Annotated in this window: 55 protein-coding genes (2 of these 55 cut by a window edge); 37 read left to right on the forward strand and 18 right to left on the reverse strand. The window is 74.6% G+C overall.

The features are described 5' to 3' along the window. From manA to hpf, 8 genes are all read left to right on the forward strand, one after another. Positions 1–951 carry the 3' portion of a mannose-6-phosphate isomerase, class I gene (gene manA / locus DQ237_RS07345; RefSeq protein ID WP_113798694.1) on the forward strand. 225 nt of this gene lie to the left of the window's left edge, so only the last 951 of its 1,176 coding nucleotides appear in the window; the start codon falls outside the window, past its left edge; it ends in the stop codon at positions 949–951. A gap of 90 nt (positions 952–1,041) precedes the next feature. Next, positions 1,042–1,944: a DUF1524 domain-containing protein gene (locus DQ237_RS07350; protein WP_113798696.1), complete on the forward strand. Its 903-nt coding sequence runs from the start codon at positions 1,042–1,044 to the stop codon at positions 1,942–1,944. A 223-nt stretch (positions 1,945–2,167) separates the two neighbouring features. Then, a complete protein-coding gene (gene ahcY / locus DQ237_RS07355; RefSeq protein WP_113798698.1) occupies positions 2,168–3,676 on the forward strand; it encodes an adenosylhomocysteinase in 1,509 nt (502 codons plus the stop codon). A 184-nt stretch (positions 3,677–3,860) separates the two neighbouring features. After that, positions 3,861–4,577 carry an MtrAB system response regulator MtrA gene (gene mtrA / locus DQ237_RS07360; RefSeq protein WP_113798699.1) on the forward strand — a complete coding sequence of 239 codons (717 nt, stop codon included), beginning with the start codon at positions 3,861–3,863 and terminating at the stop codon, positions 4,575–4,577. A gap of 86 nt (positions 4,578–4,663) precedes the next feature. Beyond that, a complete protein-coding gene (mtrB, locus tag DQ237_RS07365; RefSeq protein WP_113798701.1) occupies positions 4,664–6,385 on the forward strand; it encodes an MtrAB system histidine kinase MtrB in 1,722 nt (573 codons plus the stop codon). Continuing rightward, complete coding sequence (locus DQ237_RS07370) at positions 6,382–8,115, forward strand: LpqB family beta-propeller domain-containing protein (RefSeq protein ID WP_113798703.1); 1,734 nt, start codon at positions 6,382–6,384, stop codon at positions 8,113–8,115. Before mtrB ends, DQ237_RS07370 begins: the two co-directional genes overlap by 4 nt. A gap of 67 nt (positions 8,116–8,182) precedes the next feature. Beyond that, on the forward strand, positions 8,183–8,962 hold the full coding sequence (locus DQ237_RS07375; protein WP_113798705.1) for a ComF family protein: 780 nt from the start codon (positions 8,183–8,185) through the stop codon (positions 8,960–8,962). Positions 8,963–9,001: 39 nt separating this feature from the next. Beyond that, a complete protein-coding gene (hpf, locus tag DQ237_RS07380) occupies positions 9,002–9,688 on the forward strand; it encodes a ribosome hibernation-promoting factor, HPF/YfiA family (RefSeq protein WP_113798707.1) in 687 nt (228 codons plus the stop codon). Positions 9,689–9,722: 34 nt separating this feature from the next. Here the strand turns inward: hpf and DQ237_RS07385 are convergent, their stop codons facing one another. Further along, a complete protein-coding gene (locus DQ237_RS07385; RefSeq protein ID WP_113798709.1) occupies positions 9,723–10,115 on the reverse strand; it encodes a pyridoxamine 5'-phosphate oxidase family protein in 393 nt (130 codons plus the stop codon). A gap of 94 nt (positions 10,116–10,209) precedes the next feature. Between DQ237_RS07385 and secA the strand changes: the two genes are divergently transcribed. Continuing rightward, positions 10,210–13,137: a preprotein translocase subunit SecA gene (secA, locus tag DQ237_RS07390; protein WP_113798711.1), complete on the forward strand. Its 2,928-nt coding sequence runs from the start codon at positions 10,210–10,212 to the stop codon at positions 13,135–13,137. A gap of 88 nt (positions 13,138–13,225) precedes the next feature. On the opposite strand, the gene DQ237_RS07395 is transcribed toward secA, so the two are convergent. Continuing rightward, positions 13,226–13,756, reverse strand: a complete 531-nt coding sequence (locus DQ237_RS07395; RefSeq protein ID WP_113798713.1) for an Rv3235 family protein — start codon at positions 13,754–13,756, stop codon at positions 13,226–13,228. Positions 13,757–13,787: 31 nt separating this feature from the next. Then, complete coding sequence (locus tag DQ237_RS07400) at positions 13,788–14,504, reverse strand: LysM peptidoglycan-binding domain-containing protein (protein ID WP_113798715.1); 717 nt, start codon at positions 14,502–14,504, stop codon at positions 13,788–13,790. Between the two features lie 86 nt (positions 14,505–14,590). Between DQ237_RS07400 and DQ237_RS07405 the strand changes: the two genes are divergently transcribed. Further along, entirely contained in the window at positions 14,591–15,160 is a 570-nt protein-coding gene (locus DQ237_RS07405) for a hypothetical protein (protein ID WP_113798717.1), read from the forward strand. A gap of 3 nt (positions 15,161–15,163) precedes the next feature. On the opposite strand, the gene DQ237_RS07410 is transcribed toward DQ237_RS07405, so the two are convergent. Then, positions 15,164–15,418 carry a helix-turn-helix domain-containing protein gene (locus DQ237_RS07410; protein ID WP_113799367.1) on the reverse strand — a complete coding sequence of 85 codons (255 nt, stop codon included), beginning with the start codon at positions 15,416–15,418 and terminating at the stop codon, positions 15,164–15,166. A gap of 201 nt (positions 15,419–15,619) precedes the next feature. Here DQ237_RS07410 and DQ237_RS07415 point away from each other — a divergent pair, with 201 nt between their 5' ends. The 5 genes from DQ237_RS07415 (at position 15,620) to DQ237_RS07435 (ending at position 20,347) form a co-directional block, all read left to right on the forward strand. Then, positions 15,620–16,450: an SAF domain-containing protein gene (locus tag DQ237_RS07415; RefSeq protein WP_113798719.1), complete on the forward strand. Its 831-nt coding sequence runs from the start codon at positions 15,620–15,622 to the stop codon at positions 16,448–16,450. Next, the gene (locus tag DQ237_RS07420) at positions 16,450–17,742 is read left to right on the forward strand and encodes a chromosome partitioning protein (protein WP_113798721.1); all 1,293 of its coding nucleotides are present in this window, start codon (positions 16,450–16,452) and stop codon (positions 17,740–17,742) included. Before DQ237_RS07415 ends, DQ237_RS07420 begins: the two co-directional genes overlap by 1 nt. Before the next feature lie 65 nt (positions 17,743–17,807). Next, a complete protein-coding gene (locus DQ237_RS07425) occupies positions 17,808–19,187 on the forward strand; it encodes a wax ester/triacylglycerol synthase family O-acyltransferase (RefSeq protein WP_113798723.1) in 1,380 nt (459 codons plus the stop codon). Between the two features lie 46 nt (positions 19,188–19,233). Continuing rightward, the gene (locus tag DQ237_RS07430; protein ID WP_113798725.1) at positions 19,234–19,746 is read left to right on the forward strand and encodes a hypothetical protein; all 513 of its coding nucleotides are present in this window, start codon (positions 19,234–19,236) and stop codon (positions 19,744–19,746) included. A gap of 91 nt (positions 19,747–19,837) precedes the next feature. Next, on the forward strand, positions 19,838–20,347 hold the full coding sequence (locus DQ237_RS07435) for a MaoC family dehydratase (RefSeq protein WP_113798727.1): 510 nt from the start codon (positions 19,838–19,840) through the stop codon (positions 20,345–20,347). Positions 20,348–20,382: 35 nt separating this feature from the next. On the opposite strand, the gene DQ237_RS07440 is transcribed toward DQ237_RS07435, so the two are convergent. Beyond that, complete coding sequence (locus DQ237_RS07440) at positions 20,383–20,811, reverse strand: NUDIX domain-containing protein (RefSeq protein WP_113798729.1); 429 nt, start codon at positions 20,809–20,811, stop codon at positions 20,383–20,385. A 72-nt stretch (positions 20,812–20,883) separates the two neighbouring features. Between DQ237_RS07440 and DQ237_RS07445 the strand changes: the two genes are divergently transcribed. The 5 genes from DQ237_RS07445 (at position 20,884) to DQ237_RS07460 (ending at position 24,288) form a co-directional block, all read left to right on the forward strand. After that, positions 20,884–21,507: a DUF6758 family protein gene (locus DQ237_RS07445; protein WP_113798731.1), complete on the forward strand. Its 624-nt coding sequence runs from the start codon at positions 20,884–20,886 to the stop codon at positions 21,505–21,507. A 161-nt stretch (positions 21,508–21,668) separates the two neighbouring features. Next, positions 21,669–21,827 (forward strand): hypothetical protein, encoded by a 159-nt coding sequence (locus tag DQ237_RS19680; protein WP_166509540.1) that lies wholly within the window; start codon positions 21,669–21,671, stop codon positions 21,825–21,827. Positions 21,828–21,829: 2 nt separating this feature from the next. Beyond that, positions 21,830–22,489: a PH domain-containing protein gene (locus DQ237_RS07450; protein ID WP_240619474.1), complete on the forward strand. Its 660-nt coding sequence runs from the start codon at positions 21,830–21,832 to the stop codon at positions 22,487–22,489. 44 nt (positions 22,490–22,533) lie between these two features. Further along, the gene (locus DQ237_RS07455) at positions 22,534–23,391 is read left to right on the forward strand and encodes a PHP domain-containing protein (RefSeq protein ID WP_113798733.1); all 858 of its coding nucleotides are present in this window, start codon (positions 22,534–22,536) and stop codon (positions 23,389–23,391) included. A gap of 30 nt (positions 23,392–23,421) precedes the next feature. Then, positions 23,422–24,288 carry a PD-(D/E)XK nuclease family protein gene (locus tag DQ237_RS07460; protein ID WP_240619475.1) on the forward strand — a complete coding sequence of 289 codons (867 nt, stop codon included), beginning with the start codon at positions 23,422–23,424 and terminating at the stop codon, positions 24,286–24,288. A gap of 169 nt (positions 24,289–24,457) precedes the next feature. Here the strand turns inward: DQ237_RS07460 and DQ237_RS07465 are convergent, their stop codons facing one another. Next, a complete protein-coding gene (locus tag DQ237_RS07465; RefSeq protein ID WP_113798735.1) occupies positions 24,458–25,330 on the reverse strand; it encodes an oxygenase MpaB family protein in 873 nt (290 codons plus the stop codon). Continuing rightward, positions 25,327–26,244 carry an alpha/beta fold hydrolase gene (locus DQ237_RS07470; RefSeq protein ID WP_113798737.1) on the reverse strand — a complete coding sequence of 306 codons (918 nt, stop codon included), beginning with the start codon at positions 26,242–26,244 and terminating at the stop codon, positions 25,327–25,329. Before DQ237_RS07470 ends, DQ237_RS07465 begins: the two co-directional genes overlap by 4 nt. Before the next feature lie 72 nt (positions 26,245–26,316). Between DQ237_RS07470 and DQ237_RS07475 the strand changes: the two genes are divergently transcribed. Continuing rightward, positions 26,317–27,294 carry a hypothetical protein gene (locus DQ237_RS07475; protein WP_147251760.1) on the forward strand — a complete coding sequence of 326 codons (978 nt, stop codon included), beginning with the start codon at positions 26,317–26,319 and terminating at the stop codon, positions 27,292–27,294. On the opposite strand, the gene DQ237_RS07480 is transcribed toward DQ237_RS07475, so the two are convergent. Both DQ237_RS07480 and DQ237_RS07485 read right to left on the reverse strand, forming a co-directional pair. Beyond that, positions 27,287–28,405: a PQQ-binding-like beta-propeller repeat protein gene (locus DQ237_RS07480; protein ID WP_113799373.1), complete on the reverse strand. Its 1,119-nt coding sequence runs from the start codon at positions 28,403–28,405 to the stop codon at positions 27,287–27,289. The genes DQ237_RS07475 and DQ237_RS07480 overlap by 8 nt on opposite strands. A 22-nt stretch (positions 28,406–28,427) precedes the next feature. Beyond that, positions 28,428–30,323, reverse strand: a complete 1,896-nt coding sequence (locus tag DQ237_RS07485) for a DEAD/DEAH box helicase (protein WP_240619476.1) — start codon at positions 30,321–30,323, stop codon at positions 28,428–28,430. 107 nt (positions 30,324–30,430) lie between these two features. On the opposite strand from DQ237_RS07485, the gene DQ237_RS07490 reads away from it, so the two are divergent. Beyond that, positions 30,431–31,081, forward strand: coding sequence for a ferritin-like fold-containing protein (locus tag DQ237_RS07490; RefSeq protein ID WP_113798741.1), 651 nt, complete (start codon positions 30,431–30,433; stop codon positions 31,079–31,081). Positions 31,082–31,150: 69 nt separating this feature from the next. Here DQ237_RS07490 and DQ237_RS07495 read toward each other — a convergent pair whose 3' ends face one another. Both DQ237_RS07495 and DQ237_RS07500 read right to left on the reverse strand, forming a co-directional pair. Next, the gene (locus tag DQ237_RS07495; RefSeq protein WP_113798744.1) at positions 31,151–31,393 is read right to left on the reverse strand and encodes a DUF3107 domain-containing protein; all 243 of its coding nucleotides are present in this window, start codon (positions 31,391–31,393) and stop codon (positions 31,151–31,153) included. A gap of 96 nt (positions 31,394–31,489) precedes the next feature. Then, entirely contained in the window at positions 31,490–32,122 is a 633-nt protein-coding gene (locus DQ237_RS07500) for a TetR/AcrR family transcriptional regulator (protein WP_113798746.1), read from the reverse strand. A 70-nt stretch (positions 32,123–32,192) separates the two neighbouring features. Between DQ237_RS07500 and DQ237_RS07505 the strand changes: the two genes are divergently transcribed. Genes DQ237_RS07505 through DQ237_RS07515 form a run of 3 tightly spaced genes read left to right on the forward strand, consistent with a single transcriptional unit; the run spans position 32,193 to position 35,720 of the window. Next, complete coding sequence (locus DQ237_RS07505; protein ID WP_113798748.1) at positions 32,193–33,233, forward strand: alpha/beta fold hydrolase; 1,041 nt, start codon at positions 32,193–32,195, stop codon at positions 33,231–33,233. Positions 33,234–33,275: 42 nt separating this feature from the next. After that, positions 33,276–34,163, forward strand: a complete 888-nt coding sequence (locus DQ237_RS07510; RefSeq protein ID WP_166509541.1) for a DUF3152 domain-containing protein — start codon at positions 33,276–33,278, stop codon at positions 34,161–34,163. Between the two features lie 30 nt (positions 34,164–34,193). Next, positions 34,194–35,720, forward strand: a complete 1,527-nt coding sequence (locus DQ237_RS07515) for a hypothetical protein (RefSeq protein WP_113798749.1) — start codon at positions 34,194–34,196, stop codon at positions 35,718–35,720. Between the two features lie 8 nt (positions 35,721–35,728). On the opposite strand, the gene DQ237_RS07520 is transcribed toward DQ237_RS07515, so the two are convergent. Beyond that, positions 35,729–36,778: a MerR family transcriptional regulator gene (locus DQ237_RS07520; RefSeq protein ID WP_240619519.1), complete on the reverse strand. Its 1,050-nt coding sequence runs from the start codon at positions 36,776–36,778 to the stop codon at positions 35,729–35,731. A gap of 197 nt (positions 36,779–36,975) precedes the next feature. On the opposite strand from DQ237_RS07520, the gene moeZ reads away from it, so the two are divergent. The 6 genes from moeZ (at position 36,976) to DQ237_RS07545 (ending at position 45,915) form a co-directional block, all read left to right on the forward strand. Then, positions 36,976–38,136, forward strand: a complete 1,161-nt coding sequence (gene moeZ / locus DQ237_RS07525; RefSeq protein ID WP_113798753.1) for an adenylyltransferase/sulfurtransferase MoeZ — start codon at positions 36,976–36,978, stop codon at positions 38,134–38,136. A 126-nt stretch (positions 38,137–38,262) separates the two neighbouring features. Further along, the gene (locus DQ237_RS07530) at positions 38,263–38,844 is read left to right on the forward strand and encodes a TIGR03086 family metal-binding protein (RefSeq protein WP_113798755.1); all 582 of its coding nucleotides are present in this window, start codon (positions 38,263–38,265) and stop codon (positions 38,842–38,844) included. 19 nt (positions 38,845–38,863) lie between these two features. Further along, positions 38,864–39,157, forward strand: a complete 294-nt coding sequence (locus DQ237_RS07535; RefSeq protein WP_113798757.1) for an MGMT family protein — start codon at positions 38,864–38,866, stop codon at positions 39,155–39,157. A 42-nt stretch (positions 39,158–39,199) separates the two neighbouring features. Beyond that, complete coding sequence (locus tag DQ237_RS19685) at positions 39,200–39,361, forward strand: hypothetical protein (protein ID WP_166509533.1); 162 nt, start codon at positions 39,200–39,202, stop codon at positions 39,359–39,361. A gap of 45 nt (positions 39,362–39,406) precedes the next feature. Next, positions 39,407–42,589, forward strand: coding sequence for an ATP-dependent DNA helicase (locus DQ237_RS07540; protein WP_240619477.1), 3,183 nt, complete (start codon positions 39,407–39,409; stop codon positions 42,587–42,589). Next, the gene (locus DQ237_RS07545) at positions 42,586–45,915 is read left to right on the forward strand and encodes an ATP-dependent DNA helicase (protein ID WP_113798759.1); all 3,330 of its coding nucleotides are present in this window, start codon (positions 42,586–42,588) and stop codon (positions 45,913–45,915) included. Before DQ237_RS07540 ends, DQ237_RS07545 begins: the two co-directional genes overlap by 4 nt. Here DQ237_RS07545 and DQ237_RS20600 read toward each other — a convergent pair. Beyond that, positions 45,812–46,465 carry a GNAT family N-acetyltransferase gene (locus DQ237_RS20600; RefSeq protein WP_166509542.1) on the reverse strand — a complete coding sequence of 218 codons (654 nt, stop codon included), beginning with the start codon at positions 46,463–46,465 and terminating at the stop codon, positions 45,812–45,814. The genes DQ237_RS07545 and DQ237_RS20600 overlap by 104 nt on opposite strands. Further along, the gene (locus DQ237_RS07555; RefSeq protein ID WP_113798763.1) at positions 46,462–47,313 is read right to left on the reverse strand and encodes an alpha/beta fold hydrolase; all 852 of its coding nucleotides are present in this window, start codon (positions 47,311–47,313) and stop codon (positions 46,462–46,464) included. Before DQ237_RS07555 ends, DQ237_RS20600 begins: the two co-directional genes overlap by 4 nt. Positions 47,314–47,369: 56 nt before the next feature. Between DQ237_RS07555 and DQ237_RS07560 the strand changes: the two genes are divergently transcribed. Then, positions 47,370–48,776, forward strand: coding sequence for a M20/M25/M40 family metallo-hydrolase (locus DQ237_RS07560; protein ID WP_113798765.1), 1,407 nt, complete (start codon positions 47,370–47,372; stop codon positions 48,774–48,776). Here the strand turns inward: DQ237_RS07560 and DQ237_RS07565 are convergent. Further along, positions 48,773–49,651, reverse strand: coding sequence for a putative protein N(5)-glutamine methyltransferase (locus DQ237_RS07565; protein ID WP_304557734.1), 879 nt, complete (start codon positions 49,649–49,651; stop codon positions 48,773–48,775). The two genes, DQ237_RS07560 and DQ237_RS07565, sit on opposite strands and share 4 nt — an antisense overlap. Positions 49,652–49,694: 43 nt before the next feature. Between DQ237_RS07565 and DQ237_RS07570 the strand changes: the two genes are divergently transcribed. From DQ237_RS07570 to nudC, 4 genes are all read left to right on the forward strand, one after another. Then, positions 49,695–50,600 (forward strand): DUF2510 domain-containing protein, encoded by a 906-nt coding sequence (locus DQ237_RS07570; protein WP_113798767.1) that lies wholly within the window; start codon positions 49,695–49,697, stop codon positions 50,598–50,600. Between the two features lie 143 nt (positions 50,601–50,743). Continuing rightward, a complete protein-coding gene (locus tag DQ237_RS07575; RefSeq protein ID WP_113798769.1) occupies positions 50,744–52,054 on the forward strand; it encodes a pitrilysin family protein in 1,311 nt (436 codons plus the stop codon). Beyond that, positions 52,051–53,412: a pitrilysin family protein gene (locus tag DQ237_RS07580; RefSeq protein ID WP_113798771.1), complete on the forward strand. Its 1,362-nt coding sequence runs from the start codon at positions 52,051–52,053 to the stop codon at positions 53,410–53,412. Before DQ237_RS07575 ends, DQ237_RS07580 begins: the two co-directional genes overlap by 4 nt. After that, complete coding sequence (gene nudC, locus DQ237_RS07585) at positions 53,409–54,293, forward strand: NAD(+) diphosphatase (RefSeq protein ID WP_113798773.1); 885 nt, start codon at positions 53,409–53,411, stop codon at positions 54,291–54,293. The genes DQ237_RS07580 and nudC overlap by 4 nt, the downstream gene beginning before the upstream one ends. 1 nt (position 54,294) lies before the next feature. Here nudC and DQ237_RS07590 read toward each other — a convergent pair whose 3' ends face one another. The 3 genes from DQ237_RS07590 to DQ237_RS07600 form a co-directional block, all read right to left on the reverse strand. Continuing rightward, positions 54,295–54,870: a uridine kinase gene (locus tag DQ237_RS07590; RefSeq protein ID WP_240619478.1), complete on the reverse strand. Its 576-nt coding sequence runs from the start codon at positions 54,868–54,870 to the stop codon at positions 54,295–54,297. 71 nt (positions 54,871–54,941) lie between these two features. After that, positions 54,942–55,490, reverse strand: coding sequence for an ANTAR domain-containing protein (locus DQ237_RS07595; protein WP_240619479.1), 549 nt, complete (start codon positions 55,488–55,490; stop codon positions 54,942–54,944). A gap of 72 nt (positions 55,491–55,562) precedes the next feature. Beyond that, on the reverse strand, positions 55,563–55,829 hold the full coding sequence (locus DQ237_RS07600; RefSeq protein ID WP_113798777.1) for a mycoredoxin: 267 nt from the start codon (positions 55,827–55,829) through the stop codon (positions 55,563–55,565). Between the two features lie 169 nt (positions 55,830–55,998). Between DQ237_RS07600 and DQ237_RS07605 the strand changes: the two genes are divergently transcribed. Continuing rightward, positions 55,999–56,719: the 5' portion of an ATP-dependent helicase gene (locus DQ237_RS07605; protein WP_113798779.1), read on the forward strand. The gene runs 1,274 nt beyond the window's last position; the window shows 721 of its 1,995 coding nt (coding positions 1–721); the start codon lies at positions 55,999–56,001; the stop codon falls past the right edge of the window.

Raw genomic sequence — 56,719 nt, forward strand, 5'->3', positions numbered from 1 at the left:
GCGCGGCTGCCCTTCCTGATGAAGGTGCTGGCCGCGGAGACGCCGCTGTCGCTGCAGGCGCACCCGACGACGGAGCAGGCCGAGGTGGGGTTCGCCGCCGAGGAGGCCGCCGGGATCCCGCACGACGACCCGACCCGCACGTTCAAGGACCCGTTCCACAAGCCCGAGCTCCTGCTGGCGCTGACCACCTTCGAGGCGCTCTGCGGGTTCCGGCCGGTGGAGGAGTCGCTGCACTGCCTGGCCAAGCTCCAGGTGCCCGAGCTCAAGTCGACGATCGCCGCGCTGGCGCGGGGTGGGCTGCGCGCAGCCGTGCCGCAGCTGCTGGCGCTCCCGGGGGAGCGGCGGACGGAGCTGGTGTCGGCGGTGGCCACCGCGGCCGCCCGGTTCGTCGCCGCGCACGACCCGGAGTTCATCAACACCTACCGGTGGGCGGCCACGCTGGCCGAGACCTACCCCGGCGACCCCGGCGTGGTCATCTCGCTGATGTGCAACCACCTCAAGCTCGCTCCGGGCGAGGCGGTCTTCCTGCCGGCGGGGAACCTGCACGCCTACCTCTCCGGTGCCGGCGTCGAGGTCATGGCCAGCTCGGACAACGTGCTGCGGGGCGGACTGACCGCCAAGCACGTCGACCTCGCCGCGCTCATCGAGGTCCTGGACTTCAGCGACGGCCGCGTCCCGGTGATCCACCCGGTGCTCGGCCCCGGCGGTCTGCGCTATCCCGTGCCGGTCCAGGACTTCGACCTCACGCGCTGCCAGCTCGACGAGCAGGCAGGGACGCTGACCACGCGGGGCCCCCAGCTGCTGCTCTGCACCGAGGGGACGGCCGTCCTGGCCTCGGCCGACGGCGAGCTGACCCTCGAGAAGGGTCGGTCGGCGTTCGTCCCGGCCGGTGCGCGGGTCAGCGCCCGCGGCCCCGCCGTCCTCTACCGGGCGACCACCAACCTGGTCTGAGAGCTCCGTCCCCGCTCGGCGTTGCGCCGACGGAACGCCGCCGGACCGACCTAGCGTCGGACGACGAGCAGTTCCGAGCGGGGGAGTTCCGTGGACGTGCGACCGGGAACCCGGCCCCGCCGGCTCGCCGTCCTGCTGGCGGCCCTCGGCCTGGCGGCCGCGCTGGCCGGGTGCGAGGCGGTCGACCTGGCGGAGAGCGGCGCCGGGTCCGACGCGACGACGCCCTCGGCGGTGCAGGGCTCGGCGCTCGCGGTCCTCGGGACGCTGCCGGTCAAGGGCCGGGCGCCGCGGTCCGGGTACGAGCGCGAACAGTTCGGCGAGGGCTGGGTGGACACCGACCACAACGGCTGCGACACCCGCAACGACGTGCTCGCCCGCGACCTGACCGACGAGACGTTCGAGCCGGGCACCCGGGACTGCGTCGTGCAGAGCGGCACGCTGGCCGACCCCTACTCGGGCGGCGTCATCCGGTTCGAGCGTGGCGAGGGCACCAGCGAGGCGGTGCAGATCGACCACGTCGTGGCACTGTCGGACGCCTGGCAGAAGGGCGCGCAGGGCTGGGACGAGGCGCGCCGCGTCGCGTTCGGCAACGACCCGCTGAACCTGCTCGCGGCCGACGGGCCGCTGAACATGCAGAAGGGCGACGGCGACGCAGCGACCTGGCTGCCGCCCAACGGCGGGTTCCGGTGCGCGTACGTGGCCCGCCAGGTGGCGGTGAAGGCGACCTACGGGCTCTGGGTCACCCAGGCCGAGAAGGACGCGATGGCCGGGGCCCTCGCGCAGTGCCCGGGCGAGCCGCTGCCCACGGGTGTCGCCGCGACCCCTCCTGCTCCGGATCCCGTTCCTGCTCCCGTTCCGGCTCCCGTGCCGGCGCAGCCGGGCTACGCGGACTGCGCCGCGGTCCGGGCTTCCGGCGCCGCGCCCATCCACCGCGGGGACCCCGGCTTCTCCGAGGCGTTCGACGGTGACGGCGACGGCGTGGGCTGCGAGTGACCGGATCCGACCGGTCCGGGTGATCCCGCGGCTTCAGGCAGGAGCCGCCGCTGCCGATGTAGGTGGTGCACAACCGAAACGCTTGAGCCGGGAAGGGCGTCCTCCCCGGGCCGCGCGTCTAAGCTGGACGCCGGCACGAGCCCCGCCGAAGCCTCGGCATGCTCGCTCTTCTCGACGACCCGTTGCGCCCCCCTCGTGAGGGCGGGCCCGCCCCTGGAGCGACATGACCGCCAGCACTGGCACCCGCGCACTGACCACCCCGACCGGCGACGCCGACTACAAGGTCGCCGACCTCTCCCTCGCGCCGTTCGGCCGCAAGGAGATCCAGCTCGCCGAGCACGAGATGCCCGGCCTCATGGCGCTGCGCGCCGAGTACGGCGACGCCCAGCCCCTGGCCGGCGCCCGCATCGCCGGCTCCCTGCACATGACCGTGCAGACCGCCGTCCTGATCGAGACCCTGACCGCGCTCGGCGCCGACGTCCGCTGGGTCAGCTGCAACATCTTCTCCACCCAGGACCACGCCGCCGCGGCGATCGTCGTCGGCCCGGAGTCCAGCGGTGGCACCCCCGAGCAGCCCGCCGGCGTGCCGGTGTTCGCCTGGAAGGGCGAGACCCTGCCCGAGTACTGGTGGTGCACCCAGCGCCTGTTCGAGTTCCGCGACGAGAACGGCGACGTCGTCGGCCCGAACATGCTGCTCGACGACGGCGGCGACGCCACGCTGCTCATCCACCTCGGCACCCGCTTCGAGGCCGACGGCGTCGTCCCCGACACCACCGAGGCCGACTCCGAGGAGTACGGCGTCATCCTCGAGACCCTCCGGGGCACCCTCGCCGAGGACGGCGGCTACTGGACCCGCATCGGCCAGGGCATCGCCGGCGTCACCGAGGAGACCACCACCGGCGTCATGCGGCTCTACGAGCTCGCCCGCGACGGCCGGCTGCTCTTCCCGGCGATCAACGTCAACGACTCGGTCACCAAGAGCAAGTTCGACAACCTCTACGGCTGCCGGCACTCGCTGATCGACGGCATCAACCGCGCCACGGACGTGATGATCGGCGGCAAGGTCGCCGTGGTCTGCGGCTACGGCGACGTCGGCAAGGGCTGCGCCGAGTCGCTGCGCGGCCAGGGCGCCCGGGTGATCGTCACCGAGATCGACCCGATCAACGCCCTGCAGGCGGCGATGCACGGCTACGAGGTGACCACGCTCGACGAGGTCATCGGCAAGGCCGACATCATCATCACCGCCACCGGCAACAAGGACATCATCAGCGCCGACCAGCTGAGCCGGACGAAGCACCAGGCGATCATCGGCAACATCGGGCACTTCGACAACGAGATCGACATGGCCGGCCTCGCCCGCACACCGGGCATCGAGCGGACCACCATCAAGCCGCAGGTCGACGAGTGGCGGTTCGCCGACGGCCACACGATCATCGTGCTCTCCGAGGGCCGGCTGCTGAACCTCGGCAACGCCACCGGACACCCCAGCTTCGTCATGAGCGCCTCGTTCTCCAACCAGGTGCTCGCCCAGATCGAGCTGTGGACCAACCGTGCCGCGTACGAGGGCCAGGAGCCCACGGTCACCGTCCTGCCCAAGAAGCTCGACGAGCACGTGGCGCGGCTGCACCTCGACGCCCTGGGCGTGAAGCTCACCGAGCTGACCAAGGTGCAGGCCGACTACATCGGTGTCCCGGTCGAGGGCCCCTACAAGAGCGACCACTACCGCTACTAGAAGGACCTCGTCGCCCCCCCACGCCTCGCTCCGCTCGGCGTGGGCCCCTGCGACGAGGCCGTTCCATCCGCTCGCCAGGGCCGTTCCATCCGCTCGGCTGGCGGGCCTTCCGGAACAGGAAGGCCCGCCGGACGGGGGGTCTCACCCGGGCGGGTGGGACGGGTTCTTGCCCCGTCAGCGCAGAATGGTCGCCGTGGCATCCACCGCTCCCCAGAACGGGCCCGCTCGCGGCCGTGTCCTGGTCGTCGACGACGACGCCGCCCTCGCCGAGATGCTCGGCATCGTGCTGCGCCGGGAGGGCTACGAACCCGCGTTCGTCTCCGACGGCAACCGGGCGGTCGGCGTCTTCCAGCAGACCCGGCCGGACCTGGTGCTGCTGGACCTGATGCTGCCCGGCCGCAACGGCCTGCAGATCTGCCAGGACATCCGCCAGCAGTCGACCGTGCCGATCGTCATGCTGACCGCCAAGGGCGACACGATCGACGTCGTCCAGGGGCTGGAGGCGGGCGCGGACGACTACGTCACCAAGCCCTTCAAGCCCGTGGAGCTGGTCGCCCGGGTCCGTGCCCAGCTGCGGCGCGGGGAGACCGGGCAGGCCGAGAACCTGAGCATCGGCGACGTGCAGATCGACGTCCCCGCGCACCAGGTGACCCGCGACGGGGTGCCGATCGCGCTCACCCCCCTGGAGTTCGACCTGCTCGTCGCGCTGGCCCGCAAGCCGCGTCAGGTGTTCACCCGCGAGCTGCTGCTGGAGCAGGTGTGGGGCTACCGGCACGCCGCCGACACCCGGCTGGTCAACGTGCACGTCCAGCGGCTGCGGGCGAAGGTCGAGCGCGACCCCGAGAAGCCCGAGGTCGTCCTCACGGTCCGCGGCGTCGGCTACAAGGCCGGTCCGCCGTGACCGCGGACCGCGCCGTCTGACCACGTGAACCGGACGCCCGGGCGTGGGCTCACCGCCCCGGGCCCTCGTTCGCCGACAATGGGCCGGTGACCATCACCCGCTCGCCCGGGACGGGGACCGGCGTGGAGCCCGCCCGGGCCCCGGAGCGGGGCCGTTCCCGGGCGGCCGACCTGCGGCGCCTGCGCAGCGACGTGCGCCGGCGTGCCGGTACCGCCCGGCGGCGGCTCCGCCGCGGGTCGCGCCGGCTGGCCGCGCGAGCGCTGCGCGCCTGGCGCTCCTCGCTGCAGGTCCGCATCGCGGCCATCACCACGCTGGTCGCCGGCACGGTCGTGGTCATCGTGAGCCTGGTGCTGTTCAGCCAGATCCGCGACCAGCTGCTCGACGTCAAGCGGCAGGCGGCCATCGACCAGGTGCAGGCCGGTGTCGTCTACGCCCAGAGCGAGGTCACCGGGATCGCCACGGGTGACACCGCCAGCGTCCGGTCCACCCTGACCCGGACCGTCAACAACCTGCTCGAGCGCGGCGGAGCCGCCGGCGACTTCGACGTCGTCATGGTCTACCGGCCGGGCAATCCCGACCGCACCACGACCACCCGGCGTCCGCTGTACGAGGCGCTGCCCGGGGAGCTGCGCGCCGCCGTCGACTCCGGCAGCCAGGCCTCCAAGTACGACCTGGTGCCCGATGCGTCGGGGGAGCTCCGGCCGACGCTGCTGCTGGGTGCGCCGGTGGTGCGCGACGACCAGGCGCCGGACACCATCGAGCTCTACTACGCCTTTCCCCTGCAGCAGGAGCAGGAGAGCCTGTCGCTGATCCGCAGCACCGTGGTCATCAGCGGGGTCGCCCTGACGCTGCTCGTGGTCGGCATCGCGGTGCTGGTCACCCGGCTGGTCGTCGACCCCGTGCGGCGCGCGGCCGGCACGGCCCAGCGGCTGGCCGAGGGGCAGCTCGAGGAGCGCATGGCCGTCCGCGGCGAGGACGACCTCGCCCGCCTGGCGACCAGCTTCAACGCCATGGCCGACAGCCTGCAGCGGCAGATCACCCAGCTCGAAGGCCTCTCCCAGCTGCAGCAGCGCTTCACCTCCGACGTCTCCCACGAGCTGCGCACCCCGCTGACGACGGTCCAGATGGCGGCGGAGGTGCTGCACGAGTCCCGCGAGGAGTTCGCCCCGCACGTCGCCCGGTCCGCCGAGCTGCTGCGGGCCGAGCTGGACCGCTTCGAGGCGTTGCTCACCGATCTGCTGGAGATCAGCCGCTACGACGCCGGCGCTGCGGTGCTGGACGCCACGGCCACCGACCTCGGTGTGCTGGTCGGCCGGGTGGTCGACGGGATGGGCGCGCTGGCCCGGCGGCACGAGTGCGAGCTGCAGGTGACGCTGCCCGCCGAAGGGGTCCTGGGCGAGGTGGACGCCCGGCGCGTCGAGCGGATCCTGCGCAACCTGGTCGGCAACGCCATCGAGCACGGCGCCGGGCACCCGGTGGAGATCACGCTCGCGGCGAACCGCTCGGCGGCCGCGGTGACGGTGCGCGACCACGGGGTCGGGTTGAGCGCGGGGGAGGCCCAGCACGTCTTCGACCGGTTCTGGCGCGCCGACCCCTCGCGGGTGCGCACCGTCGGCGGCAGCGGCCTGGGACTCTCCATCAGCCTCGAGGACGCGCGCCTGCACGGCGGCTGGCTGCAGGTGTGGGGCCAGCCGGGCGCGGGTGCCCAGTTCCGGCTCACCCTGCCGCTCGTGGCCGGCACGGACCTGACGAGCTCACCGCTGCCGTTGCGGCCGGTGCGGCTGCGTCGTCCGGGAGCGGCGCGATGACCCGCCCGCTGACCCTCGTGGTGGCCCTGTTGGTGACCCTGCTGACGGTGGCCTCGTGCTCGACGGTGCCCACCAGCTCGCCCACCGTCGAGATCCCTCAGGGCCCGGCGCGGGAGACCGAGGCCGTCGGCATCGAGCCGCTCCCACCTGCACCGGGCGCCAGCGCCGAGGAGGTCGTCCGGACCTTCATCGACGCCTCGGCCAGCACTGTTCGCCGACACCCCGTGGCCCGCCAGCACCTGGCGCCGGAGGCGGCGAAGACGTGGTCCGACGAGAGCGGCGTCAGCGTCATCGGCACCGAGTACGCCGTCGTCGCCCGGGACGACGAGGGGACGGTGGCGGTCACGGCCAACCTGATCGGCACCGTGGACCCGCGCGGTGTGTTCAGCGTCGCCGGGCGCGGCGTCTTCACCCGCGAGTTCCGTCTGGAGCAGGTAGACGGCGAGTGGCGGATCACCGATCCGCCCGACGGGCTCATCATGCTGGAGCCGGACTTCCAGCGGCTCTACGACGAGCTGCAGGCCTACTTCCTGGACCCGACCGCCTCCCGCGTGGTGCCGGATCCGCGCTACCTGATCACGGGAGGGTCGCAGCCCACCGTGCTGGTCGAGCGGTTGCTGGGCGGGCCGTCGTCGGCGCTGGCGGCGGGCGTCTCCAACCCGCTCAACGGGGTGCAGCTGCACCGGTCGGTGGTGGTCCAGGACCAGGTGGCGACCGTCGAGCTGACCGGTCTGCCGCGCGACTCGCCGCTGCTGGGCCAGGTGTGCGCGCAGCTGGTGTGGACGCTGCAGCAGCCAGGTGGTCCTCGCGTGGACGCCGTCGTCGTCGTGGTGGACGGGGAACCGGTCGCGCCGGAGGACGTCCCCGAGGAGCAGACCGTGGAGGACTGGGCCTCGTTCGACCCCGACGCCATGCCCGTCGACGGTGTGGGTCACTACCTGCAGGACGGCGCGCTGCGCACCGCGACGGACGGCCGGCCCTCCCCGGGACCGGCCGGGGCGGGTGCCTACGGGCTGACCAGTGCCGCGATCTCCGCCGACCCCGCCACCGGACGACTGTCGTTCCTGGCCGGCGTGCGCCCGGAGGGGAACGGGGCCACGCTGCTGGCCGGCCCCTACGACGGCGACCTGGCGCCCGTCCTCGGCGGCAGCACACTGAGCGCCCCGACCGTCGCCGGCACCCGGGCGGAGGCGTGGGTGGTGCGCGACGGGGCGACCGTCGTGCGCGTGCCGGCGGGTGCGCCGCCGCAGCCGGTCACGGCCCCCACGCTCGCGGGGCTCGGGCGGGCCGACGTGCTCCAGCTGTCGCCGGACGGCGTTCGCGCGGCGGTGGTGGTCGACGGACCGGAAGGCCGCCGGCTGTACGTGGGCACCGTGGTCCGCTCCCCGGAGGACGGCTCGGTCGTGCTGCGTGACCTGCGCGAGGCGGCCCCGACCCTGGCCCAGGTGATCGACGTCGGCTGGCGGGACAGCAGCAGCCTCATGGTGCTGGCCGGGGACGAGAGCAAGGACCGGATCGTCCCGTACTCCGTGGGAGTGGACGGCTGGGGGCTCACCCGCATGACGACGTCCGGTCTGCCCAGCCAGCCGACGTCGCTGGCGGTGGCGCCCGACCGGCCGGCCCTGGTCAGCGCCGCCAACACGGTGTGGGAGCTGAACGGCGGCACGTGGGTGACCCTGGTGCGGGGTGCCGAGCCCCTGCCCGGCGGCGCACCCTTCTACCCGCTCTGACGGAGCCGGATCCACAGGCGGCCCACGACGCCGACCACCTCGGCCGCCGGCGCGGCACGCTGACCGGATGGGTCTCCTGCCGGCGCTGACCGACCTCGTGCTGCCGCGCACCTGCGCCGGCTGCGGGCTGCCCGGCCACGTCCTGTGCCCTGCCTGCGCCGTCCTGCTCACCGTGCCGCACCTCGCCCAGCCGCGCCGGTTCCCCGCCGGCCTGCCGCCGACCGTGGCCGCCGGTGCCTACGCCGGGCCCCTGCGCCCGGTGGTCAACGCCTTCAAGGAGCACGGGAGGGCGGAGCTGGCCCGGCCGCTGGGCGCCGCCCTGGCCCTCGCCGTCGCGGCGGTGCGTGCGGGTGTCCCGGGGACCGGCCGGCCGGTGGTGCTCGTGCCGGTCCCGGCGACGCGGGCTGCGCTGGCCGAGCGCGGGCGGGACCACGTGCGCGAGCTGGCCGACCGCGCGGCCGTCGAGCTCCGCGCCGCCGGCCTCGACGCGCGCGCACGGTGCCTGCTCCGCCGTCGCGGACGCCCGCGGGACTCCGCCGGACTGACCGCCGCCCAGCGGCGGGCCAACCTCGCCGGGACCTTCGTCGCCGACCCCGCCGACGACCGCCCACCGGCCGGCGCGCTGACGGTGCTCGTCGACGACGTCGTCACCACCGGGGCCACCTTGTGCGCCGCGGCGGAGGTGCTCTCCGCAGCGGTCGTGACCGCCGGTCGCCCGGTGCTCGCCGCCGTGCTGGCCGCCACCCCGCGCCCCTCCGGCCGTCCCTCCGGACCGTCGCGGTACCGGGTCCGGAACGTCCCCGCGGGGCACCACGATCGACTGTCGGGACCGGGGAGGAGCGACTAGCGTCGAAGCGACCGATGCCCGCCTCAACCGGGAGGTCTCATGGAGATCGTGGTCCGTGGTCGCAACGTCGAAGTTCCCGAGCACTACCGCCAGCACGTGGAGGACAAGGTCGGTCAGCTGGAGCGGTTCGACACCAAGCTCTCGCGCATCGACGTGGAGCTCTTCCACGAGAAGAACCCCCGCCAGTCGGCCAACTGCCAGCGGGTGGAGATCACCTTGCGGGGCAAGGGCCCCGTGGTCCGCGCCGAGGCGTGCGGGCCGGACTTCTACGCCGCGCTCGACCTGGCCAGCGGAAAGCTGGACAACCGGCTGCGCCGGGCCGCCGACCGGCGCCGGGTCCACCACGGCCGCCGCACCCCGGAGAGCGTCCGGCTCTCCGGTGCCGCGCTCGACTCCGCCTCGCCCGAGCTCGCCATCGAGGCGCAGCTGGAACGGGACCGCGAGCTCGCGACCGGCCCCCACCTCACCGACCTCGACGAGCACCTGCCCGGGCAGATCGTGCGGGAGAAGCACCACCCCGCCACACCCATGACCGTCGACCAGGCGCTGCACGAGATGGAACTGGTCGGCCACGACTTCTTCCTCTTCCAGTGCGCCGACACCGGGCAGCCGACGGTCGTCTACCGCCGGCACGCCTACGACTACGGCCTCATCCGGCTCGCTCCGGTCGCCCAGGACGGGGCCGCGCCCGCTCCGGCCGCGGTGCCGCAGCCGGCGACCGTCTGACCACGGCGGGGCGCGGCCACCGGCCGCGCCCCGCTCAGGCGTTGCCGAGGATGCGGTCCACCGCGATCTCGATGACCACGCGGGCCGGGTTCTCGCGCGGCTGCTTGTAGCGCCGGGCGTAGCGGGCGACCGCGTCGGCGACCGACGCTGCGTCGTCCCGCACCACCGCCGCTCCCTCCAGGGTGGCCCAGCGGGCGCCGTCGACCTGGCAGACGGCGACCCGCGACTGCCCGTCGCGCACGTGCCGGGCCTTGGCCGAGGTGCCGGAGGTGATGACCCGCGCGGTCCGCGTCGCCGCGTCGTAGGTGACGCCGACCGGCACGACGTGCGGGGTCCCGTCGGGTCGCAGGGTGGTCAGCGTGGCCAGGTGCCGCTCGGTGAAGAACTCCAGCAGCCCGGGCCCCGGGTCGGACAGGTCGCGTGCCATCGCTGCAGCGTACGGATGGGGCAGGTGGTGCCGCGGCGGTCGCCGTGGTGGTCGCGGGGTCCGCACTCACAGCTGCGCCGCCTACGCTGGGGACGTGGTGTTCTCGAAGATCCTCCGTGCCGGTGAGGGCAAGCTCGTCCGACGGCTGTCCAAGATCGCGGATGCGGTCGACTCGCTGGCCGACGACTACACGGACCTCACCGACGCCGAGCTGCGCGCGAAGACCGACGAGTTCCGGGAGCGGCACGCCGACGGGGAGTCCCTCGACGCGCTGCTGCCCGAGGCGTTCGCCGTGGTCCGCGAGGCGGCGACCCGCACCCTCGGTCAGCGGCACTTCCGGGTGCAGCTGATGGGCGGCGCGGCGCTGCACCTCGGGAACATCGCCGAGATGCGCACCGGTGAGGGCAAGACGCTGACCGGTGTCCTGCCGGCCTACCTCAACGCGCTGTCCGGCAAGGGCGTGCACGTCGTCACGGTCAACGACTACCTGGCCAAGCGCGACGCCGAGTGGATGGGCCGGGTGCACCGGTTCCTCGGGCTCACCGTCGGCACGATCCTCTCCGGCCAGACGCCCGCCGAGCGTCGCGAGCACTACGCCGCCGACATCACCTACGGCACGAACAACGAGTTCGGCTTCGACTACCTGCGCGACAACATGGCCTGGAGCAAGGCCGACCTGGTGCAGCGCGGCCACCACTTCGCGATCGTCGACGAGGTCGACTCGATCCTCATCGACGAGGCCCGCACCCCGCTGATCATCAGCGGCCCGGCCGAGACCGCGGGCAAGTGGTACCAGGAGTTCGCGCGGATCGTGCCGCTGATGAAGCGCGACGTGCACTACGAGGTGGAGGAGGCCAAGCGCACGGTCGCCGTCACCGAGGAGGGCGTGGAGTTCGTCGAGGACCAGCTCGGCATCGACAACCTCTACGAGGCGGTCAACACCCCGCTGATCGGCTACCTGAACAACGCGCTCAAGGCCAAGGAGCTGTTCAAGAAGGACCAGCAGTACATCGTCACCAACGGCGAGGTCCTGATCGTGGACGAGTTCACCGGGCGCGTGCTGGCCGGTCGCCGCTACAACGAGGGCATGCACCAGGCCATCGAGGCCAAGGAGAAGGTGAAGATCAAGGACGAGAACCAGACGCTCGCCACGATCACCCTCCAGAACTACTTCCGGCTCTACGAGAAGCTCTCCGGGATGACCGGCACGGCGCAGACCGAGGCCGCCGAGCTGCACCAGACCTACAAGCTCGGCGTCGTCCCGATCCCGACCAACCGGCCGATGGTCCGGCAGGACCGCTCCGACGTCATCTACAAGACGGAGAAGGCGAAGTTCGACGCCGTCGTCGAGGACATCGCCGAGCGGCACGAGGCCGGTCAGCCGGTGCTGGTCGGTACCGCCAGCGTGGAGAAGTCCGAGGTGCTGTCGAAGTACCTGCTCAAGCGGGGCATCCCGCACGAGGTCCTCAACGCGAAGAACCACGCACGTGAGGCCTCGATCATCGCTCTCGCCGGGCGCCCGGGTGCAGTCACGGTGGCCACCAACATGGCCGGCCGCGGCACCGACATCCAGCTCGGCGGCAACGCGGAGTTCATCGCCGACGAGAACCTGCGTGCCCGCGGCCTGTCCCCGGCGGAGACGCCGGAGGAGTACGAGGCCGCCTGGGACGACGCGCTCGCCGCCGCCAAGGCCCAGGTCAAGGCCGAGCACGAGGAGGTCGCCGAGGCCGGCGGCCTCTACGTGCTGGGCACCGAGCGGCACGAGAGCCGCCGGATCGACAACCAGCTGCGCGGCCGCTCCGGCCGGCAGGGCGACCCCGGGGAGTCGCGGTTCTACCTCTCCCTCGGCGACGACCTCATGCGCCGCTTCAACGGGCCGATGCTCGAGTCGATGATGAACACCCTGCGGGTGCCCGACGACCAGCCGATCGAGTCGAAGATGGTCACCCGGGCGATCCGCTCGGCGCAGACGCAGGTCGAGCAGCAGAACTTCGAGGTCCGCAAGGACGTCCTGAAGTACGACGAGGTGCTCAACCGCCAGCGCACCGTCATCTACGACGAGCGGCGCCGGGTCCTCGACGGCGCCGACCTGCACGAGCAGGTGCGCACCATGGTCGACGACGTCATCGGTGCCTACGCCGACGGCGCCACCGAGACCGGCTACGCCGAGGACTGGGACCTCGACCAGCTGTGGACGGCGCTCAAGGCGCTGTACCCGGTCGGGATCACGGTGGACGAGCTGGTCGAGCAGGCCGGTGGCGACCAGTCCGACCTGACCCCGGGTGCCCTCAAGCAGGCACTGCTCGACGACGTCCACCGCGCGTACGAGGAGCGGGAGGGCAGGCTCGGCGCGGAGGTCATGCGCGAGCTCGAGCGGCGCGTGCTGCTCTCGGTCCTGGACCGCAAGTGGCGCGAGCACCTCTACGAGATGGACTACCTGCGGGCCGGCATCCACCTGCGCGCGATGGCCAACCGCGACCCGGTCGTGGAGTACCAGCGCGAGGGCTACGACATGTTCAACGCGATGCTCGACGGCATCAAGGAGGAGTCGGTCGGCTTCCTGTTCAACCTCGAGGTGAAGACCAAGGAGGAGCAGGAGGCCGAGGCCAGGGCCAAGCAGGACGAGGCCGAGGCGAAGGCGCTGGCCGCCGCGCAGGCGGGCACCGCCAAGGTGCTCGCCCGTCAGGCCGCCGCCGCGACGGCGACCGCGGGCAAGGCGGCGGCCGCCACGGCCCGCCGGTCCACCGCCGAGGCAGCCCCGGCCACCCCCGTCGAGGAGGCGCCGGCGGAGACCGGGACCGGGCCGGCGCTCGCGGTCAAGGGCCTCGAGGAGCCGCGCCGGGCGCCGCAGAACCTCACGTACTCGGCGCCCAGCCTCGACGCCTCCCCGGCGGTGGGTGGCAAGGCCAAGGCGGCGAAGAGCGCGACCGTGGTCGGTTCCAAGGACACCCCGCGCAACGCACCCTGCCCCTGCGGGTCGGGCAAGAAGTACAAGCAGTGCCACGGGGCCGCCGGCTCCTGAGCCGAAGCCCCTGGTACGACCGCGCCCCCGACGACCCGATCGTCGGGGGCGCGGTCGTACCGGCACACCACGGCGGTCGGAAGCGGTCTCAGCCGATCTGGAGTGCCGTGCAGCGCCACCGGCCGTCGATCCCCTCCAGCCGGGCGGCGACGGCGTGGGCCCGGCCCCCGCGGTGTGCCACCGCGCTGACCTCGGCGATCCCGTCGACCGGCTCGCAGACGCGGATGCGGCCGACCACCAGCGGGGCGTTGCCGTCGGCGCACCACGCCGGCCGGCGTCCGCTCGACAGGGCTGCGTAGATCCCGGGGGACGCGAGGTCGCGGACGTGGACCATCGGTCGGCGGCCGGCCAGGGCCTCGAGCGTCGTCCGCACGAGCCGGTGCCCGGCCTGTGCGACGGGGGGTAGCTCGCCGCGACGGTTGCGGACCGGGCCGAACTCGTCGACGGGGGCCGCCGAGTGGGGCTGCCGCGGCGGGGGACCGGGCCGGTGCGCGGGCCGGGGGACCGGCAGGCCGGGCCGGACCAGCCGCAGGGCCGGTCGCTCCTCGAGAGGTGGCTGCGGTGTGGGGACGACCGCCACGCGGAGTGCGGGTTCGGCGGTGCGGGCCGGTGCGGACATCGGGGCTCCTTGCAGGTGGGCGGGCGAGGGGTCAGGGGACCGGCGGGCGCAGGACCTGGCCGGGCAGGAGGAGGTCGGGGTCGGGCCCGATCACGTCGGCGTTGGCCTGCCACCAGCCCTGCACGGCACGGGCGACGTCGGCGGTGGTGGGCGTGGTGCCGGTCGCGTCGGCGAGCCGTCGTCCGGCGATGTCCCAGAGGCAGTCGCCGCGCAGCACCACGTGTCCTCCGGCGGCCGGAGCCTCGGGCCAGTCGGGCAGCGTCCGCTCGGCGGCCGGCGTGACCTGAGCCGGCACCGCGGGTGCCGGCGTGGTCGGAGCCGGTCCGGGCCAGTCCGGGACCGCACCCGTTGTCTCCTGCGCCGAGGCGACGGCGGGGACGGCGACCACCACCGCGAGACCGAGCGCGGGCGGGGTGATGCCCAGGCCCACGCCGAGCGCGAGGGCGGCGGCGCGGCGGGCCCCCGCGGGGAGGAGACGACCCAGCAGGGTTCGGGCCGCGTCGCCGGCCAGGCCGGGGACGGCGGCCAGCCCGGTCAGTGCGAGGCCGAGAACGCCCCACGCCCACACGAGCCACGCGAGCAGGCCGGCGAGGTGGAGCACGAGGGCATCTGCCCCGAGGGCGTCCACCGTCGTCTGCGGGTGGGCGAAGGCCTCGGCGCTCGACCCGACCGATGGCGTCAGCACCGTGAGCAGCGCGGCTCCGGCGGCCATGGTGAGAGCCGTTGCGAGCAGTCGTCGCGGTGACATCGCCCCTCCAAGATCATCGACAGGGCCACACTAAAGCAATCAAACGCAAGCAAACGCAAGTACTAGAGACGATCTAGGCTGTCGGCATGCGATGGCAGCAGCTGTTCGCGGACCTCCAGGCGCAGTTCGAGGCTGCGGAGGACGCCGAGGCCCGGGCCGAGCACGCCTCGCGCGCCCGTGCCGAGATGGGTGCCGTGCGGCTCGCCGACCGGCTCGGTGGCGCGCTCGGTACGCCGCTCGCGCTCAGCTGCCGCGGAGCCGGCCGGGTGACCGGGGTGCTCGTCGAGACGGGCAGCGACTGGCTGCTCCTGGCCGACGAGCGGAACCGGGACCAGCTGGTGGCCGTGGCCGCCGTGCGGGCGGTCTCCGGCCTGGGGCGGCGGAGCGCGCCGGCGGAGGAGGACGGTCCGGTCCGTGCGCGACTGGACCTGCGCCGGGCCCTCCGGGGACTGGCCCGCGACCGGAGCGCGGTGCAGGTGGTGCTCGACGACGGGACGGCGCTGACCGGAACGGTCGACCGGGTCGGCGCGGACTACCTCGAGCTGGCCGAGCACCCGGCCGACGAGCCGCGCCGGGCAGCGGCGGTGCGCGAGGTGCACGCGCTGGTCATCGACGCGGTGGCCGTGGTGCGGACCCTGCTGCCGGGGTGGGACTGACGCTCAGACTCGCTGCTCGGCGGCCGGCGCGTCGGTGGGAGCGGTGGCCGGCTCCTCGGGCACGGTGCCCGCGCGCGCCTCGGCGTACTTCTGCTGGATGAAGCGCTCGAGCTCGTCGACCTCGATGCGCCACTGCCCGCGGCCGCCGATCTGGATCGCGATCAGCTCCTTGCGCCGGACCAGCGCATAGGCCTGCGACCACGACACGTTGAGGATCTCCGCGACGTCGTCGAGGGTCAGGAAGCGGGGCGTGGGCATCGGCGTCTCCATCCGGTCGCCGCCCAGTGTGTCAGCCGCGCCGGGGAACGTGTGCGTCCGTCCACACCCGAACGTGTGGATGGCGGATGCACGGAAACGGGTCCGTGTCGCATCATCGGCGTCCGAACGTCGTCGGCACCGTGCAACGGCGTGTCAACGCGCCCGTCCGGGCGCTCGACGTGCTGGAAGAGGTGAGGCGCCGTGACCGCCCTCCGGAGTCCGGTCCCCGTGCCGGAGACCGCGGACCTGCCTGCCGGCCCCACGCCGCGGAGGGTGAAGGCCCCCGGCTGGCTGGACCTTCGCCTGGTGCTCGGTGCGCTGCTCGTCCTCGGCTCGGTGCTGCTCGGTGCGCGGGTGATCAGCGCCGCCGACGCCACCGTCCCCGTGTGGAGCGCCGCGCGCGACCTGGCCGCGGGGACCGAGCTCACCGCCGAGGACCTGGTCGTCGTCGACGTCCGGCTGGACGACGCGGCCTCGGCCTACCTCTCCGGGAGCGTCCGGCCGGCGGGCAGCGTGCTGTCCCGGGCGGTCGGCGCGGGAGAACTCCTGCCGCGGACGGCGCTCGAGGAGCCCGAGGACCTGGTGCAGGTCTCCCTCCCGGTCCAGGCGGCCTTCGTGCCGCCGGGTCTCGCGCGCGGCCGGCTGATCGACGTCTACGCCGTCGCCGATCCGGCCGCCGGCGCCACGGGGCAGGCGGTCGGCAGTGTCTCCCTCGTCGTCTCCGCGGCGCCGGTGCAGGCCACGTCGGGCAACTCCGAGGGGGTCCTCTCCACCCCGTCGTCCACGGTCCAGGTGGTCGTGCGGGTGCCCTCGGACGAGGCGGCCGGCGTCCTCGCGGCGATCGCCGGGCGGCCGCTGGTGGTGGTCGCGCACGACTCGGTCGACACCTCCGCCGCCGCCGCGGAGCGTGCCCGTGCCGGAGGCGCCGGCCGCCCGTCCGCGTCCCCGTCGGCGTCCCCCGCGCCCGCGCCCGCGCCCGCTCCGGTCCCCGCGCCGGCTCCCGCTCCCGCCCCGGCAGGACCGGCCGGCTGATGGCCGTGCAGGTCTTCACCGCGGTCACCGGGGCCGGCTGGGAGTCCGAGCTCGTCGGGGCGCTCGACCGCGACGCGCACGGGGTCACCGTCGTCCGGCGCTGCGTCGACGTCGCGGAGCTGCTGGCCGCGGCCGCCACCGGTACGGGTCAGGCGGCCCTGCTCTCGGCCGAGCTGCGCCGACTCGACGGCGACGCGGTGGCCCGCTTGCACGCCGCCGGCGTGGCGGTCGTCGGCCTGGTGGAGCCCGGGGACGACGCTGCGGCCCGACGGCTGCGCCAGCTCGGGGTCGCCCAGGTGCTCCCCGCCGACGCCGACCCGGAGGTGATCGCCGCCGCGCTGCGCGACGCCGTCGCCGGTGTACCCGATCCCGGTCGCGACGTCGCCGATCCGCGCGCCGCTCTTCCCGTGACGGCCGAGCCCGAGCTGCCCGCTGCCGGACCGGGCGGCCGGGGCCGGGTGGTCGCGGTCTGGGGGGCGACCGGCGCACCGGGGCGCACCACCGTGGCCGTGGGCCTGGCCGACGAGGCGGCGCGGTTGGGCGTCGGCACGCTGCTCGTGGACGCCGACGTCTACGGCGGCGTGGTCGCCCAGGTCCTGGGGCTGCTGGACGAGTCGCCGGGGCTGGCCGGCGCCGCCCGGCTCGCCGGTGGCGGCACGCTGGACGCCGCGGCCCTGGCCCGCCTCGCCTGGGCCGTCCGCCCGCAGCTGCGGGTGCTGACCGGCCTCGCCCGGGCCGACCGGTGGCCGGAGCTGCGCCCCTCCGCCGTCGCCACCGTGCTGGAGGAGGGCCGTCGCCTGGCCGACCTCACGGTCGTCGACTGCGCCTTCGGCGTCGAGGACGACGAGGAGCTCTCGTTCGACACCGCCGCGCCCCGGCGCAACGGGGCGACGCTGGCCGTCCTCGAGGAGGCCGACACGGTGCTCTGCGTGACCGGCGCCGACCCGGTCGCGCTGCAGCGCTGCGTGCGCGCGCTCGACCAGCTGCGCGAGGTGCTGCCCGACGCCGAGCCGGTGCTGGTGGTCAACCAGCTGCGGCGCGGGCCGGTGCCCGGCGACCCGGAGGCGGAGGTGTCCGCGGCGCTGGAGCGGTTCACCGGGCGGCGACCGCGGGTCCTGCTGCCGGCGGACCGGGCGGCGACCGACGCGGTGCTGGCAGCCGGGCGGACCCTCGCGGAGGTGGCCCCCGGCTCGCCGCTGCGCGCCGGTCTGCGGGCCCTGGCCGCCGATCTCGCCGGAGTGCCGCGACCCGCCGCCGGACGGCGCGGGCTGCGCGCCCGGCGGCCGGGCTGACCGCCGGGATGTCGGGGACGGGTCCCGCGACGTAGCGTGAGGTCCCACGTCGGTTGAGGAGAGCGATGGTCGAGCGGCTCAGCACCCTGGACGCGTCCTTCCTCTACCTGGAGGAACCCGGAACGCCGATGCACGTGGGCGGGGTGCTCGTCCTCGACCCGCCACCGGCCGGGGTCGACGCGCTGGAGTCCCTGATCGCGGCCCGGCTCGCCCTGGTTCCCCGATACCGCCAGCGGGTCCTCGAGGTGCCCGGGCAGCTCGCGAACCCGGTGTGGGTCGACGACCCCGAGTTCGACATCGGCTACCACCTGCGTCGGTCGGGGCTGCCCCGGCCGGGCACCCGCACCCAGCTCCTGGAGCTGGTCTCCCGCCTGACCTCCCGCCCGCTGGACCGCAACCGCCCCCTCTGGGAGGCCTACCTGGTCGACGGGCTCGCCGGGGGCCGGGTGGCGGTGGTGACCAAGACCCATCCGGCGCTGGTCGACGGGCTGAGCGCCGTCGACATCGGCCAGGTGCTGCTCGACCCCTCGCCGGACGCGTCCGAGCCGGAGCCGGTGGACTGGCGTCCCCAGCCGCTGCCCTCGGGCCTGGAGCTGGTGCGGTCCGCGCTGGACGAGTACCGGCGTCGGCCCACCTCGGTGGTCGACGCCGTCCGCGCCGCGGTGACCGACGGGCGGACCACGGCCGCACGCCTGGGCGGGATCGCCGGGGGAGTGCTGCGCACCGCCCGCTCGGCGATCCTGCCGGCGCCGAACAGCCCGCTGAACGCGCCGATCGGTCGGCAGCGGCGGGTCGCCGTCGCCACCGCCGACCTCGACGACCTCAAGCGGGTGCGCAAGGCCCACGGCGGAACCGTGAACGACGTCCTGCTCACCGTCGTCACCGGTGCGCTGCGCGAGTGGCTGCTCTCCCGCGGGGAACCGGTGGTCTCGGGCACCTCGGTCCGGGCGCTGGTCCCCGTCTCCGTGCAGGACGACGAGGGCGCGCCCGGCAGTCGGGTCACCTCGCACCTGGTCGACCTGCCGGTGGGTGAGCCGAATCCGCGCGTGCGCCTGGCCCGGCTCACCTACGCGATGCGCGGCGTCACCCAGCACGGCGAGTCCGTGGGCGCCGACAGCCTCATCGCGCTCAGCGGGTTCGCGCCGTCGACCCTGCACGCGCTCGGCGCGCGCGCCGCGCGCGGTCTCTCGCGGCGGCTGTTCAACGTCGTCGTCACCAACGTCCCCGGCCCGCAGGTGCCGCTGTACGCCGCCGGGGGGCGGATGCAGGAGGTGTTCCCGGTGGTGCCCCTGGCTCGCGGCCAGGGCCTCTCGATCGGCATGACCTCCTACGACGGCACGGTGTTCTTCGGCTTCAACGCCGACCGGGACAGCGTGGGCGACGTCGACGTGCTCGCCGACATGGTCGAGCAGGAGGTCGCGGAGCTGGTCGAGACCTCGTCCTGACCGGCCGGATACCGTTCCCCCGTCCATCGACGAAGGGGGATGCCGGGTGCGCGTGTACCTGCCGGCCACGACGAACGTGCTCCGGACGCTGGTCGACGAGGGGCGCCTGCCCGCTCCGCAGACCGTCTTCGCGGTCACCCCGCAGCTGCGGGAGTTCTACGCGCTCAGCGAGGCCGAGGCCGACACCGAGGAGCTGGAGTACGCGGCGCTGCTGACCGCGGCACGCGCCAGCCTGCGGTTGCTGGACATCGACCCGCTGGCCGCCCGGCGCCGCGTGGTGCTCGCCGTGGACGTCCCCGACGACGCGGTCACGCCGATGGACGACCCGCACGTGGAGCGCGGCGCGGCCCGGCTGGCCTCCGAGGTGCGGATGGCGGACGTGGCCAGCGCGCACATCGACGACGCCGAGGCCGAGGACGACGTCCGCGCGGCGGTGAACGTGGTGCTCGAGGCCGACCTCGGCAGCGAGGACTCCCAGTTCGTCGTCGACCAGGCCGAGGGGCGCGAGCTCGGCTGGTACGCCTCGCAGGAGATCGGCCCGTTCCTCGAACTCCTCTGAGGCCGGGGGAGCGGGCCGTCCGCGGGTGCGGCACCGGACCGCATCCGTAAGATCACGACCCGTCCACAGCGTCGAGGTCGGGAGCGAGCACATGCAGTTCGGTCGGTACTACGAGGAGTTCGAGGTCGGGGCCGTCTACAAGCACTGGCCCGGGAAGACCGTCACCGAGTACGACGACCACCTGTTCTGCCTGCTCACGATGAACCACCACCCGCTGCACATGGACGTGAACTACGCGGAGAAGACCACCGACTTCGGCAAGAACGTCGTGGTCGGGAACTACATCTACTCGCTGCTGCTCGGCATGAGCGTGCCCGACGTCTCGGGCAAGGCCATCGCCAACCTGGAGATCGAGTCGCTGCGGCACGTGGCGCCGACCTTCCACGGCGACACCATCTACGGCGAGACCACCGTGCTGGACAAGACGCCGTCGAAGTCCAAGGACGACCGGGGCGTCGTCTACGTCGAGACCATCGGCTACAAGCAGGACGGCACGGTCGTCTGCATCTTCCGCCGCAAGGTCATGGTGCCCAAGCGCTCCTACGGCGAGGCCCGCGGCGGCGAGCAGCCGGGGCGCCCGGAGCCCACGCCCCGCGGCTGAGCGAGGCCGAACTGCGGCCGGGGCGGGCCGGCCGGTCAGTGCGGGAGCACGCCCCAGCCGGCCAGTGTCTCGACCAGCCCCGGCGTGCAGGCCAGCCCGCCGAGCGCGGCGGCGTCCACGAACCGGGCGTCCGTCGCGTCGTCCCCGGCGACCGGCTCGACGTCGTCGCCGACCAGCGTGCACGCCAGGTCGGCGACGTCGTAGTCGATGCCGGCGCCCGCGATCCGGATCCGGCCCACCTCGTGCCCGGCGCGCACCCGCAGGCCGGTCTCCTCGAGGACCTCGCGCTCGACCGCCTCCCGGAAGGTCTCGCCCGGCTCCACCCGACCACCCGGCACCGACCACAGACCGCGGCCGGGGTCCTGGCCGCGGCGGACCACCAGCAGGCGACGAGCGCCGTCGTGCACGATCGCGCCGACGCAGGGCACGACCGGTCGGACGTCGTCCCGATCGGCTGCGGCCACCCCCGGAGGCTACGCAGCGGGTCGGTCGCCTGCGCTTGACGAGCGGGCGGCTTCCCGCGACGGTTGACCCCGATGAGTGCCTCCCCGGTCTGCCCCCGGTGCGGCGAGCTGCTGGCCGCCCGCCTCGGGTCGGAGCCGCACGCCTGGTGCCACGTGCACGGCGCCGTCATCCCCCTGCACCACACGGCGCTGGTCGCGCACGACGCGATCGCGGCGGTCACCGCCGACGCCCGGGTCCCGGCCTGGGTGCCCGACCCGATGCCCGCGGGATGGGCCGTCACGGGGCTGGCGTGGGGCGGGGAGCCGGGCGCGCGGGCGATCGTCGTCGACTGTGCCGGACCGGCCCCTCTCGGCGGGTCGGCAGAGCTGGTGCTGGTGGCCGAGGAGCCTGGAAGCGGCGTGGGGTGCGGTTACGCCGGCCTGCCCGGTCTGGATCCGGGCGACGTGATCTCCGGTCCCAGCGCGGTCGACGTCAAGGCGGCGGGCCAGCGCGCCCCGCTGTGGACCGTGCCCACCACCGACGACCGGGCCGCGTTCGTCGGCGAGGCCTACGGGGTCTGGCTGTGGCTGGTCATGTGGCCCATGAACGCGGCGTGGCTGCTTGCCGAGCAGCTGGAGCTGCTGGACCTGCGCGAACGCATCTACCCGGACCTCCCGCTGGGGCCGCCCGGGGAGCACCTGCTGCCCGGCAGCTGACCGACACAGGACCGGAACCGGACGGGCTCCTCCATGATCGGCGCGTCGGGCCTGGAGCCCGTGGGGCCTGTGTTACCCATGGGACGAACGCGTCCGCCGCACCGGCGGGCTGTCCGTGCAGGCTGGTCCTGCCCCGTGCACTCACACCCCTGGAGGTGGCGGTGAACCTCAAGAAGGTCCTCACCTGGGTGGTCGTCGCCTTCGTGCTCTTCTACGTCATCCAGCAGCCCGAGGCCTCGGCGCAGCTGGTGCGCAACGCCGGTGAGGCGCTGGGCAGCGCGGCGTCCTCCCTGTCCGAGTTCGTCGGCTCCCTGGTCTGACCGTGGGCTCGCCCGAGCCGGCGGACGGGCCGGACCCCGTCGACCTGGGCGAACTTCCGGCCCGGGCGGCCAAGGACGTCCGCAAGTACCTGCTACCGGGCGAGCGGGCGGTGGTCGCCACGCGCCGGCACTGGGCGGTCCTGATCGGGCCCACCCTGCGGTTCCTGCCGGTCGCCGTGGTGGGCGGCTGGCTCCTCCTGCTCGATCCGGACAACCGGTTCACCAGCACCGTCGGGATGCTGGTGCTCCTCGTCGCGCTGGTCGTGTACGCGCTGCGGATCGGCGAGTGGTGGATGCGGCACTTCATCGTGAGCAGGCGCCGTGTCCTGCTGACCTCGGGCGTGATCGTCCGGACGGTGACCCTGCTGCCCCTGCGCCGGATCACCGACCTGACCTACAAGGAGACCCTCGGCGGCCAGCTCCTGGGATACGGCACCTTCCGCTTCGAGTCCGCCGGCCAGCAGCAGGCGCTGTCGGAGACGACGTTCCTGCCCAACGCCGGGGACCTGTACCAGAAGGTGAGCGCCCTGCTCTTCCCGCGCGATGCCGGCAGCCTGGTCGCGGAGGACGAGGGCGAGTCGGAGGTTGCTGCCGCTCCGGCGGCCGGGACGCAGCGCCGCGACACCGAGCCGATCACCGGCCTCCCCCCGCGGCAGGGCTGATCCCGCCCGGTGCGGTCCGGCGCAGTGGGGCAGGCTGGGCGGTGATGCGGATCGACCTGCACACCCACTCCTCGGTCTCCGACGGCACCGAGAGCCCAGCCGAGCTGCTCGCCTCCGCGCGGGAGGCGGGGCTCGACGTCGTCGCGCTGACCGATCACGACACGACCGGGGGCTGGGCGGCGGCCGAGGCGGCGCGCCCCTCCGGGCTGACCGTCGTCCCCGGCATGGAGATGTCCTGCCGCTGGTTCCCGGACGACGAGCCGCCGATCAGCGTGCACCTGCTCGCCTACCTCTTCGATCCGCTGCATCCGGCGTTCGCCGCCGAGCGCGCGCGCCTGCGCGACGAGCGGCTCGAGCGTGCGGAGCGGATCGTGCGCGCTCTGGCCGCGGACGGGCACCCGGTGGACTGGGACGAGCTGGTCACGCATGCCGCGGGCGGGGTCGTGGGCCGCCCGCACATCGCCGGTGCGCTGGTGCGCGGAGGCGTGGTGGGCTCGGTGGAGGAGGCCTTCGGCACGCTGCTGCACCACCGCAGCTCCTACTACGTGGCCAAGGCCGACACCGACGTCCGCCAGGGGATCGAGCTGGTCCGCGCGGCAGGCGGGGTGCCGGTCTTCGCGCACGGACGGGCGACCAAGCGGGGACGCGTCGTGGGGGACGACGCGATCGCCGTGATGGCCGACGCCGGGCTGCTCGGGCTGGAGGTCGACCACCCCGACCACGACGACGGGGAGCGGGCGCACCTGCGGCGGCTGGCCGGGGAGCTGGACCTGATCGCAACCGGGTCCAGCGACTACCACGGCACGAACAAGGCGACGCCGATCGGTGCCTGCACCACCGATCCCGCACAGTACGAGCGGTTGGTGGCCGCCGGGACGGGCACGTCCCCGCTGCGCGACTGAACCGTCGCCGGCCGCCGCTACCGTGGCCGCATGCGCAATCCCTCGGACGGTGGCGACGCCGTGCTGCCCGGCATGCCGCGGCGGCTGCTGCGCGCCTCGCCGAAGTCGCTGGCCGACTTCTCCGACTGCCCGCGCCGCTACCGGTTCGCCAACGTCGACCGGCCGGTCCCGGCGCGCGGCCCGCGCTTCGCCCACCACACGGTCGGCACCGCGCTGCACCAGGTGCTCTCCTCGTGGTGGGACCTGCCCCTCGAGCGGCGCACCCCGGCCGCGGCGCGCCAGCTGCTGTACGCGGCGTGGGCTCCGGCCGGCTTCCGCGACGACGAGCAGTCCGACCGCTGGCGGGCGAAGGCCGCCGGCTGGCTCACCGACTACCTCGCCGACGTGGACCCCACCGACGAACCCCGTTCGCGCGAGCGCACGGTGAGCACGACGACCGAGCGGATGACGCTGTCGGGCCGGGTGGACCGGATCGACGAGCGCGACGGGGAGCTGGTCGTCGTGGACTACAAGACCGGCCGCTCGCCGAGCACCGACGACGAGGCCCGCGGCTCGCAGGCGCTCGCCCTGTACGTGCTGGCCGTCCGGCGCACCATGCGCCGCCCGTGCAGCCGGGTGGAGCTGCACCACGTGCCGACGGGGACGGTGGCGGCGTTCGAGCACACCGACCGGTCGCTGGCCAACCACACCCGGCGGGCCGAGGACATCGCGATCGACATCCAGGCCGCGACCGAGGCGATGGAGGCCGGTCAGGACCGCGACGCCGCGTTCCCGGCCGTCCCCGGCGTGCAGTGCGGGTGGTGCGACTTCCGGCCCAGCTGCCCGACCGGCCAGGCCGCCGTCCCGGCGCGGGAACCGTGGGCGTTCCTCGCGGAGGAGGACGCCGGCTCAGCCTGACATGCCGCTCGCCCGGTCCGCTTGAACGTCGGCCGCACTCGTCGCGAGCGACGCCCTCCCGCCCGGCACGGGTGGACGACGCCCGCCGGGCACGGTCCGAGCGGTGGCCGTAGCGATACCACCCGACCGAGCTCCGACCGGAAGGCTCGGGCCGCTGCCGGGACCGCCCTCAGGCGCTGAGCTCCGCAGGGCCCGCGACCCGGTCGATCCCGGCCCAGACGATGGGCGAGCGGCGTGCGGCGCGGGGGAGCCGGAGCGTCGCCTGCCGGAACGCGCGCACTCCGGCGGTGGCGGCGGCGTCGGTCAGCGCGAGGCCGGGCAGCGAGTACATCCGACGCGCCCAGGCCGGCAGCAGCGCCACGGCGAGCGCAGCCAGACCACCCCAGGCCGGCTGCGCCGGGGTCAGGTAGCGCACCCACGTCGGCATCGGAGGCAGCACGACGAGCCGGTAGGCGTCGCGGGCCGCCGAGGTCGCCGCGAGCTGCGGTCGCATCCGATCGAAGTACGCCGCCAGCTCGGCGACCGAGGCAGGCGCATCTGCGCGCTCGACACCGACCAGTACCGCGGCGGTCACCTGCTCCGCCACGTACCGGTCCGCGTCGTCGTCGGAGAGGTCGAGCCCGCCGCGTCTCGCCGCCGTGAGCAGCGAGTCGACCTCGCAGCAGTGCACCCACAGCAGCAGGTCCGGATCGTCCACCCGGTACTCGCGCCCGGTCGTCTCCTCGGTGCCGCCCAGCCGACGGTGGATGCCGCGCACCCGGGCGACCGCGCGCACTGCCTCGGTGCGCGTGCCGAAGGTGATGGTGTCGACGTAGGCAGCCGTCCGGTTCAGTCGCGGCCACGGTTCCTCGCGGAAGGCTCCGGAGAACCGGGCGACGCCGTCCATGGCCACCGGGTGCAGCGCCTGCAGCAGCAGCGCACGCAGCCCGCCGACGGAGAACGAGGGGTCGGCGTGCACCCGCCACGTCACGCTGTCCGGCCCGAAGAAACCCAGCCGGTCCTCCTCCGCCGTCCAGTCGCCCGGCCGCGGCAACGCGGTCATGCCGGGACCACGTTCGCCCAGAAGTCGCACAGCACCTCGAGGGTGCGCGGCGGGTTCTCGACGGCCGGGGAGTGGATCGAGTTGTCGATGACCTCGTGCCGGGCACCGAGGCGTGCCGCCATGTCGGCCTGCACGTGGGGGAGCCAGGCGTCGTCGGCCTCGCCGTGCGCGACCAGCACGGGGACCCCCGTGGCCTTCAGCTCCGCGACCCGATCGGGCTCGGCGAGCATCGCGTCGGCCATGCCGCGCAGCCCCGCGGCGGAGTTGCGCAGGAAGCGCCGGCTGTAGAACTCGCGGGTCGGCGCGGGCACCGCCTGGGCCTTCGGATCGGTCATGGCGACCTGCTCCAGCGTCTCGTGCACCAGCGGAACCCCGCCGGCGTCCAGCAACGGGGCGAGGTGGTCGAGCAGGTCCGCCCGGCGGCCCGTCAGGTGCGAGGGGCCCGAGCCGAGCAGGGTGAACGAGGTGAAGAGCTCCGGCTCGGCGAGCACCGCCGCGCGGGTGACCAGGCCGCCGAAGCTGTGCCCGACCAGGTGCAGCGGCTCACCGGACTCCTCGCGCAGCACCCGGCCCACGGCTACGACGTCCCCGCCGAGGATCTCCACCGTGTACTGCGCCGGGTCCTCCGGGCCGGGGGACTCGAACTGCCCGCGCTGGTCGATCGCGACCACGCGGTAGCCGGCCTCGGCGAGGGGCTTCAGCAGAGGCGCGAAGTCCTCCTTGCTCCCGGTGTAGCCGGCCACCATGAGCACGGTGCCCCGGCGGGCGTCGCCGCCGGTGTCGAGCGCGGCCAGTGGTCCGGCCCCTCCGGAGAAGGTGCGGGCCGCCGCGTCGTGCTCGGCGAGCTGCCGAAGGTCGTCGGGGGCGATGGCGAGGTCAACGGGAAGGGCATCGGAGCCGCCGGGCAGGACCATGGTCCCCAGTGAACCCCGAACGCCGCCGCCGTGCCGCGAGGGGTGGTCCCGGCGGGGGCCGATACTGGGCGTGTGAGGGGGGAGGAGCCGCTGCGCGACCTCGGGGACCTTCCCGGCCGGGTGCAGCTGCTGGCGATCACCGTCTTCGTCTCGGTCTGGGCGGCGATCGCCTTCGTGCCACGCCTCTGGGGCACGTTCTTCTTCTCCGAGCACTTCTCCTGGGTCGGCGCGGCTCTGGGGCTGCCGTGGTGGTTCGCCGTGGAGCGTTACGGGCCCCGCGCCGCCCGGCACCCGATGGCGACCGCCGGCGAGCCGGACGACGCCCGCCTGCTGCGGACCGTGCGCAGGCGCGCGCTGCGGTACCGGTGGCGTCGCGCGACCGCCTGGCTCGTGCTGCCCACGGTGATCCTGCTGGGCGGCGGCGGGCACTTCTCCTACCGCTCCGACCAGGAGCTCATCGACCAGCAGCCGCACCGCGCCGCCACCGTCTCGGCCGTCGAGAGATCGCCGTTCGACCGCGGGTCGGACGGCCCCCGGGTGACCGTGACGCTGGACGGTCGCGAGGCGGTGCTCTTCCTGCCCTTCCCGGAGGAGGACGACGTCGTACCGGGGGACCGGCTGGTGGTGGTGGCCGATCCCGAGGACCCCACGTACGTCCTCGCCGTGAGCAGCCACGACGAGGACCCCGGGTGGACGCACACGTGGTGGGGCGACCTGCTGCTGTGGGGCGCGGTGGGTGGCGTGCTCGGCGGCATCTGGCTGTGGTGGGCGCTGTCGGTGCCACGCGCGGCCGCTCGGGTCGCGGCCCGGCATGCCCGCCACGTGTGCGAGGTGCAGCTCGTGGACGTCGGCGGCCCACGGCTGGCGCTGCACGACGTCGACGGCAGCGCCTGGACCTGGACGGCGGACGACGACGCCTGGGCCGGGCCGACCCGGGGAAGGGTCCGCGTGGTCGGCGAGCTGCGGGACGGCGCGTGGCCGGTCGTGGCCGCCGGGCGGACCCTGCACTGGCCGGGTGCGCCGGTGCGGCGGACGCCGTGGATCAGCTGAGGGCCAGCACCCGGTCGTCGAGCCGCAGCACGATCACCGGTCCGACGACGGTGGCCGTCGCGCCTGTCGGCAGCTCCGCGCTCGTGGACCGGCTGAGCTCGGCACCGCTGACGGGATCGCGGTAGACGATGGCGTCGCCGTCGGGCACCGCCAGCACGGTGCCCTCGCCGTCGACCGCGGGCAGCCCGGTCGCCGGCGCCTCCCAGGACCGCGCGCCGGTGGACGGGTCCAGGGCGGTGAGCGTGCCGTTGACACCCACCAGGACCGCCGACGGGACGGCGGTCTGCCGCACGTCGCGGTCCGCCCCGGCCGGGAGGGTGGTCAGCTGCGTGCCGCCGGCGCCGCCGAACAGCCGCACCTCGTCACCGGCCCGCACGCCGACCAGGCGGTCGGCCCCGAGCAGCTCCACGTCGTCGGGGTCGTCGACGACCACGGAGCGCGTCCAGTGCTCGTCGCCGTCGAAGCCGTCCATCAGGCGCAGCTGGAGGGTGCTGTCCTCCGGGCACCGGTAGAGGACGGCGACCCCGCCGTCCCCGGCGGCGGAGCCGAGCACGTCGCACGCCGGCGGGGCCGCCCACCGCCAGCGGATGTTGTTGCCCGTCGGGTCGAGGGTCACGATCCCCGACGGGCTGCTGGCCAGCACGATGCGCGACGTCGAGGTGAGGGTCGCGTCGGCGCGGAAGTTCACGTTGCGGGTCCACTTCCGAACGCCGGTGTCGGCGTCGAGGGCGACCGCCTCGTCGCAGCGGTCGGCGGTGCGGAAGACGGCGACGGCCACACCGTCGGTCGCGGTCAGCCCGCAGAGCCGGGCGTTGTCCCGGACGTAGTGCCAGGCCTCCCGGCCGGTGGCCGGGTCGAGCGCCCGGACGCCGTGCCCGGACCCGACCAGCACCCGTGCGTCCTCGACGACCTGGCGGGGGAGCGGATCGCCGTCGGCGGACCAGGCCGCGGATACGGCTCCGGCCGGCGTCCCCGCGGGGGCGTCGGCCGGAGCAGCGGTCGTGCTGGAGGTGGCGGCCGCGTCGGAGTTCTCCCAGAGGAGCAGGGCGACGACGACGAGTGCCAGGGTGGCCGCGGTCCAGACCCACACCCGCAGCGGCGGGCGGCTCACCCCGGGCAGCGCGGCCGCCGGTTCAGGAGTCGGTGCCGGAGGCGGCGGCCGAGCCGCCACGCCCCGCGCCACCCCGACGGCGGCGGCGACGCGGCCGGCTGCTGGGCTCGGCGGACCCCTCGGCCGACTCGGCGACCGGCGCGGAGCCCTCGGCCGCGGCGGCGCTGCCACCGTTGCCGCCACCGCGGGTGCGGCGACGCGGCCGGCTCTTGCCGCCGCCGGCGGGCTTCTCCTCGTCGGCGGTCCGGCCGGACGGGCCGCGCGAGTCGCCCCGTCCGCCGGAGTCACGACCACCGGAGGCTGCCGGGCGGTTGCGCTTGCCGGTCTCGCCGAGGTCCTCGAGGGTCTCGGCGTCCAGGCCCTCACGGGTGCGCTGCGAGCGGGGCAGCCGGCCCGTGGCGCCCTCGGGCACGTCCAGGTCGGTGTAGACCCAGGGGGAGGTGGAGTACGTCTCCGGCGGGTCGGCGAAGGGCAGGTCCAGCGCCTTGTTGATCAGCTGCCAGCGCGGGATGTCGTCCCAGTCGACGAGGGTGACCGCGACGCCGGTGCTGCCGGCGCGGCCGGTGCGGCCGATCCGGTGCACGTAGGTCTTCTCGTCCTCGGGGCACTGGTAGTTCACGACGTGGCTCACGCCGGTGACGTCGATGCCGCGGGCGGCGACGTCGGTGGCGACCAGCACGTCGACCTTGCCGCTGCGGAACGCGCGCAGCGCCTGCTCGCGAGCGCCCTGCCCGAGGTCACCGTGCACGGCGGCCGCGGCGAACCCGCGGTCGACCAGCTCGTCGGCGACCTTCTGCGCGGTGCGCTTGGTGCGGCAGAAGACCATGGCCAGGCCGCGGTCGCGGGCCTGCAGGACGCGGGAGAGCAGCTCGGGCTTGTCCAGGTTGTGCGCCCGGTAGATGAACTGCGTCGTCTGCGGAACGGTCGAGCCCTCGTCGTTGCCGTGCGCCCGGATGTGCGTCGGCTGGGTCATGAACGTGCGCGACAGGGTCACGATCGGGCCGGGCATGGTGGCCGAGAAGAGCATCGTCTGCCGCTTCTCCGGGACCATCGCGAGGACCCGCTCGATGTCGGGCAGGAAGCCCAGGTCGAGCATCTCGTCGGCTTCGTCGAGGACGAGGACCTTGACCTTGCCCAGAATCAGGTCGCCCCGCTGGGCCAGGTCGAGCAGCCGCCCCGGCGTGCCGACGACGACCTCGACACCGGCGCGCAGCGCCTCGATCTGCGGCTCGAACGCGCGGCCGCCGTAGATGGCCTGGACGCGCAGCCCGCGCTTCGCGCCGGCGGTGCCCAGGTCGCGGGCGACCTGCACGCACAGCTCGCGGGTGGGGACGACGACCAGCGCCTGCGGCACGCCGTCGGCGCCCTCGCTCGGCGGCGTCACGCGGGTGAGCAGCGGGACGCCGAAGCCGAGGGTCTTGCCGGTGCCGGTGCGGGCCTGGCCGATGAGGTCGTTCCCGGTCAGCGCCAGCGGGAGCGTGAGCTCCTGGATGGCGAAGGTCCGGGTGATCCCGGCGTCGGCCAGCGCCGCGACGATGTCGGGGTGGACGTCGAAGTCGCTGAACAGCGGGCTGTCCTCGGCGACGGGGGCGCCGCCGAGCTCCTCGACGGTCTGCTCGAGCTCCTCGGGAGCGGGCGCGCCGGTCTCGGCGTGCTCCAGCTCGACGGTGCTCGTGTCGGTGGGGGTCTCTCCGGTGGAGGTCAGTGCAATCGCCTCTGGTCTGCTGGGGGACCGGCTGCGGCAGCGGTGTCGCCGCCTCGCGCCCGTCCCGGTTCTGGTGTCGCGGGATCGGTTCCAGCGCCGACGCGGCCAGCAGAACCGGGCCTCGCAACAGCCCGGGAGACAGCCCGGGGGCGTCGTCCAGCGGTCGTCAGCGCACAGATGTACGAGCGCGCCCGAAGGCTCGCCGGTGACCATGCTAGCGCGGCCACCGGTTAGCCTTCCCGCGCCGCGCTCCCCGATGTTGCGTCGATCACTCGACGGGGGCACGCGGTCCCGTCGTCGTCGAGCCCTTGGAGAGTGCCGTGCCCCCGGTCGAGAACACGGCCGTCGCCGAGCTGCTGGGCGCCCTGGCCTACGCGGAGCTGACCGCCTTCGACCGGCTCGCCGAGGACGCCCGGTTGGCGCCCACCCTGGCCGGGCGGGCCGCCCTGGCCCGCATGGCCGCCGCCGAGATCGCCCACCACGTCCGGCTGACCGCCCGGCTCACCGAGCTGGGGGTGGACCCGGCCGACGCGATGGCTCCGTTCGTGTCGGCGCTGGACACCTTCCACGAGAGCACCCGGCCCAGCACGTGGCTCGAGGGGTTGGTCAAGGCCTACGTCGGCGACGGCCTGGCCACCGACTTCTACCGGGAGATCGCCGGGTTCCTGCCCGAGCCCGACCGGGGGCTGGTGCTCGAGGTGCTCGCCGACACCGGCTACGCCGACTTCGCCGTCCGCGAGGTGCGGGCGGCGATCGCCGCGAACCGCAAGGTCGCCGGGAGGCTGGCGCTGTGGGGTCGCCGGCTGGTGGGGGAGGCCATGACGCGCTCGCAGGCCGTCATCGCCGAGCACGACGGGCTGGCCGACCTCATCGTGTCCGGCACCGGGGACCTGTCGGGCATCGGGCGGCTGATCGAGCGGATCACCTCGGCGCACACCGCCCGGATGAAGGCCCTCGGCCTAAACCCCTAGGAGGACCCCGGTGCAGCTCACGCCTCACGTGCTCGGCGCGGGCCGCTGCACCGGGGTCGTTCCGGGAACTCAGCTGCCGCTGGCGGCGATGAAGCCGACGCGGCGCTGGTCGGCCTGCGCGATCTCCACGTAGGCGATCCGGTCGACCGGGACGAGGACCTTGCGGCCCCGCTCGTCGACCAGGGTGAGCAGGCCGTCCTTGGTCGCGCCGGACATGGCCGCGGCCACGTCGGACGCGATCTCGTCGGGGGACTTGGGGCTGTCGATGACCAGCTCCCGGGGCGAGTGCTGGACGCCGATCTTTACTTCCACGTGGGCGATGCCTCCTCGATTCGCGACTGTCCCCAACGCTAGTCCAGGGGGTGGCACCGGGGCCGGGTGAGCAGGTGCGCCGTCAGCGAAACCGGGTCAGTCGCCGTCGACCCGCGGGAAACCGGAGATGCCGCGCCACGCCAGCGACGACATGAGGGCCACGGCCTCGTCGCGGGAGACCGTGCCCTTGCGCGGCAGCCACCAGCGGGCGCTGCTCTCCGCGAGACCCGACAGGCCGGAGGCGATCAGCAGGGCGCGCTCGGGGTCGGCCCCGGTGTCGGCGGCGATCACCCCGGCGATGGCCTCCACGCAGACCCCGGTGCCGCGGTCGACGATCGCGCGGACGTCGTCGTCGTTGCGGAGGTCGGACTCGAACACCAGCCGGAAGGCCTCGCCGTCGGCGTCGATGAAGTCGAAGTACGCGCCGACGGCGGCGTGCACGCGCTCCCGGTTGTCCGCCGTGCGGCCCATCGCCTCGCCGACCCGGTCGGCCAGCTCCGAGACGTGCTCTTCGAGCAGCGCCAGGTAGAGCTCGCGCTTGCCCGGGAAGTGCTGGTACAGCACCGGCTTGCTCACACCCGCGCGGTCGGCGATGTCGTCCATGGCCGCGGCGTGGAAGCCGTGCGCGACGAAGACGTCCTGGGCGGCGCGCAGGAGCTGCAGCCTGCGGGCACCGCGCGGGAGGCGGGAGGTGCGCCGGGGAACCGCGGCGGGGCGTGATGGCTGCATGGCGGGAGGATGTTACCGAGCGGTTCCGGCCGACTCCGTGCCGCGGCGCACGGCGTTACCGTCGAGAGTGATGTCCGAGGCCCCGCTCTCCGCTGTCGCGCTGCCACCGCTGGAGCAGGTGCTGCCGCCCTGGCCCGGCGCGGAGGTGCCGGTCCGCGGAGGTGCGGTGTTCGTCCGGCACACGCCCTGGACCGGTCCGGTCGGAGGTGTGGACGACGCGCCACGCGAACGTGCGCTGTACGTGCACGGGCTCGGCGGTGCCTCCACCAACTGGACCGACCTCGCCGCGCTGCTCGCCGTCCGCTTCGAGGGATGGGCGGTCGACCTCCCGGGGTTCGGGCGGTCGCAGCCGCCGCCCGGCAGCAGGTACTCCGTCCGCGGGCACATGCGCACCGTCGTCGACGTCCTCGAGCACGTGGTGCACCTCCCGGGTGAGGCGGCCGGGCGGCCGGTGCACCTGGTGGGCAACTCCCTCGGCGGCCTGGTCAGCCTGCTGGTCGCCGCGCAGCGTCCCGACCTCGTGGCGACCCTGACGCTGGTCTCCCCGGCGATGCCGGTCTACCGCGTGCCCCCGGCCTTCAGCCGGGCGCTCCTGCTGCTCCTGGTGCCGGGCGTCCCGACCCTGGCCGAACGCCGGCTGGCGGGCGTGCGCCCCGAGGACAGCGTCCGCGCCATGGTGCAGACGTGCTTCGGCGACCCGGCGAACGTGCCGGCCGAACGCATCGAGCAGGCGGTCCGGGAGATGCACGAGCGGGCCACGCAGCCATGGGCCGACCGTGCGCTGGCGCGCAGCATGCGCGGGCTGATCACCTCCTACCTCCGGGTCGGACGGGCGAACGCCTGGCGCGCCGCCCGCAGCCTGCGGATGCCGTGCCTCGTGGTCTGGGGGAGCCGCGACCGGCTGGTCGACCCCGGGCTCGCCCCGCGGCTGGCCGCCACGCTGCGCGACGCCGGGTTGCTCGTCCTCGACGGCGTCGGGCACGTGGCGATGCTGGAGGCACCCGAGCCGACCGCGCGGGCGGTGCTCGCACTGGCGGAGCGGCGACCCGCCGGGCCGGACGCGACGGACGTGTCGACTGTGGCCGACACGCCACGCACCGTGAGACGCTGAGGTCCTGACGGCGGGGGCGTCGAACGACGAGGAGATCGGCCGGTGGGTGGACGTCTGACCGACGACCGGCCCACCCCGCGGCCGGAGCCGCTGGTCGCCCGCAGGGAGCCAGGGGTTCCCGTGCGACCCCGGGGCCCGGAGCGGAGCCGGTTGCGCCGCTTCGTCCGCCGATACGGGTGGCGGGCCTACGCCATCCCCTTCCTCACCGTGGCCACGCTCGTGGTGCTGGGTGATCTCGCGCTCCACCCGCCGGGATCCACGGCCGAGCCCGCCAGGTCGACCACCGAGGCCGCACCCGCTCCGTCGGTGGTCCCGACGCCGCCACCCACCGCTCCCGCCGAGGGGGACGCCGGGCCGACGGCGACGGTCCCGCCGGCCGTCGCCGACAGCTACGTCGAGCAGGGTGGCGGCACCCTCTCCGTCGTCGACGGCAGCTCGGAGGTCTACGGCACCGGCCCTCTGGAGCGGTTCGTCGTCGAGGTCGAGGACGGCATCGGGGTCGACGGCGCCGCCTTCGCCGACGCCGTCACCGCGACGCTGGGCGACCCCCGGTCCTGGGGGAGCGGCGGACGGATGTCCTTCCAGCGCGTCGGGGCCGCCGAGGCCGCGGCCGGCCAGTACGACTTCCGGGTCAGCCTGGTGAGCCCGGGCAACATGGAGCGGTACTGCCCCGGCGTCGGCACCGGTGGCTACACCTCCTGCCGCTACGGCGAGCGGGCCGTCATCAACCTGGCGCGCTGGGCGACCGCGGTACCCGACTACCAGGGCGACGTCGCCACCTACCGGCTGTACGTCGTCAACCACGAGGTGGGGCACGTGCTCGGCAACGGGCACAAGCCCTGCCCCGGGGCCGGCCAACCCGCGCCGGTCATGCAGCAGCAGACGCTGGGCCTCGAGGGCTGCACGAAGAACGCCTGGCCGTTCCCGTGACCCGGGACACGTCCCCCGTAGCCTGACCGGGTGATCGGCAGGCGCGCGGACGACCCCCTCCTCCAGACCTTCGAGGAGGTAGCCCGGCACCGCCCGGCCGGGCTGCTCTCCCCGTTCGTCGCCCACGACCGCACCGACGGGCTGGCTGCCGGTGACGGCGATCCGGTGCGCCTGGGCAGCGGGCCGGAGGCACCGTTCTGCGCCGTGCTCGTCGACGTGGGAGCGGCAGGAGCCGGGAGCGAGGTGCGTTGCGGTCTCGCCGGCCCGGGCGGTGTCCTCGCCGTGCACCGTGCCGACGAGGCCACGGTCTCGGTGGAGGTCGCGGGCAGCGAGGGCACGGTCGTCGCGGGCTCGGCCCCCGTGTCGCTGGTCGCCCCGTTCCGGCTGGCGTGCGTGGTCAACGAGAACCGGGTGACCGTGCTGGCGGCCGACGGCAGCGGAGAGGAGTGGCGGCCGCTGCTCACGCTCCGGGACGAGGTGTCCGCGGCGACCGACCTGCGCGACCCCGCGGTTCTCGGTGGCCTCCAGTACGCCTGCGGAACGAGAGCAGGCGCCTCCCTGACCCGGGTCCGGGCCGGCTACTCGGGGGCTGCGGGGCTCCGAGACCCGCAGGTCGTGCGGCACCCCGACGGACGGCCGGTCGTCCGCGACGGCCGGCTGTACCTGACCGCGACCAACGCCGGGCTCGGGTTCTTCCAGCAGGCGCACTGGGGCGTGTGGACCCTCGACCTGACCGACCCCACGCGGTTGACGCAGGTCGGGGCGTTGTTCTCCCGGCGCGACGGCCTGCTCCTCGGCGACCACGCCGGGGCCGTCGTCCTCGACGAGGCGAACGACCGGTGGATCGTGCTGGTCTCGTCGTGGGGCGACCACACCCCGGAGCGCGGCGTGCACGTGCGCCACGTGACGGTCTCCGGCACGGACCTCCTCCAAGGCGTCCACGTCCTGCCGACCGAACGGCTCGCCCTCCCCACGGAGGCCAGCGCGTGGGACCCGTCGCTCGCCCGCGTGGACGGGCGCTGGTACCTGGCCTTCGTCGAGTGCCCGTCCTTCGGGCCGCCCCGCTACGTCTTCCACCCCGCGCTCGCCCGCACCGACGACGACGACCCGACCCGGGGCCTCGGCCTGGTCGGTGCCGACGGTTCGCTGGAGCAGACCGAGGGCACCATCCTGCAGCGGCTCGGCGACGACTGGTACGTCCTGGCCAGTGACCGCGACGCCGCCGAGTACCCGGTGTACGACCTGCGGATGACCAGGGTGGGGGCGCTCCGCGCCCCGTACGGCACCAACATCCCGCACCCGATGGTGGTGCGTGCGGGCGACGGGCCGTGGTGGATGGTCACCTTCGACGGCACGGCCTGGCACGAGGAGGCACTGGGGTACGGCACGCACGGCGACCTGATCGTGCTGGCGGGCCGTCCGCCGTCGGCGCGGGAGACGCTGGAGCAGGCCGCGCGGTCGGGGGCCGCGCACCTGCCCGAGGGGGTGCGCCGCGGCCTGCGCGGAGCGCTCGGTGCCGGACGGGACGCCGTGCGCAGGGCCCGCGAGCGGCGCTGACCTGCCGGTCAGCGGTCGGCGGGCAGGTCCACCACGACGACGGCGTAGTTGTCGGGTGCCCCGGCGGCCACGACGGCTCGCTCCACCGCGTCCGCGACCGCGGCGGGCTCGCACTCGTCGACGAGCAGGCGGGCGAGCCGGTCCTTCGCCAGCACCGCGTGCACGCCGTCCGTGGTGAGCACGAAGCGGTCACCGGGGCGGACCGCGTGCAGCGAGAGGTCCGGCGCCGGCGTGCGGCCGGCGACCAGTGCCCGGTTCAGATCGGCTCGGCGCGGATCGGAGCTCGCCTCGCTCTCGGTGAGGCGGCCCTCGTCGATCAGGGACTGCACGATGGTGTGGTCCCGGGTCATCCGGGTCAGCTGCCCGTCGCGGACGAGGTGCGCCCTCGAGTCGCCGACGTGCGCGATGACCGCGGCACCGTCCCCCAGCAGCAGCGCCGCGAGGGTGCACCCGGGGCCGCCGTTCTCCTCCGCCGGCAGCTGCGCGACGACGGCGGCCGCCTCGCCGACGGCCTGGTCCAGCAGGCGAACCGGGTCGGCAGTGCCCGACGTCGTGTCCAACGGGGTCAGCACCTCCAGCGCCCGGGCCGCCGTCGTCGGTTCGCTGCCGAACCCGTCGGCCACCGCGTGCAGTCGGTGCCCCGTGACCAACGCGTCCAGCTGACGGTCCCGGCTGCCGGCACCTGAGCGGGCAGCGGACCGCGGGCGGGCCGACTTCTCGAAGGACATGGCGCGCTCCTCGTGGTTCAGGTCCGAGACGAGGTCCCCGAGCAGCCGCCGCCGCGATGCGTTGTCGGCCTCGACCTGCCGCCAGTACGACAGGAGGTCAGCGGCGCGAGCAGCGGCCGGCAGGTCGGCCAGCGCCCGGATCCGGTCCAGCGGCATGCCGACCATCCGGAGGCGGGCGATCAGCCGCGCGCGGTCGAGTTGGTCGTCGCGGTAGTAGCGGTAGCCGGTGTGCGCGTCGACCTCCGCCGGCCGGACCAGCCCGGTCTCGTCGTACAGGCGGAGCGCCTTGGCCGTGAGCCCGGCGGCACGGGCGAACTCGCCGATGGTCATCCGGTCCACGCCCGCCCCTCCCTCGTCACCGGTGCTCGGTGCACCGGTCCGCGCAGCGTCGTCCTTCCCCTCGGGGCAGGGTCAAGCGCGTCTGCGCAGCACCCGAGCTGCAGCGGGATTACCGGCGCCTGTCACGCTGTTGTCGGCAACGACCGCCGGCCCCACGGGGCCGCCGTCCGCGACCTGAAGGAGCAAGCGTGTCCCTGCCACCGCTGGTGGAGCCGGCCGCAGACCTGTCGATCGACGAGGTCCGCCGGTACAGCCGTCACCTGATCATCCCCGACGTCGGCATGGACGGGCAGAAGCGCCTGAAGAACGCCAAGGTGCTCGCCGTCGGAGCCGGCGGGCTCGGTTCGCCGGTGCTGATGTACCTGGCCGCCGCCGGTGTCGGCACCCTCGGCATCGTCGAGTTCGACGTCGTCGACGAGTCCAACCTGCAGCGCCAGATCATCCACGGCGCCAGCGACGTCGGCCGGTCCAAGGCGGAGAGCGCGCGGGACTCCATCAAGGAGATCAACCCGCTCATCGACGTCCGGCTGCACGAGACCCGGCTCGACAGCGAGAACGTGCTGGAGATCTTCGGCCAGTACGACCTCATCGTCGACGGCACCGACAACTTCGCCACGCGCTACCTCGTCAACGACGCGTGCGTGCTGCTGAACAAGCCCTACGTCTGGGGCTCGATCTACCGGTTCGACGGCCAGGTCTCGGTCTTCTGGAACGACCACGGCCCGAACTACCGCGACCTGTACCCGGTCCCGCCGCCGCCCGGCATGGTGCCGAGCTGCGCCGAGGGCGGCGTGCTCGGCGTCCTCTGCGCCACCGTCGGTGCGATCCAGGCGACCGAGGCCGTCAAGCTCATCACCGGCATCGGCGAGACGCTGCTCGGCCGGCTGATGGTCTACGACGCCCTGGAGATGACCTTCCGCACGATCAAGGTCCGCAAGGACCCGGAGGGTGAGCCGATCACCGGCCTCATCGACTACGAGACGTTCTGCGGCGTCGTCTCCACCGAGGCCCAGGAGGCCGCGGCGGGCGCGACGATCACCGTCGACGAGCTCAAGGACATGATGGACGCGGGCAAGGACTTCGAGCTGATCGACGTCCGCGAGCCCAACGAGTACGAGATCGTGTCGATCCCCGGGGCGAAGCTCATCCCCAAGGACGAGCTGCTGTCGGGCCGGGCGCTGTCGCAGCTGCCGCAGGACAAGCCGATCGTGCTGCACTGCAAGACCGGTGTGCGGTCGGCCGAGGTGCTCGCCGCGATCAAGAACGCCGGGTTCAAGGACGCCGTGCACGTCCAGGGCGGCGTGACGGCGTGGGCCACGCGCATCGACAAGGCGCTGCCCACGTACTAGAAGCACCCCCCGCACCTCGCACGCTCGGTGCGGGTCCCTGCGACGGGGTCGTTCCAGCACGTCACCACGGCCCGGCCGGCTTCCCTCGGGGGGCGGGCCGGGCCGTCGTCGTCTTGACTGGAACCCATGGCCGACTTCTCGCCCGTGGAGCTGCTCGAGCTCTTCCAGCGTGCCCAGAACCAGTTCACCGACCGCGTCGACGCCGTGGACCCCGACCAGTGGGAGGACCAGGCGCTGCCGGAGTGGACGGTCGCCGACCTCGTGGCGCACCTGGTGAGCGAGCAGCTCTGGGTGCCGCCGCTGCTGGCCGGTGAGCCCTACGCCGAGGGCCGGTTCCCCACCGAGACCACCGACCTGCTCGGCAACGACCCGTTCACCGGCTGGGAGTCCGCCGCGGACGACGCCCTGTCGGCCTTCGCCGAGGACGACGCCCTGGTGCGGACGGTCCACCTGGAGCGCGGGCCCACCCCCGCCACCCAGTACATCCTCGAGATGACCGCGGACCTCACCGTGCACGCCTGGGACCTCGCGCACGCGACCGGTGGCGACACCGAGCTGGACGGGGAGCTCGTGACCGCCGCTCTGGTCTTCGGCGAGCAGCTGCCGGAGGACGGCGTCCCGGGTCTCTTCGACCGGCCGCTGGACGTCTCCGCCGCAGCCTCGCCGCAGACCCGGCTGCTGGCCCGCTTCGGCCGCAAGGACTTCTGAGGCTTGCCATGATCGGCGGGTGACCGATGCCGCCCTCGACGTCGACGAGGCAGTCTTCGATGCCGTGGACCGGATCCCGCCGGGCCGGGTGAGCACCTACGGCGCGATCGGGCGGCTGGTCGGTGTCGGGCCCCGGCGGGTGGCCCGTGCGCTGTCGCGCGGTGGGGGAGCGGTGGCCTGGTACCGGGTCGTGCGTGCCGACGGGACGGCGGCGGAGCCGGTGCGGGCGCGGCAGATGGAGCTGCTGGCGACCGAGGGCGTGCCGGTGCGCAACGGCCGCGTGGATCTCGCCGCCGTCGGCTGGTCGGGCTGACCGCCCGCTCAAGCACGCGGCGGGGTGCGCCGATCAGAGGGCATGAACACCATGGCGTGCCGGGCAGTGGCCCAGGCCGGGCTGGTTGCCGGAACCGCGTCCCTGGACCAGGAGCAGGCCTTCCCGATGCTGCTCGTGGCCGGCTGGCTGACCACCGCGGCCGACCTGATGCTGGAGCAGAGCCTCCTGGACTCGCTGGCCTGACCTGCCTCTCCCCGGGTTGTCGCACCCGCGTGCTTCCATCGAGGGGTGGCACAGCGCGGGGGTGAGGGCGGACCGGTCTACCGGCTGCTCCCTGGCGATCCTCCGCGCACGAGCGCGCCGGTGCTCGACCCCACCCAGCAGGCGGTCGTCGACCACCCCGGCGGTCCACTGCTCGTGCTCGCCGGCCCCGGAACGGGCAAGACGACGACGATCGTCGAGGCCGTCGCCACGCGCATCGACGCCGGGATCGACCCCGAGCAGATCCTGGTCCTGACCTTCAGCCGCAAAGCTGCGGCCGAGCTGCGCAGCCGCATCACGTCCCGCGTCGCCCGCACGATCCGCGAGCCCCTGGCCCGCACCTTCCACTCCTACGCCTACGGCGTGCTGCGGCGCGCCGCCGTCCTCCGCGGCGACCCGCCACCCCGGCTGCTCACCTCCGCCGAGCAGGACGCCGTCGTCGCGGAGCTGCTGCGGGGTGACGCCGAGGGCCTCGGCACGGTGCGCTGGCCCGAGGACCTCGCGCCCGCGCTGGGCACCGAGGGGTTCCGCGCCGAGCTGCGCGAGCTGCTGCTGCGCGCGACCGAGCGCGGTGTCGACGCAGCGCAGCTCGCCCGGTGGGGGCGGGAGACCGGCAACGAGCACTGGGTGCACGCGGCCGCCTTCCAGCAGCAGTACGAGAACGTCAGCGACTTCTGGGTCGCCTCCCGCGGGGACGCCTCCGGGTACGACCCCGCCGAGCTGGTCCGCCAGGCCATCCTCGAGCTCAGCGAGGACCCCGAGCTGCTCCGTCAGGAGCGTGAGCGCGCGCGCTGGCTGTTCGTCGACGAGTACCAGGACACCGATCCCGCGCAGGTCGAGCTGCTGGAGCTGCTGGCCGGGGGCGGCGGCAACCTGGTCGCCGTCGGCGACCCCGACCAGTCCATCTACGCCTTCCGCGGTGCCGAACCGCGCGGGATCGTCGAGTTCACCGAGCGGTTCCGGCACACCGACGGGCGCCGGGCGGGGCGGCTCTCGCTCGGCGTGTGCCGGCGGTCGGGGGAGGAGCTGCTCCGGATCACCCGGCAGGTGGCCGAGGGCCTGCCCGGGCCGTGGGAGCACCGTCGCCTGACCGCGGGGGAGAGCACCCCGTCCGGCGAGGCCGAGGTGCACGTCTTCGGGTCCGCCGCGGTCGAGGCCGCCTACGTCGCCGACGTGCTGCGCCGTGCGCACCTGCTCGACGGCGTCCCGTGGTCGGAGATGGCCGTCGTGGTGCGGAGCGCCTCGGTGCTCGGCCCCTTCCGCCGTGCGCTCGCCTCCGCCGGGGTGCCCGTCACCGTCTCCACCGACGACCTGCCGCTGGCCGCCCAGCCCGCCGTCGCCCCGTTCCTGCGGGCGCTGTCCGCGCTGCTCCCCGGCCCCGACGGCGAGAGGGTGGGCCTCGACGAGCCCGGGGCCGAGGCGCTGCTGGCCTCCGCCCTCGGCGGTGCCACCGTGCTCGACCTGCGCCGGCTCCGCCGGGCGGTGCGGATCGCGCTGGCGAAGCAGGGGGCCGACGCCGCCGAGCGCGGCGCCCCGCTGGCCGATGCGCTCACCGACCACGCCCTGCTGGAGGCACTGCCCGAGCACGTCGCCCGCCCCGCCGCACGGGTGGCGGCCGTGCTCGACGCAGGGCGGCTCGCCCTCGCCCAGGACGGCACGGCCGAGGACGTGCTGTGGGCGATGTGGCAGCGCAGCGGCCTGGCGAACCGCTGGGCCAAGGCCAGCGCGGCCGGCGGGCCCACCGGTGCGGTGGCAGACCGCGACCTCGACGCCGTCGTCGCACTCTTCGACGCCGCTGCCGGCTTCGTGGACCGGTTGCCGTCGGCCGACGTCCGGGCGTTCGTCGACCACCTCTCCGCCCAGGAGCTGCCCGGTGACACCGGCGCGGCACGCGCGGTGTCCGGCGAGACGGTCCGGTTGCTCACCGCGCACGCCTCCAAGGGCCTGGAGTGGGAGCTCGTCTGCGTCTCCGGCGTGCAGGAGGGCCTGTGGCCCGACCTCCGCGAGCGGATCTCGCTGCTGGGAGCCGAGGTGCTCGTCGAGCGGGCCGCCGGCATCGACGGCGCCCGGGTCGACCGCCGCACCCTCGCACTGGCCGAGGAGCGCCGGCTGTTCTACGTCGCCGCCACACGTGCCCGGCGTCGGCTCGTCGTCACGGCCGTGGAGGGCGCGCTCGACGGCGCCGACGCCGGCGCGACCGCCTCCCGGTTCCTCGACCTGGTCGAGCCGCCCCCGGCCGACGGCCGTCCCCTCACCGAGCTCCCCCGCGCACTCACGCTCCCGGCGCTCGTCGCCGAGCTGCGCCGCGCGGTCACCGACCCGCAGACCCCGGCGACCCGGCGCTCGGCGGCCGCGGCTCTGCTGCGCCGGCTCGCCGACGAGGGCGTCCCGGGTGCCGCGCCGGCCCGGTGGTGGGGGCTGGCCCCGCTCTCGGACGACGCCCCGCTGGTGCCGGAGGAGGAGCCGGTGCGGGTGCGCCCGTCGGCCATCGAGACCTTCCAGCGCTGCCCGCTGCGCTGGGTGCTCGGCGCTGTGGGTGCCGAGGCGTCGCCCGACGCGACCCGTACCGTCGGTACCGCGGTGCACGACGTGGCGCAGCAGGTCGCGGAGGGGTTGCCCGCGGCCGACGCGCGCGCCGTGCTGGACGCGGAGCTCGACCAGCTCGACCTCGGGCCGGGCTGGGCCGACCAGCGACAGCGGGTGCAGGCCCAGGAGATGCTCGACCGCTTCCTCCGCTGGCACGCCGCGAACGACCGCGAGCTGCTGGCCGCGGAGGGCGAGGTGGACGTCGTCGTCGGCCGCGCCCGCATCCGCGGGCAGGTCGACCGGCTGGAGCGCGACGCCGAGGGGCGCCTCGTCGTCATCGATCTCAAGACCGGCAGGACGCCGGCGAAGAACACCGACGAGCACGGGCAGCTGGCGGCCTACCAGGTCGCGGTCGCGGCCGGCGGCTTCGCCGAGCACGGCACCGTTCCGGGCGGGGCGGCGCTGCTCCAGGTCGGCACGGGTACCAAGGCGAAGGAGCAGCACCAGGAGCCCCTCCCCGCGGACGTTCCGCTGGCCGAGACCTGGGCGGGGCAGCTGGTGGCCGAGGTCGGCGAGGGCATGGGAGCCGGGAACTTCGAGGTGCGCACCGGGACGCACTGCTCGCGCTGCCCGGCGCGGCGCAGCTGCCCGCTGCAGGAGCCCGGCCGGCAGGTGACCGGATGAGCCGCCACGACGACGGACAGCTCTCCTTCGAGGAGCTGTTCGCCGAGGCGGACGTGGTGGAGTCCGCGCCGCGCCGGCTGCTGAGCCCGGCCGAGGTCGCGCAGCGGTGCGGGCTCTCCTACGCGCCGTCGGACGAGCAGGCCGGGGTGGTCTCCGCCCCCGCCGACCGGCCGCTGGTCGTCGTCGCCGGTGCCGGCTCGGGCAAGACCGAGACCATGGCCGCGCGGGTCTCCTCCCTGGTCGCCAACCGGATCGTCGAGCCCGAGGCCATCCTGGGTCTCACCTTCACCCGCAAGGCCGCCAGCGAGCTGAACGAGCGCATCCGGCTGCGGTTGGGGGCCCTGGCGCGGCATCCCGACACCGAGGAGGACCTCCGCGAGCGGCTGGCGATCGCCCAGCCCACCGTGTCGACCTACCACGGGTACGCCGCGTCGCTGGTCTCCGAGCACGGCCTGCGGATCGGCGTCGAACCCGGGGCAGGGGTCCTCGGCCCGGCCATGTGCTGGGGGCAGGCCGCCACCGTGGTCGCGGCCTGGACCGGTGACATGAGCGACGTGCCGCTGACCCTGCTGACCACGGTCGAGGACGTCCTGGCCCTGGCCACGGAGCTGGGCGAGCACGACGTCACGCCGGCGGCGCTGCGGACCTGGACGGCCAGGCTCGAGGCGCAGATCACCGGGTACGCCGACGCGCCGAAGAAGAGGGGGCCGTACGCCGCGGTCACCGAGATGCTGAACCGGCAGAAGGCGCGGGTCGCGCTGCTGCCACTGGTCGAGGCGTTCGAGGCCCGCAAGCGGGCGCTCGGCTCGATCGACTACGCCGACCAGGTGGCCTACGCCGCGCGGATCGCCGTCTCCTCACCGGAGGTCGGTCGCCGCGAGCGGGCCCGGTGGAAGGTGGTGCTGCTCGACGAGTACCAGGACACGAGCGTCGGCCAGCTGCGCATGCTCGAGGCGCTGTTCGGCGGCGCCAGCGGGCATCCCGTCCTCGCCGTCGGCGACCCGCGGCAGTCCATCTACGGGTGGCGCGGCGCCTCGGCAGGCACCATCGAGCGGTTCGCCCGCACGTTCCCGGGTCGCCCCGGGCGAACGTCCGAGCGGCTGACCCTGGCCACCAGCTGGCGCAACGACGAGGCGGTGCTGGCAGTGGCCAACGCCGTCTCGGCGATGCTGCCCGAACCTGCTCAGCCCCTGCCCGACCTCGCGCCCGCGCCCACCGCCGGCCGCGGTTCGGTCACCGTCGGGCTCTACGAGACCGTGGCCGAGGAGACCGCGGCACTGGCGGATCGGATGGCCGCCTGCTGGAACGGCACCGACGCGCTCGTGCCGCGGAAGGCCGACGGTCGGCCGCCGTCGATGGCGGTGTTGGTGCGCACCCGAAAGCAGCTCCCGGGCATCGCCGCGGCGCTGCGCGAGCGGGGGCTGCCGGTCGAGGTCGTCGGTCTGGGTGGGCTGCTGGAGGTCCCCGAGGTCTCCGACGTCGTTGCGACGCTCACCGTGCTGGTCGACCCGACGGCCGGCGACGCGATGGGGCGGCTGCTCACCGGGGCCCGGTGGCGGATCGGGCCGCGCGACCTCGCCGCCCTCGAGGCCCGTGCCCGGGCGCTGGTGCACTCCCGGCGCCCACCCCGGCAGTCCGACGGGGAGAGCGCGGCCGTCGTGGAGGCGCCGCAGGAGCGGGGCAGCATCGTCGAGGCGCTCGACGACCTGGGCGACGCCGAGCAGTACTCGGCGACCGGGTTCCGGAGGCTCCGCCGGTTCGGCGCGGAGCTGGCGCACCTGCGCAACCGGATCGGTGAGTCCCTGCCCGACCTGGTCGACGAGGTGGCCCGCACCCTGGGTCTCGAGACGGAGCTGGCGAGCGTGCCGGGGGTGAGCCCGGCCGGCGCGCGTGCCCACCTGGACGCGCTGCACCAGGTGGCCGCCGAGTTCACCGAGCTCGCCGAGCTGCCCTCGCTGCCGGCCTTCCTGGGGTACCTGCGCGACGCCGAAGAGCGCGAGCGCGGCCTGGAACCGGGTGAGGTCGCGGTGAACCCGGAGGCGGTGCAGCTGCTCACCGGGCACTCGGCCAAGGGCCTGGAGTGGGACGTCGTCGCCGTGCCGGGGATGACCGACGGCCAGTTCCCCGCCCGCACCAACGCCAGCGACTCCTGGATCAAGGACCCGGGCGCCGTCCCCGCCGAGCTCCGGCTCACCGACCGCGCCGAGCTGCCGGCACTGGAGCTCCCGGTGCCGGGGTCCGGTGACCAGGCGGCGGTCCGCGACGCCCTGGAGCAGTACGTCCAGGACTGGAAGGACTTCGGCCGCGACGAGGAGATCCGGCTCGGCTACGTGGCGGTCACCCGGGCCAGGAAGCTGCTGCTCTGCTCGGGCAGCTGGTGGCGGGACGGCGTGAAGCCGTGCGGCCCCTCGTCGTTGCTGGAGACCGTCAAGGAGGCCTGCGAGGCCGGCGCCGGCGCCCTCCTGCACTGGGCGCCCGCCCCCGAGGACGGCGCCACGAACCCGGCCCTGGAGGAGTGGCCGGTCGGGGTGTGGCCGGTCGATCCGCTCTCCGAGCCGCGGCGCCGGGCGCTGACCGCTGCCGCGCAGCTGGTCGAGGGTGCCGCGCCCCACCCGCTGGACCCGGAGCGGAGCCTCGGGGATGGCGACGAACTGGTCGACCAGTGGGTCCGCGACGCCGACCTGCTGCTGCGCGAACGGGCGCGGCACGCCAGCCCGACGGTCGACGTGCCGCTGCCCTCGCACCTGTCGGTCTCCGCGCTGGTCACCCTGCGCCGGGACCCGGCCGAGCTGGCCCGTCGGCTGCGGCGGCCCATGCCAGCTGCTCCCGCGCCGCAGGCCCGTCGGGGGACCGCGTTCCACGCGTGGCTGGAGGAGCGCTTCGGTGCCGCGCGGCTGGTCGACCTCGACGAGCTGCCCGGGTCGGGCGACGAACTGGCGACCCCCGACGGCGCGCTGGAGGAGCTTCGCGAGGCGTTCCTGGCCAGCGAGTGGGCCGACCGGCAGCCGCTGGAGGTCGAGGTGCCCTTCGAGACCCCGCTGGGTCCGCTGACCCTGCGCGGGCGCATCGACGCGGTGTTCCGGCGCGAGGACGGTGGCTACGAGGTCATCGACTGGAAGACCGGGCCGCCGCCGACCGCGGGGGAGATGGCCGCCGCGGGCGTGCAGCTGGCCGCCTACCGGCTCGGCTGGGCGCGGCTGACCGGGGTCCCGGTCGAGCAGGTCAGCGCCGGGTTCCACCACGTGTCCGCCAAGGAGACGATCCGTCCGGTCGACCTGCTCGACGAGGCGGGTCTCCTCGCCCTCGTCGTCGGCTCGGAGCAGTAGCCGGCGGTCGACCTGGAAACACGGCGACCGGTCGACGTGTCGACACGTCGACCGGTGAACCGAAGGCCAGTCCGAACTGGTGCACCGGGGCGCCGTCGGGGGACCGGTGCACCGACTCCCGCGTCATGCCGAGCTTCCGCGCCACCGCGACCGAGGCAGCGTTCTCGGCGTGGATCATCGAGACGAGCCGGAGGACGGCGCGGCTCCGGGCCAGGTCCACCGCGGAGCGGACGGCCGCCGTCGCCACACCTCGACCCCAGAACCGGCGACCCAACCGCCAACCGGCCTCGAGCGACCCGGTGGGACCCCAGGGGTGGCTCCACGGATGGATGCCGGCGAACCCGGCCACCTCGCCGTCGACCACGACGCTGAACAGGCACAGCCCGGTGTGCTCGGCCAGTTCCTGCTGCCGCTCGACCAGGCCGTCGTAGTACGCACGCTCCCGCACCTCGCCGGACCCGATGAAGCGCATGACCTCGGCGTCGTCGAACAGCGCGGACCACCGGGCGGCGTCGTCGTCCGTGGGTACCCGGAGAACGGGTCCGGTCACGACGAGGCGACGCGGTCCAGGATCGCCGCGGCCAGCTGCTCCGGTGCCTGCTCCGGGATCCAGTGCGTCACCCCGGGCAGCTCGACGAACCGGTAGTCGCCGGTCACGAACTCCGCGCAGGCCTCCGCGGCGGTGCGCCCGATCGCGACGTCGCCGTCGCTCCACACGTACGTGGTCGGCACGTCGACCTTGTCCACGCGGATGTCGGAGCTCATCGCCCGGTACCAGTTCAGCGCGGCGGTCAGCGCACCCGGCGCCGACAGCACCGCCACGTACTCGTCGGCCGCCTCGGGGGAGACGCCCGTGTCGCCCTCGGTGCCCAGCAGCATCCGGCGCAGCCGCCGGGCGTCGTCGGCCAGCAGCACCTCCTCGGCCTTGCCCGGCTGCCAGAACAACCGGATGTAGGCCGAGCGCTCCTTCTGCTCGGGGTCGACGCGGAAGGCCGCGGTGTAGGCGGCGGGATGCGGGACCGAGACGGCCGTCAGGGAGCGCACCCGGTCGCTGTGCCAGGCGGCCAGCGTCCAGGCGACGTTCGAGCCCCAGTCGTGACCGACGACGTCGGCGACCGGGATCTCCAGCGCCGTCATCAGGTCCGCGCTCACCTGCGCGAGGTTCTGCATCGCGTAGGACTCGACGTCCAGCGGCCGCGCGCCGGGGGAGTACCCGAGCTGATCGGGCGCGTACGTGCGCAGCCCCGCCTGGGTCAGCAGCGGGGTGACCGCCGCCCACGACGCCGACGTCTCCGGGAACCCGTGCAGCAGGAGCACCGGCCGCCCGTCCTCGGGACCGTCGACGCGCACGTCGAAGGTCAGGTCGCCGACGTCGACGCGCAGCAGCTCTCCGGGCATGAGCCGAACGCTATCCGGGCGGAGCCGGCCGTGCTGGCGGCACTACCGTCGTCGGCGTGAGCAGCGAGCGCGAGTACGTCACCGCCCACCAGGACGACCTGTACGCCGACCTGGAGGCGTGGGTGCGGATCCCCTCGATCTCCGCCGACCCCGGGCACGCCGACGACGTCGCCGCCAGTGCCGCGTGGCTGGCCGAGGCGCTGCGCCGCACCGGCTTCCCGACCGTGGAGATCTGGCCGACCGCGGGCGCGCCCGCCGTCTACGCCGAGTGGCCCAGCGCCGAGCCGGATGCGCCCGTCGCCCTGGTCTACGGCCACCACGACGTGCAGCCGGTCGACCCGCCGGAACTGTGGGAGCACCCGCCCTTCGAGCCCACCCGCGTGGAGGGGCCGCACGGGACCGAGCTGCACGGCCGTGGCGCCAGCGACGACAAGGGCGTGCTGATCGTCCACCTGCTGGGGCTCCGCGCGCACCTGGCCGCGACGGGTCGGGACACTCCTGCGGTCACCGTGAAGATACTGGTCGAAGGCGAGGAGGAGTCCGGCTCCCCGCACTTCGAGGCGCTGCTGGCGGAGAAGGCCGACCGGCTCTCCTGCGACGTCGTCGTCGTCAGCGACACCGGCATGGCCGCACCGGACGTGCCCAGCGCCGTGACGGCGATGCGCGGGCTGGCCGACGCCGAGATCACGCTGCGCGGACCCGCCGTCGACCTGCACTCCGGCTCCTTCGGTGGTGCCGTGCCCAACCCGCTGCACGCGATGGCCGAGCTGATCGCGAGGCTGCACGACGACCAGGGACGGGTCACCCTTCCCGGCTTCTACGACCGGGTGCGGCCGCTGTCCGACCGCGAGCGCGAGCTCATGGGCCGGGTCCCGTTCGACGAGCAGAAGTGGCTCACCGGACCGGCCGCCTCCCGCGCCACCTACGGAGAGGCCGGCTTCAGCACGCTGGAGCGCACCGGCGCCCGCCCGACCGCCGAGGTCAACGGCATGTGGGGCGGGTACACCGGCCCCGGGCACAAGACGATCATCCCGGCCGAGGCGCACGCCAAGGTGACCTTCCGGCTGGTCTCGGACCAGCGGCCGGAGGACATCGGGCCGATGCTGCAGACCTGGGTCCGGGCGAACGTCCCTGCCGGCATCGAGGCGGAGGTGCACACTCCGCCCGGCGGGGTGGCGCCCTGCGCCAGCGACCTGGACTCCCCCCACATGGACGCGCTGCTCAGCGCCATCGGGCAGGCCTTCGACACCGCGCCGGAGGACGTGCTGCTCACCCGCGAGGGCGGCAGCGGGCCCGAGGCCGCCATCACCGGAGCGCTGGGGGCTCCGCTGCTGTTCCTCGGCGTCGGCCTGCCGACCGACCGCATCCACTCGCCCAACGAGCGGGTGCTGCTGCCGATGCTCTCCCGCGGCGCGGAGGCGGCGGCCCACCTCTGGCGAGAGCTGGCTGGCCGCCGGCGCTAGGACAGGGTGCCGACGACGACGGTCGCGCCGCGCTCGTCGTCGGTCACCAGGCGGGCGTCCATGCCGGTCGCGGTGACCAGGTCGAGCGCGTCCGGTGCCTGGCCCTCGCCGCACTCGAACAGCAGCGAGCCGCCGGGCGCCAGCCACTCGACCGCGCCGGTCGCCACCCGCCGCGCCAGAGCCAGGCCGTCGGGCCCGCCGTCCAACGCGACCCGTGGTTCGTGGTCGCGCGCCTCCGGCGGCATCAGGGCGAGGGCGTCGGTCGGCACGTAGGGCACGTTGGCGGTCAGGACGTCGATGCGCCCGGCGAGCTCCGGGGGGAGGGCGGTGAAGAGGTCGCCCTCGTGCACCGGCACGCCGGGCAGGTTGCGCCGAGCGCAGGCGACGGCGGCCGGGTCGACGTCGGCGGCGTGCAGCTCGATGCCCGGCACGGCGGCTGCGATCGCGGCGCCCACCGCGCCCGACCCGCAGCACAGGTCGACGACGACGGCGCCGGGCGGGGTCAGCCGCACGGCCTCCTCGACCAGGGCCTCGGTGCGCCGGCGCGGCACGAACACGCCCGGCGCGACGAGGATCCGGAGCCCGCGGAACTCCGCCCAGCCCAGCAGCACCTCCAGTGGCGCGCCGGCGATCCGTCGCTCGACGAGCGCCTCGAGCGCCTCGGGGCCGGCGGCCTCGGCTGCCAGCAGCCTGGCCTCGTCCTCGGCGAAGACGCAGCCGGCGGCGCGCAACCGGCGGACCACCTGGCCCGGGAGCACCTGACCCGGGAGCACCTGGCCCGGGAGCACCTGGCCCGGGAGCACCTGGCCCGGGAGCACCTGACCCGGGAGGACCTGACCCGGGAGCACTTGGTCCTCGTCCGGAGTGGGATGCACGCGACCTCCGGGAGGAGTGGGAACGACGACCTACCCTGACGGGGTGACCGGAGCCGGGCAGACCCCTCCACCGGGCTGGTACCCCGACCCCGGCGGGGCCGAGGGCATGGTGCGCTGGTGGGACGGGGCCGGCTGGTCCGACGTCATGATGCCCTCCGGTCCGGGCGTCGCCGTGCGGAGCCTGCCCGGCACTCCCGCTCCTCGCCCGGAGCGTCCCGAGGCACCGGACGTCGCGGGGCCGGCCCCCGCGGCCCGGACCGCGGGGTCCCGCCGGCTGTGGATCGCCGCCGTGGCGGTCGTCGTCGTGGTCGCCTCCGTGCTCGGCACGGTGCTCGCCCTGCGGTCCGGCGGGGACTCCCAGGACCGTTCCGCCCGGCCGTCGTCGTCCGGGATCGAGCCGGCGCCGGCGCCGGCGGCACCCACCTTCCCACCGGGCACCGTGCGGATCATCGACACGGCGGCCGGGATCTCCTACCCGTACCTGGGGGAGGGGTGGTCGGAGTTCGACCTGGGCGTGCAGCTGGAGACGACCGAGACGGCCGGGCAGTACTTCACCACCCAGGAGGACACCCCCGACGGCGGCATCTTCATCTCGCAGTGCACCTCGGGACCGGTGGCCGAGGGGTACGGATGGCGGGGGCCGGCCACTCTGCAGTCCACGGTCACCGCGGTGGCCGACAGCGTGCGCGGCAACTACTACCCCGGCCCGAACGAGCGCACGGTGCTGCGCGACGAGGCCCGCACGGTGGACGGCCGGCAGGCGCACCTGTACGAGTTCCAGCTCGCCTGGGACATCCCGGGCTACGACGCCACGGGCGAGCGCGCGGCGTTGCTGCTGATCGACGTCGGTCGCAGGGCACCCGCGCTGCTCTACGTCTCGATCCCCAACACCCACGCGGAGCTGTACGGCGTCATCGACCGGGTGCTCGACGACGTCGACGTGCTCTGACACCTGTCGTCCTCCGGACGACACCGCGGCCACGTGCCGTCCCCCTGCTGCGCCGAGCCGCTGCCCGTGTCCCGCGACCGGGCCACCCTCGGACGGGGTGACCGCACGGCGCCGCGTCGTCCTCCGCGGCTACTGTCGGTCGCGTGACTGCAGCTGGTACCGAACTGACCCTGCGGCACCCGGTCGAACGGTTCACGCTGGACAACGGCCTGCGGGTCGTCCTCGCCCCCGACCGCAGCGTGCCGGTGGTGGCGGTGAGCGTCTACTACGACGTCGGGATGCGCAACGAGCCCGAGGGGCGGACCGGCTTCGCCCACCTCTTCGAGCACATGATGTTCCAGGGCTCGGCCAACGTGGCCAAGATGGAGCACGCGCGGCTGGTGCAGGCCGCCGGCGGCACCTTCAACGGGTCGACCCACCAGGACTACACGAACTACTTCGAGGCGCTGCCCGCCGAGGCGCTGGAGCGCGCGCTCTTCCTCGAGGCCGACCGCATGGCCGCCCCGGCCATCACCGAGGAGAACCTCCGCAACCAGATCGACGTGGTGAAGGAAGAGATCCGGGTCAACGTGCTCAACCGGCCCTACGGCGCCTTCCCGTGGCTGCAGCTGCCGCAGGTGGCCTTCGAGAGCTTCGCCAACACCCACGACGGCTACGGCTCGTTCGTCGACCTCGAGTCCTCCACGGTCGACGACGCCACCGACTTCTTCCACCGCTACTACGCCCCGGGCAACGCGGTGCTGTGCATCGGCGGCGACCTCGACGTCGCCGAGACCGAGCAGCTGGTCCGCCGCTGGTTCGGGCCGGTGGCCGCCCGCGAGGTCCCGCCGCTGCCGCCCACCGGTGAGCCGTCGCCCACCACGGTCCGCTCGGCCGTGGTCGAGGACCGGCTGATCACCGCGCCGGCGCTCGCGCTGGGCTGGCGGGTGCCCGACCCGGTCGGCGACTTCGACACCTACCTGGGCACGGTGCTGCTGGCCGAGGTGCTCAGCGAGGGCGACGCCTCCCGGCTGGAGCGCCGGTTGATCCACGGGGACCGCACGGCCATCGCGCAGAGCAGCTACGTCGGCCTCTTCGGCGACCCCTTCGACGTCCGTGACGCCACCCTGCTCACCACCCAGGTGCACCACCCGGCCGGGGTCCCGGCCGAGAAGGTCACCGCCGCGGTGCACGAGGAGATCGAGCGCATCGCGACCGACGGCGTCGACGCCGAGGAGCTGCGCCGCGTGCAGGCCCGCACCGAGGCGCAGCTGCTCCAGCAGTCCGACTCGATCCTCGGCCGGACGCTGTCCTTCGCCGCCGCGGAGCTCGTCCACGGCCGCGCGGAGCTCGCCGGCGAGCTGGCCGCGCGGCTCGCCGCGGTCACGCCCGAGGCCGTGCAGGCCGCGGCCCGGGGCCTGGACCCGGGCACCGTCGCCATGCTGGAGCTCCGACCGGCAGGAGGCGCCCGATGACCGCCGCACCGACCTCGCTGATCCCGCCGCTGGGCGAGCCCCGGCCGCAGCCGGTGCCGGTCGTCGAGGAGACGACGCTGCCCAACGGCCTGCGCGTCGTCGTCGTCCCCCGGCCCGGTGTGCCCCTGGTGGAGCTCCGGCTGCGCATCCCGTTCGCCGCCGCGAACGCCCGCAACGCCGGGGTGCACGCCGCCCGCGGCTCCGTCCTCTCCGGGGCGGTGCTCCTGGGCACCCAGCAGCACGACCAGACCCGCATCGCGCAGCTGCTGCAGACCCATGGCGCGGAGCTCTCGGTGGCCACCGACTCCGACCGGCTGGTGTTCGGCACGACGCTGCTGCCCGGCGGTCTCGCTCCCGTGCTCGAGGTCGTCGCCGAGCTGCTGACCGGCGCCGGCTACCCCGCCGACCAGGTCGACGGCGAACGCGACCGGCTGGCCGAGCGCATCGCCATCGCGCGCTCCCAGCCCAGCACCATCGCGCGCTCGGCCCTGGCGAAGCGGCGCTACGGGACGCACCCGTACGCGATCCAGCTGCCCGACGCCGACCTCGTCTCGGCGGTCCGGGCGCCGGCGCTGCGCCGGCTGCACCGGGAACGGGTGCTCCCGGCCGGGAGCATCCTGGTGCTCGTCGGCGACGTCGACCCCCGCGCCGCGGCGGACGCCGTCGCCGCGGCTCTGGCCGGATGGACCGGCAGCGGCAAGGCCGTGGAGCCGCCGGCGGTCACCGAGCTGCGCCCCGCCGGTATCGAGCTGGTCGACCGGCCCGGCGCCGTGCAGTCCAACCTGCGACTGGGCGGACCGGCACCGGCGCGCACGGACGAGGACCTGCCGGCGGCCCGGCTGGCCGCGATGATCTACGGCGGCTACTTCTCCTCGCGGCTGGTGGAGAACATCCGCGAGCGCAAGGGCTACAGCTACAGCCCGCGCAGCGCGATCGACCACCAGCGGGCGGCGTCGTCGTTCCTGGTGGAGGCCGACGTCGCCACCGAGGTGACCGGCCCGGCCCTGCTGGAGACGCTGTACGAGCTCGGCAGGATCGCGCTGACCCCGGTCACCGAGGCCGAGCTCGACGCCGCCCGGCGCTACGTCCTCGGGAGCATGGCGCTGTCCACGGCCACGCACGCGGGGCTGGCCAGCACGCTGTCGGCGCTGCTGGGCGTGGGCCTGCCGGCCGACTGGCTGCGCACCCATCAGCAGGACCTCGAAGCGGTCACCGTCGAGCAGGTGCAGCAGGCTGCCGCGCGCTACCTCGCGCCGGAGGCGCTGACCGCGGTCGTGGTGGGCGATGCGAGCCGGGTGGCCGCCGAGCTCGGCGCCCTCGGCCCGGTCACCGTGAGCGGGGGCGGCGAGGAGGCATGAGCGGGGAGACCGGGCCGGTGCTGTCGCGGTCCGCGCACGACCGGGCGCACCTGGCCCGGTCGTTGCCCGACCCGACCGGCGGTCGGCCGGTCCGCCTGCTCACCGTCGACGGCGACCGCGCGGTGCCCGTGCGGGAGGGAGCGTCCGGGCCGGAGCTGGTGTGGGACGAGCGGCCGCAGCTGCCTCCGGGAGCGGTGTACCTCGGCGAGGCCGACGGCGTTCCCCATGCCGCGGTCCGCGGCGAGCGGTCGCTCACGGTGAACGGCCGGCCGGTCGACCACTGGGCCGGCCTGCGCGACCTCGGCGCCGACCTCGGCGACCTGGACGCCGGCCTGCTCGCCCAGGCGATCGGCATCCTCGAGTGGCACGAGCGGCACCGGTTCAGCCCGCTGACCGGTGCGCCGACGACGGTGGAACGGGCGGGCTGGGTCCAGCGCGACCCGACCACCGGCACGGAGTTCTTCCCCCGCACCGACCCGGCGGTGATCATGCTCGTCCACGACGGCGCCGACCGCGTCGTCCTCGGAAGGCAGGCGGTCTGGCCGCCGGGCCGGTTCTCCATCCTGGCGGGGTTCGTGGAACCGGGGGAGTCGGCCGAGGCCGCCGTCGCTCGCGAGGTCGAGGAGGAGGTCGGGCTCCGGGTCACCGACATCCGCTACGTGGCCAGCCAGCCGTGGCCGTTCCCCCAGTCGCTGATGCTCGGGTTCGTCGCCCGGGTGGACGGCGACGGCCAGGAGATCCGGGTGGACCCGACCGAGATCGAGGAGGCGCGCTGGTTCACCCGTGACGAGCTGCGCACCCCCGACGGACTGCTCGCCATCCCGCCGTCGATCTCCATCGCCCGCCACATCCTCGACCTCTGGCTCAGGGACGAGCTGTGACTCAGCCCCAGCGCCCCCCGAGGATCAGGGCGGGCTTGTCCGGGTGGTCGGCGAGGACGACGGCGTCGGCCAGCGCGGTCGGGTCCACCTCGTCGTCGTAGCGGTCGAACGCGGGCAGCGCCCACCGCTGCTCGGGCGGCGTCCGCCGGGCCCGCGCGGCCGGGCTCATCCGCAGGTGCACGACGACGTCGAGGGCCAGCCCCACCCCTTGCAGCAGCGCGCCGGGTACCAGCACCACGGCCCCGGGTGGGGCGGACCGGCGGGGTTCGCGCGCGGCCCGGTCACGGGCGAGGTCCCACAGCACCGGCAGGTACTGGCCGCTCCCACCGGGACCCAGCGGGCCGAGCACCTCGCGGTTGAGTGCGCTGACGTCGAGCCAGTCGGTGTACCGGGCGTCGGGGTCGGTGCGTCCGTGCTCCAGCCTGAGGGAGGCCGGCCGGTAGAAGCCGGTGGCGGGGACGACGACGGCGCCGTGGCCGAGGGCGGGCAGGCGCTCGCCCACCGCGCGGGCCAGGCGCTCGGGCTCGGCGACCTCCGGCCCGTCCACGCCGATCCGGAGCGCGGCGGCGCCCGGCATCGGCGGGGTGGCGGCCAGGAGCGCGGCGAGCCGGTCGGCGAGGGCGTCGGGGGAGAGCGGTTCGGGTCGGGTCAGGACCGGCCGTCCGTGACGACGGCGCCGCGCGTGGCCGGCTGCGAGCGCGGGGCCGGGGTGGCGACGGCGTCGCCGACCGCGGAGGGAGCGACGGTGGCGGGCGCCGGTTCGGCGGCCAGCCCGTCCAGCACCTCGCGGGCGAGCTCGACCACGGGACGGCCCTGGGTCCGGGCTCGGCCGCGCAGTTCCTCGAAGGCCGCTCGCGCGCTGGAACCGTGCCGCTCGGCGAGGACCCCGATCGCCCGCTCGGTCGAGACCCGGGCGGCCAGCGCGTGCTCCAGCTGGGCGATCGTGCGCTCCAGCGCGGCGATGCGGAGGGCGACGGGGTCGGCGTCCGCCGATGCCTCGAGAGCCCCACGGGCCGAGCGACGCGCGCTGCGATCGGGCTCGGAGGCCCCGCCGAGCTCCTCGGCCACGAGGTCGGCGAGCGTCATGCCCTCGACGAGCTCGGCGACGGGCTCGCCGGCGACCGGGCCGGACACCGGGATCACCGTCCACCCGCGGGGGGTGCGGGTGAGCGCGACCACGGGGTGGTCACCTGCCACGATCGGACCGGTCGGGCCCGACGACGGATCGTCGACCGCGCCGGAGGTTCGGGGACCGGGGACCACGCCGGCTCACGCCCCCGGTTGCTGAGCGAGCTGGGCCTTGACCTGGTCGATGCTCGGGTTGGTCAGGGCGGTGCCGTCGCGGAAGAGGAGCGTGGGAACGGTCCGGTTGCCGCCGTTGGCGTTCATGACCAGGTCGGCCGCCTGCGCGTCGCTCTCGATGTCGACCTCGGCGAACTCGATGCCCTCGCGCTGCATCATCTTCTTGAGCCGCACGCAGTAGCCACACCACGAGGTGGTGTACATGGTGACGGCGCTGCCGGGGGTCGTGGTCATCGCGGGGAGTCTCCCTGTTCGTGCCGGGCGGGTCCAGCCCTGTCCCGGGGTGGCGTCCTCGAGATCGGCAACGCCGCACCCCTGGGGATGCTTCCCGGGCGGTGTCGGCACGGGCTGGGAGGATCGGTACCGGCCGTCGGGCCGCAGGACGAGCAGGAGGGACGGCGGGATGTCGCAGGCGGAGGCGGAGGCCGTGCTCAGCGGTCTCGACGACGAGCAGCGCGAAGCGGCGCAGGCGGTGTCGGGCCCGGTCTGCATCCTGGCCGGTGCGGGGACGGGGAAGACGCGCACGATCACCCACCGCATCGCGTACGGCGTGCACACCGGCACCTACGTGCCGGAGCAGGTCCTCGCGGTGACGTTCACGGCACGGGCCGCCGGGGAGCTGCGCTCCCGTCTGGCCGGGCTCGGCGTGGGCGGGGTCCAGGCCCGCACCTTCCACGCGGCCGCCATGCGTCAGCTGCGGTACTTCGCGCCCAGGGTCCTGGGCGGTCCCATGCCGCCGCTGATCGAGAACAAGCTCCGGGTGGTGGCCTCGGCGGCCACGCGCAACCGGCTGACCACGGACCGCACCAGCCTGCGCGACCTCGCCGGCGAGATCGAGTGGGCGAAGACCACGCTGGCCACGCCCGACGACTACCCGGCTCGCGCGAAGGCGGCCGGCCGTGAGGCGCCGTTCGAGCCGGCCGCCGTCGCGGCCGTCTACGCCAGTTACGAGTCGGCCAAGCAGCGCGACGGGATGCTCGACTTCGAGGACCTCCTCCTGGTCACGGCCTACGCGCTCGAGGAGCACCCGGACGTCGCACGGCAGGTGCGCGCGCAGTACCGCCACTTCGTCGTCGACGAGTACCAGGACGTCAACCCGCTGCAGCAGCGGCTGCTCGACGCCT

Source organism: Blastococcus sp. TF02-8, assembly GCF_003319175.1.
Classification (GTDB): domain Bacteria; phylum Actinomycetota; class Actinomycetes; order Mycobacteriales; family Geodermatophilaceae; genus Blastococcus.

Coding starts and splice junctions, on each gene's coding strand:
- ahcY (WP_113798698.1), top strand. CDS start 2,168: ATGACCGCCAGCACTGGCACCCGCGCACTGACCACCCCGACCGGCGAC.
- mtrA (WP_113798699.1), top strand. CDS start 3,861: ATGGTCGCCGTGGCATCCACCGCTCCCCAGAACGGGCCCGCTCGCGGC.
- DQ237_RS07370 (WP_113798703.1), top strand. CDS start 6,382: ATGACCCGCCCGCTGACCCTCGTGGTGGCCCTGTTGGTGACCCTGCTG.
- DQ237_RS07375 (WP_113798705.1), top strand. CDS start 8,183: ATGGGTCTCCTGCCGGCGCTGACCGACCTCGTGCTGCCGCGCACCTGC.
- hpf (WP_113798707.1), top strand. CDS start 9,002: ATGGAGATCGTGGTCCGTGGTCGCAACGTCGAAGTTCCCGAGCACTAC.
- DQ237_RS07385 (WP_113798709.1), bottom strand. CDS start 10,115: ATGGCACGCGACCTGTCCGACCCGGGGCCCGGGCTGCTGGAGTTCTTC.
- DQ237_RS07395 (WP_113798713.1), bottom strand. CDS start 13,756: ATGTCCGCACCGGCCCGCACCGCCGAACCCGCACTCCGCGTGGCGGTC.
- DQ237_RS07400 (WP_113798715.1), bottom strand. CDS start 14,504: ATGTCACCGCGACGACTGCTCGCAACGGCTCTCACCATGGCCGCCGGA.
- DQ237_RS07405 (WP_113798717.1), top strand. CDS start 14,591: ATGCGATGGCAGCAGCTGTTCGCGGACCTCCAGGCGCAGTTCGAGGCT.
- DQ237_RS07410 (WP_113799367.1), bottom strand. CDS start 15,418: ATGCCCACGCCCCGCTTCCTGACCCTCGACGACGTCGCGGAGATCCTC.
- DQ237_RS07420 (WP_113798721.1), top strand. CDS start 16,450: ATGGCCGTGCAGGTCTTCACCGCGGTCACCGGGGCCGGCTGGGAGTCC.
- DQ237_RS07425 (WP_113798723.1), top strand. CDS start 17,808: ATGGTCGAGCGGCTCAGCACCCTGGACGCGTCCTTCCTCTACCTGGAG.
- DQ237_RS07435 (WP_113798727.1), top strand. CDS start 19,838: ATGCAGTTCGGTCGGTACTACGAGGAGTTCGAGGTCGGGGCCGTCTAC.
- DQ237_RS07445 (WP_113798731.1), top strand. CDS start 20,884: ATGAGTGCCTCCCCGGTCTGCCCCCGGTGCGGCGAGCTGCTGGCCGCC.
- DQ237_RS07455 (WP_113798733.1), top strand. CDS start 22,534: ATGCGGATCGACCTGCACACCCACTCCTCGGTCTCCGACGGCACCGAG.
- DQ237_RS07460 (WP_240619475.1), top strand. CDS start 23,422: ATGCGCAATCCCTCGGACGGTGGCGACGCCGTGCTGCCCGGCATGCCG.
- DQ237_RS07465 (WP_113798735.1), bottom strand. CDS start 25,330: ATGACCGCGTTGCCGCGGCCGGGCGACTGGACGGCGGAGGAGGACCGG.
- DQ237_RS07470 (WP_113798737.1), bottom strand. CDS start 26,244: ATGGTCCTGCCCGGCGGCTCCGATGCCCTTCCCGTTGACCTCGCCATC.
- DQ237_RS07485 (WP_240619476.1), bottom strand. CDS start 30,323: ATGGTCACCGGCGAGCCTTCGGGCGCGCTCGTACATCTGTGCGCTGAC.
- DQ237_RS07500 (WP_113798746.1), bottom strand. CDS start 32,122: ATGCAGCCATCACGCCCCGCCGCGGTTCCCCGGCGCACCTCCCGCCTC.
- DQ237_RS07505 (WP_113798748.1), top strand. CDS start 32,193: ATGTCCGAGGCCCCGCTCTCCGCTGTCGCGCTGCCACCGCTGGAGCAG.
- DQ237_RS07520 (WP_240619519.1), bottom strand. CDS start 36,778: ATGACCATCGGCGAGTTCGCCCGTGCCGCCGGGCTCACGGCCAAGGCG.
- DQ237_RS07530 (WP_113798755.1), top strand. CDS start 38,263: ATGGCCGACTTCTCGCCCGTGGAGCTGCTCGAGCTCTTCCAGCGTGCC.
- DQ237_RS19685 (WP_166509533.1), top strand. CDS start 39,200: ATGAACACCATGGCGTGCCGGGCAGTGGCCCAGGCCGGGCTGGTTGCC.
- DQ237_RS07545 (WP_113798759.1), top strand. CDS start 42,586: ATGAGCCGCCACGACGACGGACAGCTCTCCTTCGAGGAGCTGTTCGCC.
- DQ237_RS07555 (WP_113798763.1), bottom strand. CDS start 47,313: ATGCCCGGAGAGCTGCTGCGCGTCGACGTCGGCGACCTGACCTTCGAC.
- DQ237_RS07580 (WP_113798771.1), top strand. CDS start 52,051: ATGACCGCCGCACCGACCTCGCTGATCCCGCCGCTGGGCGAGCCCCGG.
- nudC (WP_113798773.1), top strand. CDS start 53,409: ATGAGCGGGGAGACCGGGCCGGTGCTGTCGCGGTCCGCGCACGACCGG.
- DQ237_RS07590 (WP_240619478.1), bottom strand. CDS start 54,870: ATGCCGGGCGCCGCCGCGCTCCGGATCGGCGTGGACGGGCCGGAGGTC.
- DQ237_RS07600 (WP_113798777.1), bottom strand. CDS start 55,829: ATGACCACGACCCCCGGCAGCGCCGTCACCATGTACACCACCTCGTGG.